At 50.6% G+C, this 57,671-nt stretch carries 47 protein-coding genes and 2 tRNA genes (1 of these 49 running past the window's edge); 35 read left to right on the top strand and 14 right to left on the bottom strand.

Features of this window, described 5'->3' with window-relative positions:
- A protein-coding gene (gene ybgF / locus CCY32_RS14440; RefSeq protein WP_088331906.1) for a tol-pal system protein YbgF crosses the window boundary here: on the top strand, positions 1-112 show its 3' portion. It extends 647 nt beyond the left edge of the window; the window shows 112 of its 759 coding nt (coding positions 648-759); its start codon lies beyond the left edge, outside the window; its stop codon occupies positions 110-112.
- 3 nt (positions 113-115) lie between these two features.
- Here ybgF and CCY32_RS14435 read toward each other — a convergent pair whose 3' ends face one another.
- The 5 genes from CCY32_RS14435 to yhbY all read right to left on the bottom strand — a co-directional run bounded on the left by CCY32_RS14435 (position 116) and on the right by yhbY (position 5,371).
- The gene (locus CCY32_RS14435; RefSeq protein ID WP_088331904.1) at positions 116-2,164 is read right to left on the bottom strand and encodes a DUF3488 and transglutaminase-like domain-containing protein; all 2,049 of its coding nucleotides are present in this window, start codon (positions 2,162-2,164) and stop codon (positions 116-118) included.
- The gene (locus CCY32_RS14430) at positions 2,157-3,140 is read right to left on the bottom strand and encodes a DUF58 domain-containing protein (protein WP_088331902.1); all 984 of its coding nucleotides are present in this window, start codon (positions 3,138-3,140) and stop codon (positions 2,157-2,159) included. The genes CCY32_RS14435 and CCY32_RS14430 overlap by 8 nt, the downstream gene beginning before the upstream one ends.
- 1 nt (position 3,141) lies before the next feature.
- Entirely contained in the window at positions 3,142-4,059 is a 918-nt protein-coding gene (locus CCY32_RS14425; protein ID WP_210401752.1) for a MoxR family ATPase, read from the bottom strand.
- Between the two features lie 222 nt (positions 4,060-4,281).
- Positions 4,282-4,674: an H-NS family nucleoid-associated regulatory protein gene (locus CCY32_RS14420; RefSeq protein WP_088331898.1), complete on the bottom strand. Its 393-nt coding sequence runs from the start codon at positions 4,672-4,674 to the stop codon at positions 4,282-4,284.
- A 400-nt stretch (positions 4,675-5,074) separates the two neighbouring features.
- Positions 5,075-5,371: a ribosome assembly RNA-binding protein YhbY gene (yhbY, locus tag CCY32_RS14415; protein WP_088331896.1), complete on the bottom strand. Its 297-nt coding sequence runs from the start codon at positions 5,369-5,371 to the stop codon at positions 5,075-5,077.
- A gap of 120 nt (positions 5,372-5,491) precedes the next feature.
- Between yhbY and rlmE the strand changes: the two genes are divergently transcribed.
- The 8 genes from rlmE to CCY32_RS14375 all read left to right on the top strand — a co-directional run bounded on the left by rlmE (position 5,492) and on the right by CCY32_RS14375 (position 14,844).
- Entirely contained in the window at positions 5,492-6,124 is a 633-nt protein-coding gene (gene rlmE, locus CCY32_RS14410; protein WP_088331894.1) for a 23S rRNA (uridine(2552)-2'-O)-methyltransferase RlmE, read from the top strand.
- A 287-nt stretch (positions 6,125-6,411) separates the two neighbouring features.
- The gene (gene ftsH / locus CCY32_RS14405) at positions 6,412-8,361 is read left to right on the top strand and encodes an ATP-dependent zinc metalloprotease FtsH (RefSeq protein WP_088331892.1); all 1,950 of its coding nucleotides are present in this window, start codon (positions 6,412-6,414) and stop codon (positions 8,359-8,361) included.
- A 67-nt stretch (positions 8,362-8,428) separates the two neighbouring features.
- Complete coding sequence (gene folP / locus CCY32_RS14400) at positions 8,429-9,259, top strand: dihydropteroate synthase (RefSeq protein WP_088331890.1); 831 nt, start codon at positions 8,429-8,431, stop codon at positions 9,257-9,259.
- A 28-nt stretch (positions 9,260-9,287) separates the two neighbouring features.
- The gene (gene glmM, locus CCY32_RS14395) at positions 9,288-10,634 is read left to right on the top strand and encodes a phosphoglucosamine mutase (protein ID WP_088331888.1); all 1,347 of its coding nucleotides are present in this window, start codon (positions 9,288-9,290) and stop codon (positions 10,632-10,634) included.
- 93 nt (positions 10,635-10,727) lie between these two features.
- Positions 10,728-11,480, top strand: a complete 753-nt coding sequence (tpiA, locus tag CCY32_RS14390; protein ID WP_246840634.1) for a triose-phosphate isomerase — start codon at positions 10,728-10,730, stop codon at positions 11,478-11,480.
- A 13-nt stretch (positions 11,481-11,493) separates the two neighbouring features.
- Positions 11,494-11,832: a preprotein translocase subunit SecG gene (gene secG / locus CCY32_RS14385; RefSeq protein ID WP_088331886.1), complete on the top strand. Its 339-nt coding sequence runs from the start codon at positions 11,494-11,496 to the stop codon at positions 11,830-11,832.
- A 6-nt stretch (positions 11,833-11,838) separates the two neighbouring features.
- A tRNA-Leu gene (locus CCY32_RS14380) sits at positions 11,839-11,925 on the top strand.
- A 531-nt stretch (positions 11,926-12,456) separates the two neighbouring features.
- Complete coding sequence (locus CCY32_RS14375; RefSeq protein ID WP_088331884.1) at positions 12,457-14,844, top strand: ATP-binding protein; 2,388 nt, start codon at positions 12,457-12,459, stop codon at positions 14,842-14,844.
- 15 nt (positions 14,845-14,859) lie between these two features.
- Here CCY32_RS14375 and CCY32_RS14370 read toward each other — a convergent pair whose 3' ends face one another.
- Positions 14,860-16,374 (bottom strand): SpoVR family protein, encoded by a 1,515-nt coding sequence (locus CCY32_RS14370; RefSeq protein WP_088331882.1) that lies wholly within the window; start codon positions 16,372-16,374, stop codon positions 14,860-14,862.
- A gap of 90 nt (positions 16,375-16,464) precedes the next feature.
- Entirely contained in the window at positions 16,465-18,042 is a 1,578-nt protein-coding gene (locus CCY32_RS14365) for a hypothetical protein (RefSeq protein WP_088331880.1), read from the bottom strand.
- Between the two features lie 223 nt (positions 18,043-18,265).
- Between CCY32_RS14365 and CCY32_RS14360 the strand changes: the two genes are divergently transcribed.
- The 6 genes from CCY32_RS14360 (at position 18,266) to CCY32_RS14335 (ending at position 25,657) form a co-directional block, all read left to right on the top strand.
- Positions 18,266-19,114 carry a pirin family protein gene (locus CCY32_RS14360; protein WP_246840633.1) on the top strand — a complete coding sequence of 283 codons (849 nt, stop codon included), beginning with the start codon at positions 18,266-18,268 and terminating at the stop codon, positions 19,112-19,114.
- Between the two features lie 183 nt (positions 19,115-19,297).
- Positions 19,298-20,545 (top strand): hypothetical protein, encoded by a 1,248-nt coding sequence (locus tag CCY32_RS14355; protein ID WP_088331878.1) that lies wholly within the window; start codon positions 19,298-19,300, stop codon positions 20,543-20,545.
- A 366-nt stretch (positions 20,546-20,911) separates the two neighbouring features.
- Positions 20,912-22,444 (top strand): serine hydrolase, encoded by a 1,533-nt coding sequence (locus tag CCY32_RS14350; protein ID WP_088331877.1) that lies wholly within the window; start codon positions 20,912-20,914, stop codon positions 22,442-22,444.
- 271 nt (positions 22,445-22,715) lie between these two features.
- Positions 22,716-23,996, top strand: a complete 1,281-nt coding sequence (locus tag CCY32_RS14345; RefSeq protein ID WP_246840632.1) for a cytochrome c peroxidase — start codon at positions 22,716-22,718, stop codon at positions 23,994-23,996.
- Positions 23,997-24,218: 222 nt separating this feature from the next.
- Positions 24,219-24,887, top strand: coding sequence for a LiaF domain-containing protein (locus tag CCY32_RS14340; RefSeq protein WP_088331875.1), 669 nt, complete (start codon positions 24,219-24,221; stop codon positions 24,885-24,887).
- Between the two features lie 206 nt (positions 24,888-25,093).
- Positions 25,094-25,657, top strand: coding sequence for a YqhA family protein (locus CCY32_RS14335; RefSeq protein WP_088331873.1), 564 nt, complete (start codon positions 25,094-25,096; stop codon positions 25,655-25,657).
- Between the two features lie 75 nt (positions 25,658-25,732).
- Here the strand turns inward: CCY32_RS14335 and CCY32_RS14330 are convergent, their stop codons facing one another.
- Positions 25,733-26,647 carry an MBL fold metallo-hydrolase gene (locus CCY32_RS14330; RefSeq protein ID WP_088331871.1) on the bottom strand — a complete coding sequence of 305 codons (915 nt, stop codon included), beginning with the start codon at positions 26,645-26,647 and terminating at the stop codon, positions 25,733-25,735.
- 248 nt (positions 26,648-26,895) lie between these two features.
- Entirely contained in the window at positions 26,896-27,291 is a 396-nt protein-coding gene (locus CCY32_RS14325; protein ID WP_088331869.1) for a glutaredoxin, read from the bottom strand.
- Positions 27,292-27,438: 147 nt separating this feature from the next.
- Here CCY32_RS14325 and CCY32_RS14320 point away from each other — a divergent pair, with 147 nt between their 5' ends.
- Positions 27,439-28,581, top strand: coding sequence for a cupin domain-containing protein (locus CCY32_RS14320; RefSeq protein ID WP_088331867.1), 1,143 nt, complete (start codon positions 27,439-27,441; stop codon positions 28,579-28,581).
- Here the strand turns inward: CCY32_RS14320 and CCY32_RS14315 are convergent.
- Positions 28,578-28,763 carry a hypothetical protein gene (locus CCY32_RS14315; protein ID WP_088331865.1) on the bottom strand — a complete coding sequence of 62 codons (186 nt, stop codon included), beginning with the start codon at positions 28,761-28,763 and terminating at the stop codon, positions 28,578-28,580. The two genes, CCY32_RS14320 and CCY32_RS14315, sit on opposite strands and share 4 nt — an antisense overlap.
- Positions 28,764-28,880: 117 nt before the next feature.
- Between CCY32_RS14315 and CCY32_RS17235 the strand changes: the two genes are divergently transcribed.
- From CCY32_RS17235 to CCY32_RS14275, 9 genes are all read left to right on the top strand, one after another.
- Complete coding sequence (locus CCY32_RS17235) at positions 28,881-29,027, top strand: hypothetical protein (RefSeq protein ID WP_168171532.1); 147 nt, start codon at positions 28,881-28,883, stop codon at positions 29,025-29,027.
- A 255-nt stretch (positions 29,028-29,282) separates the two neighbouring features.
- Positions 29,283-29,359, top strand: a tRNA-Met gene (locus CCY32_RS14310).
- Positions 29,360-29,631: 272 nt separating this feature from the next.
- The gene (rimP, locus tag CCY32_RS14305; protein ID WP_088331863.1) at positions 29,632-30,090 is read left to right on the top strand and encodes a ribosome maturation factor RimP; all 459 of its coding nucleotides are present in this window, start codon (positions 29,632-29,634) and stop codon (positions 30,088-30,090) included.
- A 63-nt stretch (positions 30,091-30,153) separates the two neighbouring features.
- The gene (gene nusA, locus CCY32_RS14300; RefSeq protein ID WP_088331861.1) at positions 30,154-31,647 is read left to right on the top strand and encodes a transcription termination factor NusA; all 1,494 of its coding nucleotides are present in this window, start codon (positions 30,154-30,156) and stop codon (positions 31,645-31,647) included.
- Between the two features lie 24 nt (positions 31,648-31,671).
- Positions 31,672-34,293, top strand: a complete 2,622-nt coding sequence (gene infB / locus CCY32_RS14295) for a translation initiation factor IF-2 (protein WP_088331859.1) — start codon at positions 31,672-31,674, stop codon at positions 34,291-34,293.
- Between the two features lie 105 nt (positions 34,294-34,398).
- Positions 34,399-34,812: a 30S ribosome-binding factor RbfA gene (rbfA, locus tag CCY32_RS14290; protein ID WP_088331857.1), complete on the top strand. Its 414-nt coding sequence runs from the start codon at positions 34,399-34,401 to the stop codon at positions 34,810-34,812.
- Between the two features lie 162 nt (positions 34,813-34,974).
- Entirely contained in the window at positions 34,975-35,904 is a 930-nt protein-coding gene (gene truB / locus CCY32_RS14285) for a tRNA pseudouridine(55) synthase TruB (protein WP_088331855.1), read from the top strand.
- A gap of 392 nt (positions 35,905-36,296) precedes the next feature.
- Entirely contained in the window at positions 36,297-36,566 is a 270-nt protein-coding gene (gene rpsO, locus CCY32_RS14280; RefSeq protein WP_088331853.1) for a 30S ribosomal protein S15, read from the top strand.
- A 384-nt stretch (positions 36,567-36,950) separates the two neighbouring features.
- Positions 36,951-38,396, top strand: a complete 1,446-nt coding sequence (locus CCY32_RS14275; protein ID WP_088331851.1) for a TIGR00366 family protein — start codon at positions 36,951-36,953, stop codon at positions 38,394-38,396.
- On the opposite strand, the gene CCY32_RS14270 is transcribed toward CCY32_RS14275, so the two are convergent.
- The 3 genes from CCY32_RS14270 to CCY32_RS14260 form a co-directional block, all read right to left on the bottom strand.
- Positions 38,380-40,923 (bottom strand): EAL domain-containing protein, encoded by a 2,544-nt coding sequence (locus CCY32_RS14270; protein WP_246840631.1) that lies wholly within the window; start codon positions 40,921-40,923, stop codon positions 38,380-38,382. The genes CCY32_RS14275 and CCY32_RS14270 overlap by 17 nt on opposite strands.
- A 160-nt stretch (positions 40,924-41,083) precedes the next feature.
- Positions 41,084-41,920: a transporter substrate-binding domain-containing protein gene (locus CCY32_RS14265; protein ID WP_168171531.1), complete on the bottom strand. Its 837-nt coding sequence runs from the start codon at positions 41,918-41,920 to the stop codon at positions 41,084-41,086.
- A gap of 38 nt (positions 41,921-41,958) precedes the next feature.
- Positions 41,959-43,599, bottom strand: a complete 1,641-nt coding sequence (locus CCY32_RS14260) for an electron transfer flavoprotein-ubiquinone oxidoreductase (protein WP_246840630.1) — start codon at positions 43,597-43,599, stop codon at positions 41,959-41,961.
- 202 nt (positions 43,600-43,801) lie between these two features.
- Between CCY32_RS14260 and CCY32_RS14255 the strand changes: the two genes are divergently transcribed.
- The 6 genes from CCY32_RS14255 to CCY32_RS14225 all read left to right on the top strand — a co-directional run bounded on the left by CCY32_RS14255 (position 43,802) and on the right by CCY32_RS14225 (position 49,915).
- Positions 43,802-44,551 (top strand): electron transfer flavoprotein subunit beta/FixA family protein, encoded by a 750-nt coding sequence (locus tag CCY32_RS14255; RefSeq protein ID WP_088331843.1) that lies wholly within the window; start codon positions 43,802-43,804, stop codon positions 44,549-44,551.
- A gap of 1 nt (position 44,552) precedes the next feature.
- Positions 44,553-45,479: an FAD-binding protein gene (locus CCY32_RS14250; protein WP_088331842.1), complete on the top strand. Its 927-nt coding sequence runs from the start codon at positions 44,553-44,555 to the stop codon at positions 45,477-45,479.
- 104 nt (positions 45,480-45,583) lie between these two features.
- Entirely contained in the window at positions 45,584-46,039 is a 456-nt protein-coding gene (locus CCY32_RS14245) for a GNAT family N-acetyltransferase (RefSeq protein WP_088331841.1), read from the top strand.
- 749 nt (positions 46,040-46,788) lie between these two features.
- Positions 46,789-47,577: a trypsin-like serine protease gene (locus CCY32_RS14235; protein ID WP_088331839.1), complete on the top strand. Its 789-nt coding sequence runs from the start codon at positions 46,789-46,791 to the stop codon at positions 47,575-47,577.
- 259 nt (positions 47,578-47,836) lie between these two features.
- On the top strand, positions 47,837-48,376 hold the full coding sequence (locus CCY32_RS14230) for a PEP-CTERM sorting domain-containing protein (protein ID WP_088331838.1): 540 nt from the start codon (positions 47,837-47,839) through the stop codon (positions 48,374-48,376).
- A 756-nt stretch (positions 48,377-49,132) separates the two neighbouring features.
- The gene (locus tag CCY32_RS14225; RefSeq protein WP_168171530.1) at positions 49,133-49,915 is read left to right on the top strand and encodes an ABC transporter substrate-binding protein; all 783 of its coding nucleotides are present in this window, start codon (positions 49,133-49,135) and stop codon (positions 49,913-49,915) included.
- A gap of 93 nt (positions 49,916-50,008) precedes the next feature.
- Here the strand turns inward: CCY32_RS14225 and CCY32_RS14220 are convergent, their stop codons facing one another.
- Positions 50,009-51,505 (bottom strand): protein adenylyltransferase SelO, encoded by a 1,497-nt coding sequence (locus CCY32_RS14220; protein ID WP_088331836.1) that lies wholly within the window; start codon positions 51,503-51,505, stop codon positions 50,009-50,011.
- Positions 51,506-51,710: 205 nt separating this feature from the next.
- Between CCY32_RS14220 and CCY32_RS14215 the strand changes: the two genes are divergently transcribed.
- From CCY32_RS14215 to acnD, 4 genes are all read left to right on the top strand, one after another.
- Positions 51,711-52,373 (top strand): GntR family transcriptional regulator, encoded by a 663-nt coding sequence (locus CCY32_RS14215; protein ID WP_088332079.1) that lies wholly within the window; start codon positions 51,711-51,713, stop codon positions 52,371-52,373.
- Between the two features lie 135 nt (positions 52,374-52,508).
- Positions 52,509-53,393: a methylisocitrate lyase gene (prpB, locus tag CCY32_RS14210; RefSeq protein ID WP_088331834.1), complete on the top strand. Its 885-nt coding sequence runs from the start codon at positions 52,509-52,511 to the stop codon at positions 53,391-53,393.
- A 266-nt stretch (positions 53,394-53,659) separates the two neighbouring features.
- Positions 53,660-54,784 carry a 2-methylcitrate synthase gene (prpC, locus tag CCY32_RS14205; RefSeq protein WP_088331832.1) on the top strand — a complete coding sequence of 375 codons (1,125 nt, stop codon included), beginning with the start codon at positions 53,660-53,662 and terminating at the stop codon, positions 54,782-54,784.
- Positions 54,785-54,895: 111 nt separating this feature from the next.
- The gene (gene acnD / locus CCY32_RS14200) at positions 54,896-57,484 is read left to right on the top strand and encodes a Fe/S-dependent 2-methylisocitrate dehydratase AcnD (protein ID WP_088331830.1); all 2,589 of its coding nucleotides are present in this window, start codon (positions 54,896-54,898) and stop codon (positions 57,482-57,484) included.
- The last annotated feature ends 187 nt before the right edge of the window (positions 57,485-57,671 follow it).

Genomic DNA, 57,671 nt, shown 5'->3' with positions numbered 1-57,671 from the left:
TAACCTGGCTAAGGCACAACAGCTTTTTGAGCAGGTGATTCGGGACTACCCTGAATCCTCCGCGCGAAAACTTGCAGAACCCAGGCTGAGGGCTGTAAAAAATAACGGCTGAGTCTTAACTGATGTTATCTATCCTCTGGGCGTCCCGCACAGAGGATTTTTTCTTTTTAAGCCCCTGCTTTAATTGATTCAACAATGTGCGCATGCGCTGGTTGAGCCCTTGTGTTTTTGTGTTGCCACCCCGGGCGTAGCAGCTTTGCAGATAGCAGCCGGTGATGTGCTCGAAGATATGCGAGATGTCTGTAGACATGCTCTGTTGCACCTGTTTGCTGAAATCCTCCGGACCCATCCAGTGGGGACGCGTGATGCCGTTGTCATCAAGTAGTTTCAGACTCCTGGCATAGTAGTAAGCGGGCGTCTTTTTCGCCAGTACCAGCCAGTGCTTATAGTGATAGAGGGCGAGTAATATGGCGGTAATGGCGACCAATGCCAGGCCTGCAATGGTGAGTCTCAGTGTACTTAACTCCCCGAGCAAGGCTTTTAGCACATCTTCCTGGTTGTCTCGGTTAAAGCCTAATATCCACTTGCTCCACAAATAGTCCATATCGTCCAACAGCATTCTGAATTCATTAACCCAGGCAAATTGTTGTAATCGTCTTAGAGGTGAATCGGCTAAAAAGCTGTCTTCGTAAGCGACCGCTTGCTGCAAACCGAAATCCAGCCTCAGCGGCGAAACGAGTGCTGTCGGATCAAGCCTTTTCCAGCCGTCTTCAGACAGCCATTCTACCCAGGCATGTGCATCATATTGGTAGATGCTCATATAGGCGTCGCCGCGCATCTCGCCGCCGAGGTACCCCGTTACCATGCGCGCAGGGATGCCTGCGAGGCGCAGTGCATAGGTCATAGCCCCTGCGTAATGGGCGCAGAAGCCTGCCTGCTCTTCAAATAAGAACTGGTCGACGGGATCTACAGGCATCGGATTAGGGTTAAGGGTGTAACGAAAATCCTGCTGGATAAAGTACTCAGAGACGGCTTTAATCAGCTCACCCTCGGTTTTATGTTGTTCGCGTAATGCTTTTACCCATTGACGGGTTCTGGGATTGCCGCTTTCGGGAAGTTGCAGATTCAGTCGTCTGTCGAGCACCTCGATATCTGGTAGCAAGGGACTTTGCGTATAGGAGCTGACCTTATAAGCAATACCGGATTGCAGGGGAAATCGACTGAGCAATTGATATTCGCGGCCCTGCCATATTTTACTATCATGGCTAATGGCCACGTCGAGCCCGAATAACCAGGGTTTCTGGCTCGGCTCACTCAATACCTGATAATCAATACGGGGACCTGATACCGCCGGATTAAAGCGATTGTTGGTGCGTTGGTAACGTCTGCGTAAGGTGTCTCGGTAGGGAGCGGTCTGCCAGGTTTTACCGTCAAACTCTTCCAGCACCAATGCACGCCAGTAGCGCTGGTTCATGGCCGGGACCTGTTGCTCGAAACTGACCCGAAACGCCAGTTCTGAGGAGCGGGCCAATTGGGCCAGATCGCCCGGGGTCACTTTATCACTTAAACCCGTTTCACTGCCCTTACCAACGGGCATCTGCCACATGGGGCCTAATTTGGGAATAATCAGGAAGAGCATCAGGCAAAGGGGTAGGGCTTGCAGACTCATCTTTGCGATGCGCATGGTCTGGGCACGCCACGACGTTGAAGGGCTGATATGAAACGCCAGACTGAGTAGCAACATGAGGGTCAGCATGCCGTAAAGCAAACTGAAAAGAATGCTTTGGTTAAATACCAGCCCTGTTCCGATAAGAAAAAACTGAATACCTATCAGTTGAAAATAGTCCCGGCGGTTGGCTAATAACATCAGCTTGAGACTGCAGGCCAGTGCCAGCAGGTTTAACATGCCAAGCAAGAGTCCAAGCTGCCAGCCAAAAGTGGCCAGGACAATGGCGCTGAGTATGGCAAGTAAATTGATAGTGCGAACGGAAATCTGATGTTTCTGCCAGTTGAGGAACAAGCTGATACGAATGATACCGGCACAGCCCACCAGGATCAGGATCCAGGTTTGCAGGGGCGTGAACAGGGTAAAGCTGCTCGCACACAGCACCAGGGTGAGCAGAAGATGGGCATGGTTGTAGGCGGAGGGATTGAGTCTATTCATGACTTACCTCCGAAAAGCCATAGAGGGCCAGGGCTTTGAGACACTGATGACGGTGATGATTGCCCTGTGCCGGTGGGACAAGGGTATCACCCAGTTCCAGTCCAAATCGATATCCCTGACTATCCAGCTCCAACACCATAAAACACAGTCTGGAGAGATCGGCTTCGCGCTGTGGGCCACTGGAGGTGGTCAATCGCAACCAGATCTCACGTTCGCTGCTACCCGAAAACTTTTTGCTGATCATGCCCTGGCCTTTAGCCACCTGTTTCCAGGCAACGTGGTATAGGGGTTGTCCTGGCTGATATTCGGTCAGGCTATGAAAGTCATCGTGACCCTGCTGGTCGCTGACCGGCCCTTCCTGATTTTCCTCTCCCGACTCGTCATAGGTTACAACGCTACAGGGGTGAGGGCTTGGGTAGACCAGAATCGTTGAGGCAAACTGAAGGTGCGTCCAGCAGCGAAACAAACCCAGAGGATAGAAACTGCTGAGAGTAATTCGAGGTATGGCCTGCGGGCCTCGCGAGGAAGTTGGAACCGCTACGTCAACAGGGTTGGTCAGACGATCCAGATCCACACTCAGTTGCACGTTTTTGCCATAAAGGGCGATATGTAAGCGGCCGTGAGCCGTTTGCTTTTTTGTTGTGGTTTCTATCCACAGCGGCACATTGGCACTGTCTCCGGCGAATGGGTACCCCACTTTGCCAATAACAATACGCAGTCCGGAAAAATTGAGATAACTGTTGAATAAACTAACCAGAAAAAGGCCGAGAAGAAAAAAGGCGAGAATGAGAATCAGATTATTCTGATAGTTTGTACCCAGAATAAACAGCGCGACACACAGAACCAGAAATAAAAAGCCAAAGCGCGACGGGAAAATAAAGATATTCCGCCGGTGTAGTGATACATCCGTGGCCGGGGGAATACGTTTATCCAGCCATTGGGTGATTTTCAGACTCAGATGTTTGCTGAACATCATGTCAGGCCGCTAATGGATCAACTTGTTCCAGCAACAACTGGCTGAGGCTGGTTTGCGTGGGATGGTCGGTCAGCGTGGAGCGCAATCTGTGTTCTGCGACAGCGGGCAAGACGGCCTGTACATCTTCGGGAATCAGGTAGTCACGATCGTCGATCATTGCCCAACTGCGGGCCGACTGCAGCAGAGCTTTACTGGCCCGGGGTGAGAGTGCGTTGGGAAAATGCTCCGATTCCCGACTGAAGGTTACCAGACGTAAGATGTAGTCAATAATACTGTCCGAGGCATGAACTTCATCAAGGTGCTGCTGCAACTCCAGCAGTGCAGCGGGGGAGATAACCGGGCTCAGTGGGCGCACATCTTTCTGCCGGGGCTGTTTTAGCATGTCTTTCTCGGCCTGCCAGTTGGGATAGCCCAGTTGAATACGCATTAAAAAGCGATCCAGCTGTGATTCCGGCAAGGGGTAAGTACCTGCCTGATGCTGCGGATTTTGTGTACCAATGACAAAAAAGGGACTGGGCAACTCGTGGGTTTCACCATCCAGGCTAACCTGATGCTCTTCCATGGCCTCGAGTAAGGCACTTTGGGTTTTGGGGCTGGCGCGGTTAATCTCATCAGCCAGCACAACCTGTTGAAATAAGGGACCTGGGTGAAAACTGAAGGCCTGACGTTGACTGTCAAAAATATTCACGCCCAGCATGTCCGCTGGCAGCAGGTCAGAGGTAAACTGGATACGAGAAAAGCCAAGTCCGAAAACCGTTGCCAGGGCGTTAGAAAGTGTGGTTTTTCCCATACCGGGAAGATCTTCGATAAGAAGGTGTCCTCCGGCCACCAGGCAAGTTAACGCCAGTTTTATTTCCTGCTCCTTACCCAAAATCACATGACTGATTTGACTCACGGCTTGTTGGATCTGTGTTTGCATGATGATGGCCTGCTGTTCATGTTATGGGACTTAGTATAACAATAGTCTGCAGAGGCAATTTCAGATTGCTCTGCTGATCAATTTATCGCTTACCACTTTGCCATACCACGTCGTGTAGCAGGTATTTGTACTGATAACCCGATGCTGATACAGATACCTCGTTTTTTTGACATAAAAAAAGACCGGACTAAGCCGGCCTCTTTTTAAATAAGCGGATTTTTATCAGACCCGATACTTTTCCAGTTGCCCCTGTTGTTTCAATTGAGCGAAAACTTTTGGTGTGCGTCCGATGCCTGTCCAGCTATGTTCTTTCCCGTCATGGTCGGTGAATCGATATTTAACCGGGCGCTTCTGACCGCTCTTTTTACTTTTCGATGGTGCAGCATCATCAAGATCATCAATATCCAATCCCGCTTCCTGCATTTGTCTGAGTATGGCGTCTCTGACGGCTTTCTTTCTCTCCGCTTCTCTGCGCTGCTCAGCCTCTGATTCCTTTTTCTTCTCAATGACATCAGCCAGTTTTTCACTAACCTGTTCCAATTCAGAAACAGACAACTCTTTCACGGCCGCCTGAAGGCGTCTTGCGTGGGTCAGAATCTTTATAAAATCACTCATCAAATCACCTTTTTGTTTATCAAATTGAACACTGAAAGTCTGATTAAAATATATTCATAACACTAGAATTGCAATCAACACGCAATAATATATTTAAATTACTATTTATTTCTCAGTTGAACCATTTTAGCTGTTTTTTCTTTGCTGAGCGCAAAAAAGATCAAAAAAGCAGGATTTGAATAAAAAGGTTTAATAAGAATTGAATTCAGATTGAATTAATGGGATCAGGACGAACTGGAATTAAGGGTTCCATCACTGAATTTAGTATCAAAGGAATGATGATACCTGGCTGAAAGCGGCTGTGGATTTTAACAGCCGGGACCAAAGGTTCACCGCTGCCGCTGCTGATGTGTGTTCTTTTGTCTGCATCAGCAGCGAGATTGGGTCCTGAACGGGATGTTCAGAGTTTGGGGATGCGTATCTTTTTTTCGTCGCTTTGACGGTACAGTACTAACGTGTGACCAATTAATTGAACATTTACCGCTTTTGCTTCGCGACTTATCGCGTCACAAATCAAGCGTTTCTGCTCCTTATCGTCGGTCGGTACTTTTACCTTGATCAGCTCGTGGTGATCCAGCGCCAGGTCGATTTCTGCCATTACACCTTCGGTCAGACCGTTATTACCCAGTTGCACAACGGGCTTGAGGGAGTGAGCGAGGCCTTTAAGGTATTGCTTTTGCTTTGTCGAAAGAATCATTAAGTTACAAATTTATCTGGTTGTTAAACCGACACCTTCCATCAAATAGGGTGCCGCCGGGGTTGAAAAAAGGGTATTCTAACGTCATCTCAGCGCTATGCCTAATGACATTCTCAGGATATGACAAAAAAGACCCGCTCTGCCAGCAGTGCCCGTTGGCTCAAAGAACATTTTGACGACCCCTATGTGCAAAAGGCCCAAAAACAAGGCTGGCGCTCACGGGCCGTGTTTAAGCTGGAACAAATTCAGCAAAAGGACCGTTTGATCAAACCTGCTATGACTGTCGTCGACCTGGGCGCGGCTCCTGGTGGCTGGTCGCAGCTATCGGCACAATTGGTCGGCGCCAAAGGACAGGTGATTGCCTGCGATATTCTGCCCATGGAGCCATTGGCTGGTGTCGACTTTCTGCAAGGTGACTTTCGAGAAGAAGCGGTGATTGACGCGTTATTAAATCGTATTGGCGGAAACAATGTGGATGTGGTGTTGTCAGATATGGCGCCGAACATGAGTGGTAACAGCTCTGTGGATCAGGCCCGCTCTATGTATTTGGTAGAATTGGCCATGGACATGTGCAGACAGGTTCTGAAAGATAACGGCAGTTTTGCGGTCAAAGTATTTCAGGGCGAAGGTTTCGACCAGTTTTTTATTCAGATGAGACAGGCGTTTAAGAGTGTCAAAACGCGAAAGCCCGATTCATCCCGCGCCCGATCGCGGGAGGTATATTTGGTGGCAACGGGCTACAAAGGACAATAAGACACAAACAGTTTGTGCTGTTTATATCGAACCAGCGAGTTCCCGCTGGCTCTGTCACAAGCAGCCAAACTATAGTAGGCTTGGGCTGCCAGAAAAAGAGACCCAGAATAGTAATTCTGACGTATTTATCTGGTAGCGTAAGATATTAGCTGCCGGTTTGTCTCCCCGGGGATGAACCAAGAATGCGGATAAGGTGACTTAACCGTGATGGCAAGCCTGACCGATATTGCGCCACAACAGGGGCAACAGAGGCAGGCAAACAAACTGTTTTTACAGAGGTTAAAGCGTTGAGCGATATGGCAAAAAATTTAATTCTGTGGTTGGTGATCGCCGTAGTTCTGATGACGGTGTTTCAGAGTTTCACTCCGAGCGACACAGCCGGCCGACAGTATGATTACACCCAGTTCATCAAAGAGGTGAATCAGGGACTAATCCGTGAAGCACGCATCAGTGGCCGTGAAATTAAAGGGATAAAACGCAGTGGTGAAAATTTTGTCACCTACATCCCCACGGCTTATGATGAAGATCTGCTCAACGATTTACTCAAGAGCGACGTCCGGGTGATTGGAGAGCCACCGGAAAAGCCCTCGATGCTGGCCAATATCTTTATATCCTGGTTCCCCATGTTGCTGCTGATTGGTGTATGGATATTCTTCATGCGCCAGATGCAAGGCGGTGGCGGCCGCGGCGCTATGTCTTTCGGTAAAAGCAAGGCAAGACTGCTGGGTGAAGACCAGATAAAAACCACCTTCATGGATGTAGCCGGTTGCGACGAAGCCAAAGAAGAAGTCTCTGAACTGGTGGATTTTCTGCGTGACCCCTCCAAGTTCCAGAAGCTGGGTGGCAAGATCCCTACCGGTGTGTTGATGGTAGGACCTCCGGGAACAGGTAAGACGTTGCTGGCCAAAGCTATTGCCGGTGAAGCCAAGGTGCCCTTCTTTACCATCTCGGGCTCGGACTTTGTCGAGATGTTTGTGGGGGTAGGCGCTTCCCGTGTAAGAGACATGTTTGAACAAGCTAAAAAGTCAGCACCGTGCATCATTTTCATCGACGAAATCGATGCGGTAGGTCGCCAGCGTGGCGCCGGCTTAGGCGGTGGTCATGATGAGCGAGAGCAGACCCTGAACCAGATGCTGGTGGAAATGGATGGCTTTGAAGGCCACGAGGGAATCATCGTTATCGCGGCGACAAACCGTCCTGATGTGCTCGACCCTGCCTTATTGCGTCCTGGCCGTTTTGACCGTCAGGTGGTAGTCGGTTTACCCGATATCCGTGGCCGTGAGCAGATCCTGAAAGTGCACATGCGCAAAGTTCCCATTTCGGACAATGTGGATGCGGCGATTATCGCTCGCGGCACACCGGGCTTCTCCGGTGCTGACCTGGCTAACCTAGTAAACGAAGCCGCGCTGTTTGCAGCCCGAGGCAATCGTCGACTGGTGACCATGGAAGAATTTGATAAGGCCAAAGACAAAATCATGATGGGCGCTGAGCGCAAGTCCATGGTGATGTCTGAAAGTGAAAAAGAAATGACCGCTTATCATGAGGCAGGTCATGCTATCGTCGGACGTATGGTGCCGGAACATGACCCGGTGTACAAAGTCTCCATCATACCCCGGGGCCGAGCGCTTGGGGTGACGATGTACTTGCCAGAGCAGGACAGGTTTAGTTATACCAAACAGCACATCGAGAGCATGATTTCCAGCCTGTATGGCGGGCGTATTGCCGAAGATATCATTTACGGCGGCGAAAAGGTGACCACCGGCGCCTCCAATGATATCGAACGAGCCACCGATCTGGCCCGTAAGATGGTGACCCAGTGGGGATTGTCAGAAAAAATGGGTCCCATGCTTTATGCTGAAGAAGAAGGCGAAGTGTTTCTTGGCCGCAGCATGGCAAAGGCCAGCAATATGTCAGATGACACCGCCCGGGCTATTGATGCTGAAATCAAAGCGGTGATTGATCGTAACTATCAGCGTGCCGAGTCCATTCTTAAAGAAAATATGGACATTCTTCACGCCATGAAAGACGCGTTGATGAAATACGAGACCATTGATGCCAAACAGATCGATGACTTAATGGCTCGTAAGGATGTCCGTCCTCCTGCAGACTGGCATGATGACAACAAACCTAATGGTGACACGCCCACCGATTCCGGAGATGAAAAACCGGTCTCTGAGGATAAAGAAGCCAAACCCGGTAGCGCGGAAGTGGGTAAGCCAGGTGATCAACCCGGCTGATAGGCTGTCACAGAGAGTTATCCAAGGGCGCTGGTAAGCGCCCTTGTCGTATGTCAGGACTGTAATAATGAAATTTATCACTCACGAGTTGGACCTATCACTGCCCAGAATCATGGGAATATTGAACGTGACACCGGATTCATTTTCCGATGGTGGCAAGTTTAACCGTTTGGACGATGCACTGGCGCAAGCACAGCGGATGCTGGATGAAGGTGCCGATTTCATCGACATTGGTGGTGAGTCGACCCGTCCCGGCGCTGCCGCGGTAAGCGTTGAGCAGGAACTGGAGCGGGTAATACCTATTGTGGAGGCGATTAAGCGTCGTTTTGACACGCTGATTTCTATCGATACCAGCAAAGCAATCGTTATGAAAGAAGCGGTCAATGCTGGGGCCGTACTCATTAATGATGTAAGAGCCTTACAGGAAGAAGGCGCCCTTGCGGCAGCAGCGGCCACCGATGCCGCGGTTTGCCTGATGCATATGCAGGGGCAGCCCCGTACCATGCAACAGCAGCCGCACTATGAAGATGTTTTTGATGATATCCGGCGTTTTTTCGAACAGCGTATTGAGGCATGCAAGCAAGCGGGTATTGACGTACAACGAATAATCCTGGATCCAGGCTTTGGCTTTGGTAAGACTTTGCAGCATAATTATCAGTTGTTAAACCAACTGGAGTATTTCCACCAGTTTGGTTACCCGTTGTTGGTGGGCATGTCGCGTAAATCTATGGTTGGCAAGCTGCTTGACAATGATGTTGATGAGCGCCTCGCCGGCAGCCTGGCCTGTGCAACCATTGCAGCCCTGAAAGGGGCCCAGATTATCCGTGTGCATGATGTGAAAGCGTCAGCCGATGCGCTCAAAGTGGTTCGCGCCACCTTGAGACCAGAAGAATTATAAATCGGTAGCAGCCGATATAAGGAAAACAATGAGCCAGAGAAAATATTTTGGAACAGATGGTATTCGCGGCAAAGTAGGCCAAAGTGCTATTAACCCAGAGTTTGTCACCAAGCTCGGTTGGGCGGCGGGTAAAGTCCTGTCAGGTAGGGGAACCAATAAGGTTCTGATTGGTAAAGATACCCGTATTTCGGGTTACATGTTGGAATCTGCTCTTGAGGCAGGATTGTCAGCAGCGGGTATCAATGTCGCGTTACTTGGCCCCATGCCGACACCGGCCATTGCCTATCTGACCAAAACCTTCCGTTCTGAGGCCGGTATTGTTATCAGTGCCTCTCATAATCCGTATTACGACAACGGCATCAAATTTTTCTCCGCCGATGGCTATAAGCTGGCTGATGATATTGAACTGGCTATTGAAGCACAAATGGACCAACCCATGGAGTGTGTTGCCTCTGATAAACTCGGTAAAGCCATTCGGGTAGCAGATGCTGCAGGTCGTTACATCGAGTTCTGTAAAGGCACCTTTCCCTCAGATTTGTCATTGAAAGGGCTTAAGATTGTGGTGGACTGTGCTCATGGTGCGACCTATCACATTGCGCCAAACGTGCTCAGGGAGCTGGGTGCGGATGTCATTGAGCTGGGCACCGAACCTGATGGTCTGAACATTAATGACAATGTCGGTGCTACCTCCATGCAGGCTATAACCCAAAAGGTGCTTGAGGAAAAAGCCGATCTTGGGTTCGCTCTGGATGGTGATGGCGACCGGATTATGATGGTGGATCATAAGGGCAACCTGGTCGATGGAGATGAAATCGTTTATATCATTGCTCGTGATGCGCTCTCTTCCGGACGCTTGAATGGTGGTGGTGTAGTCGGTACCCTGATGAGCAATCTCGGGCTGGAAGTTGCATTGGCACAACTGGCCATCCCGTTTGCGCGAAGCAAGGTAGGTGATCGCTATGTGATGGAATTGCTGAATGAGAAGGGCTGGAATATCGGTGGTGAGAGTTCGGGTCATGTGCTCAACCTCGCGGTCTCTTCAACCGGAGATGGAATCGTATCTGGCCTGCAGGTGCTCACCTCAATGTTGCGTGCCGGATTGAATTTATATGAACTTCGACAGGGCATGGAAAAGTTTCCGCAGACTCTGATCAATGTCCGCTATGGCGAGACGGTAGTGTCTACTGACCATGGTGATATTCAAAAAGCCGTGCTGGCCGCAGAACAGGACATGGGCGAAGACGGCAGGGTGCTGTTACGTAAGAGCGGCACCGAGCCGCTGATACGTGTCATGGTTGAAGCTACCGACGAGGGGCTGGCGCAGAAATGGGCTGAGCACATTGCTGAATCGGTACGAAAAGTGAGCGCACAGTAAAGAATCACGCATCAGATGCTTGTATCTTTGTGGTGGGTTGGTTAAACTCTCGCGCGCTTTGAAGTGACGCGCCCCGGCGAGTCTGGAGTCAAGATGGCGAATACAATGAACAACAGACGACCAATGGTTGCAGGAAACTGGAAAATGAACGGTAACCTCGACCTGGTTAATAAGATGCAGGATGGCATCGGTAACCTGGCCAAGCAAGATCTTGATGTTGTCATTTGCCCCCCATCGGTGTATCTCCAGGCCTTTGACAAGCAGAGCCTCTTGTTAGGCGGACAGGATATCAGTGAGTATAATGAAGGCGCTCACACCGGTGATATCAGTGCCAGAATGCTCAAAGAACTGGGTTGTCGGTTTGTGATTGTTGGACACTCTGAACGTCGCAGTGACCATCATGAAAGCAACGAGCTGGTGGCAGTAAAAGCCCGAGTCGCGTTGGAGCAGGGGTTAACTCCCATTGTTTGTGTAGGTGAGCCATTGTCTGTACGCGAGGCCGGACAGGTGTTTGACTATGTGGCGGCGCAACTTGATGCGGTAATACAGGGTGTCGGAAGCACACAGATAAGCCAACTGGTTATTGCTTATGAGCCCATCTGGGCTATCGGAACCGGGAAGTCTGCGTCACCTGAACAGGCACAAGACGTTCATCACTTTATCCGCAAACATATTGCCAAAGCTGATGAGGCTGCGGCGAGCGGAATCAGAATTTTATATGGTGGCAGTGTCAATGCCGCCAATGCCGGGGCACTTTTTGCCCAGGCAGATGTAGACGGTGGCCTGGTGGGTGGAGCCAGTCTTAAAAAAGACGAATTTTTAGCAATTTGCCAGGCGGCAAACTGATTTGAGGTAAAGCATGCTTTACGAAGTATTAATGGTTATATATTTGCTGGTTGCACTGGCGCTGATTGGCCTGGTGTTGATTCAGCGCGGCAAAGGAGCCGACATGGGTGCTTCCTTCGGTGCCGGAGCCTCTAATACGGTATTTGGTTCCAGTGGCTCGGGTAATTTCCTGAGTCGCTCAACGGCGGTATTAGCCACATTGTTTTTTGCTATCAGCCTGATTCTCGGCGCTATGACCGCAGGCCAGGAAAAGCAGGGTGATGAATGGGAAAATCTGGAAGTGCCAGTGTCTGAACAGGCGCCTGCAGAAAACGATGTGCCGGGCAATCAGCCTGCGGATATTCCTGAGTAAGTTTTTGCGGATGTGGTGGAATTGGTAGACACGCTATCTTGAGGGGGTAGTGGCCTAACGGTCGTGCGAGTTCAAGTCTCGCCATCCGCACCAAAATTAAAAAACCGGCATTTGCCGGTTTTTTTATGTCCAGGGACGGACGGTATGCCGAAAATGTCGGGAACATTTTTTCGGCGATGTCCAGGGAAGGACGGTATGCCGGGGGGGCAGGGAGCATTCCCCGGCGATGTCGAGGGGCTGTATAGCCGCTCAGGTTGTTTGAGACATTTCGTCACGCAGTTTGAGAGCGCATTGGGCTAGGTCACTGGTGGCTGACAACAAGAAGTATGAGTCTCTGAAATTAACCGCACTCAATCTAAAACGTCGCATGTTTTGCGGCGAGTTCCGATTGCTTTAACACCTTCATCATCCTTGTAAGTTGGATCTGTTCGCTACAACTTCGATCCCACTTAATCTCATTCTCAAATACTGGCCATAGTTTTCGTCGCGACCGTTCTTTCAACCAGATGGTTGATTATTTAGTAGCCGGAAAAACTGCGATTACACTGGAATTGACGGATGGCGTTTGACAGGCCCATGAAATCGGGTTTCACTTGAGCTAAAGACACTGTATTAGCCGAATTAATGCCACACGCAACAGAACTGACCCATCAGCAACTTACCGCCAAACCCAGCAGGCAGAAGATCAATCAGGCCCTCAAAGACGAGCGCGCTCTGAGCGCCAGTTTTATCGGCCAGAACCGCGCACGTGAAGCGCTCGATTTCGGTCTGGGTATTGATGCCAGAGGGTATAATCTTTATGTGATGGGGGAGGCCGCGACCGGACGTTTTACGCTGGTACGCGAGCATATCGCGCGTCATGTCAGCAATGCAGCCAGTCCCGATGACTGGTGTTACATCAACAACTTTGAGGATGAGCGGGAACCCTTTGCACTGCATTTACCTGCCGGTGACAGCCGCAAATTGCTCAAGGACATGAACGGGCTGATTGACGAGTTATTAGATACCTTTCCTGCCGCTTTCGATAACCCCGGTTATCAGCGAAAAAAAGCCAATATTAAGCGTCAGTTTGACAAGCGTTATGAGAAAGCCATTGAAGAAGTGGAGCAGTTTGCGCAAAGCCAGGATGTGGCGCTGTACGAGGAGAGTGGCACCATCAGCTTTGCGCCTATTGTCGAGGGCAAGCCGGTAACGGATGAAGAGTTTGCGAAATTATCGGAACAACAACGGCAGCATTTTTATGATTTGATTAATCAGCTTGAGGATCGTCTCAGCGAACAGCTACTGGAATTACCCCAGTGGAAGCGTGAATCGTCGGAAATGCAGCGCAAGCTAAAAAAAGAAACGGCAGAACTTGGCATAAAACCCATTCTCAAAGAGCTGGAACACAAATATGCCGCTGATTTGGGCATTCTTAAATTCCTGCGCCAGCTCAGGCCGCATCTGGTCGAAACGGTCGTAGAAATTCTGGCCGAGGAAAACAAAGACGAAAAACAAGATGAGTACGACAAGCGCTCGGTGCTCGAAGAGCAGTATCTTCCCAATATTCTGGTCAGCCATGATATCAACGATGGGGCACCGGTGGTGTATGAAGCCAACCCCACCTACCAGAATCTGTTTGGCCGTATTGAGTATACCAATGTGCAGGGATCGGTATTTACCAATTATCGTATGATTCGCCCTGGTGCGTTGCACAAGGCTAACGGCGGCTATCTGCTGCTGGATGCCGATAAGATGATTCAGCAACCCTATGTGTGGGAAGCGCTCAAGCTTGCGCTGATGCACGGTGAACTGAAGATGGATCCCCATCAACACGATATCGGTATGGTCAACTCCATGACCCTGACTCCTCAAAGTATCCCGGTGAAAGTGAAAGTGGTGTTGATGGGATCTCGGGACCTGTATTACACCCTGCAGGAATACGAAGACGAATTTGACGAATTGTTCCGGGTACTGGTGGATTTCGACTATGAAATCCCTCTGGATAACGTCACTTTATTTGATTTTGTCGGGCGTGTTCGTCATCAGATACAGGATATGGGACTACAAAGCATTTCGGCCAAAGCCATGTATCGCCTGGTGGAATTCAGTCTGCGGCTGGCCGAACATCAGCATCGGATGTCAGCGCGGTTTGCCGATGTGATTGAGCTGTTGCATGAAGCGCGCTACTTTTGCCAAAAAGAGCAGACCGATTGTCTGGATGTGTCGCACATTGAGACAGCGCTGGAAGCCAAGACCCGCCGTAGTGGCAGAATCAGCCAAGCGTTGCTGGATGATATCAAAGAAGGACAGATTCTGATCGAGACCGAGGGCGAAGCCATCGGCAAAGTGAATGGCCTCACGGTACTGGAAATTGGCGACAGCCTCTTCGGTACCCCTGCACGCATCAGCTCTACCGTCTACGCCGGAGCCAATGGCGTGGTAGATATCGAACGTGAAGTGGAACTGGGCCGCCCCATTCACTCCAAGGGTGTGATGCTGCTGACCGGTTATCTTGGTCACAAATACGCCCAATGGTTTCCGCTGACACTCTCTGCCAACATTGCCATCGAGCAGTCCTATGGGCAGATAGATGGTGACAGCGCCTCTCTGGCAGAACTGGTAGCCCTGATTTCAGCGCTGACATTGACACCGGTGAAACAGGAGCTGGCCGTGACCGGTTCCATTAATCAATACGGTCAGGTGCAGAGTGTCGGCGGCGTTAATGAGAAAATTGAAGGTTTCTATAAGCTCTGTGAACACCGGGGCCTGACGGGCAATCAGGGGGTGGTGATCCCAAAATCCAACCAAATTAATTTGATGCTGGAAAAAGAAGTCATTCAGTCGGTCAAACAAGGGCGCTTTCATATTTTTGCCGTAGAAACGGTGGATCAGGCGCTTTCGGTCCTCATGAACCGTGAAGTGGGCGTGTTATCCAGCCGCGGGCGCTACCCCAAAGGCACTATCAATAGTCTGGCGGTCAATCGCCTGCAGCAAATCGCCCATATCGTCAATGGCTCGGATCAGGAGTAAGCCCGCAAACGCGGCCTACTCCGACCTGGCTGGGCATTGATACAATAAGTGGATGTTGTCATCCTCGTCCACGGTTTCCAGTCTGACGTCAAAGCCCCACAACCGATAAAGGTGTTTCATCACATCTTCGCTGCTATCAGCCAGAGGAATACGATCACGGGGTACATAGCGCAGGGTCAGCGAACGATCTCCTCTGACATCCACATTATAGACCTGGATGTTGGGTTCAATATTGCTCAGGTTGTATTGGGCAGAGAGCTTTTCACGCAATCCCTGGTAACCCTCTTCATTATGAATAGCGGTGACTTCAAGGTGACTGTCATGATCGTCATCGTGAACGGCAAACAGACGAAAATCACGCATCAGTTTGGGTGACAGAAACTGGCTGATAAAACTCTCATCCTTGAAATTCTGCATGGCAAAATTCAGCGTGGTTTGCCAGTCTGAACCGGCAATATCGCCAAACCAGCGTTTATCTTCTGCGGTGGGCTCCTGACAGATACGTTTAATATCCATAAACATGTTAAAGCCTAACGCATAAGGATTGATACCTGAGTAGTAGGGGCTGTTGTAGTCGGGCTGGGCCACCACATTGGTGTGGCTGTGCAGAAACTCCAGCATGAATCTGTCTGTGACCCTACCTTCGTCATACAAGTGATGAAGAATGTGATAGTGCCAGAAACAGGCCCAACCTTCGTTCATGACCTGGGTCTGCTTTTGTGGATAAAAATACTGTGAAATTTTACGCACGATGCGCACCAGCTCACGCTGCCAGGGTTCCAGAAGAGGCGCGTTTTTCTCGATAAAATAGAGCAGGTTTTCCTGTGGCTCAGTCGGAAAACGGCGCTTTTTCTCATCGGTTTCCAGGGCTTTCTTTTTAGGTAAAGTTCGCCATAGCTCATTAACCTGAGACTGTAGATATTGTTCACGACTCTCTTGACGTTCTTTTTCTTCCCTTAAGGAGAGTTTCTGCGGCCGCTTATAACGGTCTACACCAAAGTTTGCTAGTGCATGACAGGAATCGAGAAAGGTTTCCACTTCACTGATGCCATGCTTTTCTTCACAGCGGGCAATGTAATTTTTAGCGAAAACCAGGTAATCAATGATAGAGCTGGCATCGGTCCAGGTGCGAAACAGGTAATTGTTTTTGAAAAAAGAGTTGTGACCAAAACTGGCATGGGCCATCACGAGTGCCTGCATGGTAATGGTGTTCTCTTCCATCAAATAGGCAATGCACGGGTCTGAATTAATGACGATTTCATAGGCCAGCCCCATCTGGCCGCGTTTATACCCCTGTTCGGTCTGAATGAACTTCTTACCATAAGACCAATGGGTGTAGTTAATCGGCATGCCGACGCTGGCATATGCATCCATCATCTGCTCGGCAGTGATCACCTCTATCTGGTTGGGGTAAGTATCTAGTTTGTAAAGCTCTGCCACCCGGGTAATCTCGGCCAGATACTCATTCAATAGGGGGAAGGTCCAGTCTGGACCATCACAGAGGGGGTTGGATTGGCGTTTGGCTTGCATCAGTACCACCTGTTATTGAACTTGCCTTAGATGACGTCTTTTGTACGCCTTTGGTCTGAGTATAGTTCAGCCCCGCCACAGACCAAGCCATCAGACAGACATCTTTTTCAGGCTGAGCTTCTCATCTTCATTGAGGGATAGGGTCGGAATAATCTGTTGTAGCTCACTGACGTCACAGTCCCAGAATTGATTAAGCTGCAGGCTTTGCATGCTGTGAAGCAGGTTAAGAGGATAACGTGCCACGTTAGGGCTACAACGCCAGGCTTTATAAAACATGCTTAGCGCCCGGTAATGCAGATCCAGCTCCACATACTTGTGTCCCCATTGATTGTAAACCGCACTTTGTGTATCTGGGGTAGGGAATATAAAACGAAACAACTGATAGTGGATGATCCCGGCCGAAAGGCGCTCTGGTGAAATTTGCATGCGGCTGAGGTGGTAATCGGCATTGAATAGCCACAGGCTCGCACTGGGGTGTTGTGCCACCTTGGCAATATAGGTTAGCAGCAAACACTGAAACAAGTCGAATGTGTGCTGATGCTGCTGCAATTTGTTCAAAGACTCCGCCACCACCTGTTTGTTGGCATGGGCCATCTGGGCCAGTCGCAATAGGCCGGAAAAACGTTTAAAGTTAATCGTACCGTTGTTCCAGTCCAGTTGTCTGGATAGCTGCGTCATGCGTGCATTGAATTGATGGTCTCCCGGATGGTCCAGCGAATGCAGTAATAACAGTGTCATACGCCATATGAGCGCCATATTGGCGGCATAGGTGTCTTGTTTATCCTTTTGTTTCTTGCTCAGGTAGCGCTCGGCGGCACTATACCCGCCGGTGACAAATAACAATACGGCCTTGAGGTTCATTTCGTGTGGCGTACGCTGACTTTCTTCAAGAGACTCAAACAGCGTCAGCATCATTTTGAGTTCCTGGCGCTGTTGTAGCAGGCGCATTTGATACAAAATGCGTTTTCTGGGTAGTAGGTCAGCATGCTGGAGCTGTTGTTGTAAAAGAATTAATCCCTGGTTGTCGCCTAGCAGATACATCAGGTTCAGTAACAGATCGAAACGCCGCTGCTCGCTGACTAACTGTGTCGCCAGTGGCTTGGCTTGTTCAGCCCGATTATGGCGGATAAGGCTCATGATCTGTAATGTGAGAATTACATCTTTGAGTGGATCTGGCAGTGTCTCGGTCGCTACAGATTCGACACGGGCAACAGGCAAAGCGCACTGTTCTTCCTGACAATTTTCCAGCAGAGGTTTGACTTTATTGATCATTACCGCCGTTTGCCTGAGCAAGGCTAACAGAGCACTGTCCGCTACGTTTTTTTTCAATATTGGCGTCGGCAGAATACGAAAAGGCAGATCGGCCAAAACTACGTCTGGCTGGTCCGTGATAAAGGCCACCTGGCACCAGGTGGCGAGCAGCTTGCTGCGAATGACATAGCGTAACAGGTCTGTCCCTGGCAGGGCATCACCTGGGTGAAAAGCAAAAAGCACCAGGTGCGCGTTAGCCTCAGCGGATGCGAGCCGTTTGATAAAATCATCGGCACAGCGGATTTCCGTGACCTGTCTGACACCCATTTGGCTAAGCCGTTTTTTCAGGTGTTGGCGGCTGTCCGGGTGCTTTTCAATTAGCCAGACATTGAGTTGGGGCAGTTCAATGGATGACATAGACCTTCTGAGTCGCGAGCAGACGTTTGATACTTAACAGCATAGCCTAACATTCAGGGCATTGACTTCTACCTTGACAGGAGACTTTGCTAAGCTGAAATCTTAAGGATGTCGGGCAAAGAAGAAATGGCTTAACCCATTGACCAAAGAGGATGATATGAGCGATCTATTAGTACAAAAGAACGTAACATGTGAGACGCAAAGCTCGCCATGTCAGGGGGTTATGCAAATTATTCGAGGAAAAGAAAAAGACATTGGTGGATTTTCGGTACGACGGTGCCTGCCGGTCGCAAAGCTCAGAAGTGTGGGTCCCTGGGTGTTTTTTGATCATATGGGGCCGGCAATGTTTGAGCCAGGTGATGGGTTAGATGTTCGTCCCCATCCCCATGTGAATCTGGCCACCGTAACCTATTTATTTGAAGGAGAAATCTTACACCGTGATTCGCTGGGCAATACACAACCTATTAAACCCGGCGATATTAATCTGATGGTGGCCGGCTCAGGCATTGTGCATTCAGAGCGGGAACGACCCCAGGTACGCGAACAGGAGCATCGGTTGCATGGGTTGCAGCTGTGGCATGCGCTGCCGCAAGAACACGAGGAAATTGCACCGGCGTTTTATCACTACCCCATAGAGGATATCCCGGCCACCGAGGTGGACGGCGTACCGGTACGCGTGCTGATTGGCACTGCCTATGAACTCACATCCCCCGTTGAGACCTTCTGTGACACCCTTTACCTGGAGGCCTTTTTACAGCCTGGACAGAGTCTCACCCTGCCTGAAACTCAGGAATCTGCCGTGTATGTGGCGGATGGTCAGATAAGCATTCAGCGCGTTACGGTGCCGCAATTTGCCCTGGCACAACTTAGCACAAATAGCTGTGTCACCATTCATGCTGATAAGAAAAGCCGTATCGCGTTAATCGGTGGCGAGCCGCTGGGGGAGCGCTTTATGCACTGGAATTTCGTATCCAGTCGTAAATCCCGCATTGAGCAGGCCATGGCCGACTGGAAAGAGCAACGCTTCACCCCGGTACCGGGCGATGAAAAGGAATATATCCCGTTGCCCTGATATGGGCATCCTGTGGCGTTTTTAACAGCGCATTGGCAACAAAAAAGAACGAAAAGGCCGCTGTCTTGCCGCTATCAGACTCACCAACATGGTTGATGAAGCCTCTCACCTGTGCGCGCCGGTGATGGAGGTTTTTCTTTGTCATCACGGTGTTTAAGCGCATACTCAGGTATCAGCCCTACCATGGAGTTGCTGACAATGTTGCGACCTGTGAATCAGCATAAATCCGTACCCGAACAACAAAAAACACGATGGCTGCTGGATTTGTTGGCAGCGGGAAAGTTGTGCACTGACGCGGTTGACGGGGTAACCCATATGACCGAGAACCTCCACCAGACCATTCTGGGCTTAGGCCGTCGCCCCGATAGCAAGCAAAAACCCAATAATCCGTTTAGTAAGTATGTGTACCGCTCTGTTCGTGGCATCAATGGCCTTGTCGCCAAAGGGTTGCAACGCCAGCTCAGTAAGCACAGGGATGTCAGTGATGACGAGCGCTCTGAGAGCATGCATGCCGCAATTTCAGCACTCAATGGGGTCATGGGAGACCGTCTGGCGGATGCCGCCAGTCCTCTGGCCATTAAAATGAGTTTTCGTTATCAGGGCCGAACGGTTCAGTTCAATGAACTGAGCGATTTGGTCGCCGAGGCCGGAGGCAGAGTGCTACTGATGATTCATGGACTGTGTATGAATGATCTGCAGTGGACCCGGGACGGCCATAACCACGGTGAAGCATTGGCGCGCGAGCAGGGCCTTGTCCCCCTCTATCTGCATTACAATACGGGACTGCACATATCTGAAAATGGACGCCAGCTCTCATCTCAATTGGAGGCCTTATGTCAGGCACTTCCGATGCTCTCAACGATACATATACTGGCTCACAGTATGGGCGGACTGATAAGTCGTAGTGCCTGTTTTTATGCCGGGGATGGCGGGCATGCCTGGTTTCAGAACCTCAAAAAGTTGATTTTTTTGGGTAGCCCCCACCATGGTGCTCCTCTGGAAAAGGGCGGGAACTGGCTCGGCCAACTACTCAATATCAGTGCCTATAGTGCACCGTTTCTGACACTGGTGAATCTCAGAAGTGCCGGCATTACGGATCTTCGACACGGGAGTTTGTGTGATGAGGACTGGATCGATAAACATCGTTTTACCTTAAATGCTCTTCCCCCTAAAATCATTCCCTTACCTGAACAGGTGGCCTGTTATATGGTGGCCGGTAATGCGGGAGAGAAACGCTGGTGGCTGACCGATAAACTGATTGGCGATGGACTGGTGCCTCTGGATAGTGCGCTTGGGCATCATCGCGATGCACGGCGGGCAATCAGTGTGCCAAAGCACAGACAATGGGTGGCAGACAACACCCATCATCTGCAACTGTTAAGCTGTAGCAGGTTGTATTCAACATTGCGTCAGTGGTTTGCGCAACCGTAATAAACAACCTTGGCCGTGCGTTCAACCAATTACCCCTTAAGGGGCCCTCCGAAAAGAGCATGAGACGCTGCGGGCTGTTATGCCTTTTTATTAACAATTTTTTTGACACTTTTATCAGTACGGGATTGTACCAATGCCAAGTTATCAATCCCTGTCTGAGGGATGAAAGGTTAATCTGCGTCATTCAGATCTCTCTCGCCGTTTTTACATTATTCATCGGTTTGCCCTATGACGGCTAATTTATGTACTGCACTTTTTCACTCTAGATTGGTTGTGCCCAGCTTCAGCAAATGAATGCGGGGCGTTGATTGCCCGGTATAGCGGCACGGGCATTCGCTTTTAACAAAAAACAACTAGGAAAATGTTATGCGAAATGTATTTTATGCTTGCTGTCTAGGCGTCGGTATCTTGTTACTTTGCCACCCTCTCAGTGCTTCTGAGTTTCAAATCGGTCTCCAGACCGAGCTGGATGAAAGCTTTAAACGACTCAAAGGTGTCCCGGGGGTAGCGATTGCAGTAGATACCCCGGATCAGGGCAATATCTTTGCGGGGACTGGCACAGGTAATACACAAACAGGCGAAGCGGTGCAGGCACAGCAACGCTTCCGGGTTGCCAGTATTAGTAAGTTTTATACGGCGGCTCTGGTGATGAAATTACAAGAGCTTGGCTATTTACAAATCGATGACCTGGTGAGTCAACATCTTGTTGTACCGGGGCTACCTCATGGTGACAGCATGACCATCAGGCAGCTGATGGATCATTCCGCTGGGGTTTACGATCATATTAACGGAACGAATGATTTTTGGAGTATTGCGCTAGCCGATCCCTACAAGGTTTGGTCTGACAATGAGATCATGCAATATGCTGTCGACAATGGTCCGGTACATACACCGGGTTCCCAGTACAGTTATTCTAATACTGGCAGCTATCTTCTGGGGTTAGTTGTAGAGTCGGTTACCGGTATGCCTCTGAGTTCAGCCCTGTCATTTCACATGCTAGAGCCGTTACAGCTTACTCAAAGCTTTATGGATGACTGGTCCAATCCCGGCTCACCAATCAGTCAGCTGGCCGAAAATGATCGAGCCTATGAATTTCATAAAACCGGCATAATGGCCGCTGGTGCTGTGGTTGCTAACTCTGGTGATGTGGCCAGTATGGCAAGAGGGGTACTGGGAGGCCAGTACTTAAGCACCACCAGTGTCACGCAGATGACCAGCCCATCCGCCAATAATAGCGGCTATGGATTGAGTACTTATATTTGGGATGCGGCTACCTACGGTTATCTTCACTACGGCCATACAGGTACCTTGTCCGGTTATAAGAGTATTGTCATGTATGTGCCTGAATTTGATGTGTCTATTGCCATATTGAGTAATGGCTATGCCAACAATGACAGTAGCTGGTATACCCTCATTGACAATGTATTTAACTACGTCACTGGCTGGTACGCCCAACAAGGGGGCGGTAATTGTCAGGCGCCTGGTGTAAGTGAATGGGTCATAGATAACCAACAAGCGACATTGAATGGAAATTGGCAGTCTGACAATCGTGGCAACCGCTATTATGGAAGCAATTTCCTTTTGGATGAGCAGCCTTCTGTGGGACAGGAAAGTGCTCGCTATGATTTCACCGGACTGGCTGCCGGAATCTGGCAAGTGTCGGCATATTATCCTGCTAATCGAAATTACGCATCCAATACGCCGATTAGCGTGACAACGGATACAGATACCTATGTGATGAGCCTGGATCAGAGCAATAATGGAGGTCAGTGGAATTCGCTGGGCAGCTTTAGCATTATGCAAGGAGGCAGCCTGAGCACTACCATCAATACCAGTGGTGCCAATGGCAGTGTCATTGCAGACGCAATACGAGTGCAATTTGTGGACTGTTTGCCATAGGGCGATATGGCAAGGACGCCGTTTTCAATGCGGTTACCATTATCGCATATCACTCAAGCTTTACCCTCTATTGTGGTCATTTGTGCAGCAGACACACATCCCATTTCCCTGTATTGATGGCAGCCCTTGGCTGCAGACTTTACCTAACCTTTACACTTCACTGTCAGTTCTTGACATTGGGCGACGTAAACTGACTTCTCGTTATTGTCTTGTTGCCCGCCAACCTGCTGAGTAACCTTCACACCGGGCAACCCATAATGGAGTTGTAGCAATGTCACGCTTTTTTATCAGGTTTAAAGGGATTTTGGTGCCCTTGTTGTGTATGTGGGTGGTGGCCTGTGGCAGCGAGCCGGAGGCTGAAGTGCCTGTCAGTGAAACAGTCGGGCAGAGTCAGTCCGATGTAACCTCAGACAATGAGGCGAGTGATCCGCTTGCATCCCTGAACTTACCTGAAACGCCATATAACTATGCTCAGGTAGCGCTACCTGAACACTACACACAGAATAGCTTTCCTGCGCAAATGCCCTTTCAGTATGCCGCCAGCGACTCGGATAATACCCCTGTCGACAATCCGATTACTGATGCCGCAGCGACTCTGGGCAGGGTGCTGTTTTACGATAAAAAGCTCAGCGCTAATGGGACGGTAGCCTGTGCCTCCTGTCATGTTCAGGAAAATGGCTTTTCCGATGCAAGGGTAAAGAGCCTCGGATTTGAAGGGGAAGAAACTCGGCGACACTCTATGGGGCTGACCAACGCCCGATTTTATGGCAGTGGCCGTTTTTTCTGGGATGAACGCGCCACAAGTCTGGAGGAACAGGTGCTGATGCCTTTCCAGGACCCCCTCGAAATGGGCCTGGTGCTGCCAGAGCTTGAAGAGATCATTCGTGAGCAGGACTACTATCCGATATTGTTTGAACAAGCTTTCGGCGATACCGATGTGTCCAGTGATCGTATCGCCGATGCGCTGGCTCAGTTTATTCGTGCCATGGTGAGTACTAATGCTAAATATGACATGGCACGCGCTGAGGTCTCTTCTCCTCTGGCTGACTTTCCCGCTTTTACGGATCAGGAAAACCTGGGTAAGGCCTTGTTCTTTGAGGCTAAGCAAGCTGCAAATGGTGATCTCGTTGGCTGTGCGGGGTGTCACAGCAGTGAGGCCTTTACCGGGCCACTTCCTGTCGGACCATTAGGAAATTCCTCGGCAACAAATAATGGACTCGACAGCGAGTCGACTGACGACCTTGGGCTGGCTGAGGTCACAGGAAACCCGCTGGATACGGGGCGATTCAAATCTCCCTCATTGCGCAATATTGCCGTGACCGCTCCCTACATGCATGACGGCCGCTTCAGTACATTGGAAGAGGTGATTGAGCATTACAGTAGTGGCATTCAGGCGCACCCGGGATTGCAGCCACCGCTGTTAGGATCCGATGGCAGCGTCAACCAGTTTAACTTCACTGATGACGAAAAAGCGGCGTTGTTGGCCTTCTTACATACCCTAACCGATGAAGCGTTGCTGATAGATGAACGGTTCAGTGATCCATTTTTGTAGAAGAGACAGCCGGGACACTTGCTTGTCAGATTCTTGTGCTTTCTGACCAAATTATGGTGAATGCAGTCACTCCACGCCTAATGGGAATGTTACAAGTTGTTGATATTAAATAGAATGTCCTTTTGGCGCGATATCTGCTTTACTGTCTGGATAGGTTGTTCCTACCCGATAAAAGCAGGGCAATGTGATGTTGCCCCATAACAATCAGAAAGGAGTTCAGATATGGCTATAGATACATCCGGAGTAAAACTCGAAGACCGTCCTTTTGAACAGGTGAAAGAGCAGGCCATAGATCAGCTGATTATGAATTACAGCCACGGCGTGCTCTCTGCCGAGGCATTCGAGCGCCGGCTTGATATTGCCACCGAAGCCACTGACCATCAGCAACTGGTGGATGTGGTCGCGGATTTATCGCTGCAGCCGGATAGCCAATATCAACAGCAGCGAGAGCGCAGCTTTTCACCCCGCTATCAGGCCGGGGAGGATAAGCAGAACGAGAACATTATCAGTGTACTGTCATCCAATCAGCACAGCGGGCAATGGCTGGTGCCTGCTGAGATCACAGTGGTGAATATTCTCGGTTCGGTGGAGCTGGATTTCTCCGAGGCTATTTTCCAGCATCAGCATATTGTTATCCGTGTTAATAACTGGGTCGGCAGCCTGAGTATTTTAGTGCCTGAAGAGATCAATGTGGTGTCCAATATGTTCAACATCATCGGTAGTTCAGAGAATCGGGCACCCTCCATGAGCGGGCGTCAGGCACCCAAAATCGTGATTGAAGGCTATTCAGTGCTGGGGTCGCTGGAAGTGAGTCTGAAACGTACTGTCAAAGAAAAATTTGTCGCCTTTGCCAACCAGTTCCGGGATATGTTTGGTATGGGTAAGCAGTGATGAATACTGGTTGTTAATGGCCAGACAATCCCGACCTTGGGGACGGGTTCAACTTCAGTCAATCGGAAATAGGGCGGTAGTGACGAACAAATTCGTCAAGATGCATCTCGTCATCAGCGATTAAAGTTGATAATAAAACGGGTGTTTTATCGTAGCCCGGACTTCGCTATGCTGGATATCAAACGTGAAGATAAAAGTTCCAATTGATGTCAGATACTCCAACATCCCGCTCGGCAAAAGAACCGCACAAATGGGAAAAACGTCTTGAAGGACTCCTGTGGCGCTCCCGTTATCTGGTTATGCTGGCCGTCATACCTAGTTTGTTGGGGGCGGTGGTGTTATTTGTTATCGGCACCATGGATATTGTTCAGGTGCTGTGGAAGACGCTGGGCTACTATGCTTTTGGCAGCGATATTGATATCCATGACTCTGTGGTGACAGATATTATCATTGCCATTGATATTTACCTGATTGCCATTGTTTTGATGATCTTTGGTCTGGGGGTATACCGGTTATTTGTCTCACAGATCGAGGCCTCTGAGAGTGAGGGGCCATCTCATCCTTTTAACGTCAAATCCTTCGACCAGCTCAAGGACAAGATTGTCAGGGTAGTGATCCTGGCAGTGATCATCGAATTTTTCAGGGCAGTGGTCGATATTCACTTTAAGACACCACTAGATGGCATTTATCTGGCGCTCTCTGCCCTGGCCCTGGCCGCAGCGCTGTATCTGATGAGTCTGGCTTATAAAGCCAGTGCGGGTAAAGACTAACGGCCGGGCGGCATTTTCATGCTATTGCCGCCGCCTGCGTTTTCATGTGCAGGCAAAGCTGCACCGCAAGACATTTCAGGATGACGAATGATGGCGCCTGAACAGTTGTGATAAGTTCATTCTGGCGATGGTGCCGCGCGGATAACCATAGTCATTCAGATAGGGATAGGCAGTGAGTATTGTTTCAACTGCTTGTGTCATCGCCTCAGGGGTTGGTTTGCCGTGTTTAAGTGATGCCGGTTCTACCATCTTCTCATAGACCTCTGTCAGGGTTCGTACATACTCACTTTGTTGTTTTAAAAGATGTAAGGGACTGGGATCGCCATGCCCGCCATAAACCATGCTGACTTTGCCCTGGTAGTCCTGCTGAAGCTGTTCAAACTGCTTAAGAATATTATCTGTGTTGCCCTGACCCACGTAATAATGATGATGTGCCATCAGGATGTCGCCCGCAAATAAGGCACCACTCTGGGCATGAAAAACGATTGTGGCATTGGCGGATTCTCCTTCACCGAGATCGCGAACCTGCAACGATATATCTGCCAATACAAGGGGCTTAGTCACATCAATCAGCTGGTCTACTTCAGGCGCGGATGCAACCCAGATATCCGGGGCAAACTGTGGTGCTGTCTGCGTTTTGAACAGTTCAAAATCTGAGGCCAGCGTGGCTGCGGTCGCCGGTGTCGCCATCACCGGAAAATCGCCAAGAATGCGCTTAAGATCAGCAATGCCGGAATAATGATCACCATGGGCATGGGTTAGGATCAGTCCCAGTACGGGTTTATTTTGTGCCTTAATCATGGCAGCAAAATTGCGCGCATCAGAGCGTCGTAACAAGCTGTCAATGAGAACAATACCCTGATCACCGATCAGCATATAGGCATTGGCACTCCAGTCCTGCTGATTTGTGGCAAAGCGTTTTATGTGTGTTTCGGCAAGGGCGCTTAGCGAGAGAATAAGTAGTGTCAGGGTTAGTAACAGGGGTTTCATCGCAGTTCTCTTGTCTTGGGGTTAACCTCATGGTCACCAAGATAGCGCTATTTTGCTCAAAAACGCAGCGTGTTTTTTTGATGAATAGGTAAAAAAATGTGTCAGTCATAGCCGCGAGTGAGAGTGGGCGTATTGACCGCAAGCGGGTACGGTAGATGACACGGCAACAGACAATGTTCAGTTGCCGCTCAGGGGCATGGTTTCACAACGTTCACGGCCCTATCGTTGCAGGCCTGAACAGACTCAGGTCACTGAGTCTGACCGAAACGTTGTGTCAGCCAGGCATTAATCTGATCGGATTCGTATAGCCACAGGTACTGGCCGTTTTCCTGATCGATCCGCAGGCAGGGGACTTTTATCTTGCCACCCTGTTGCTCCAGTTCCTTCCGGAAAATTGGGTTTTTCAGTGCATCCCGTTTCTCTACGGGTAATCCCAGTCTGGCTATCTGCTTGCGCACTTTAATACAGAACGGGCAGGCGCGGTATTGATACAGGGCCAGCTTTTCAGCCGCTTGCTCTGCTGCTTTCTGTGCCTCTGAAGAACGGCTGATGGCTTTGGGCGTTGTCAGTTTCTCACTGAGAAGCATAAAGGGAGTGAGAATCAATCTGACAGCACGGAAAAAATAACGGACAATAATACGCATAGGATCTTTTGACTACTGGCTCAACGGGGCCAGGATACTAGCATTTTTTCTGCAATGCTGAAATCCTTCAGGGCGCTTGTCTGAGTCTTTTGCTCAGGCCAATCAGGGGCTGGCGCTGCAATCAGATGGTTCAATCAACGGGGTACTATGTTTAGGTTTAATCTGACCGATCCTCAGACATTTCTAGAAAAGCACTGGCAAAAGCAGCCGCTATTGCTCAAAGGTGCATTCACCGACTTTACGGATCCGCTGGATGAACATGATCTGGCGGGACTGGCACAAGAGCCAGACATTGACGCGCGCATTGTCAGTTCAGCACAACAGCGCTGGCAGGTGCATCAGGGACCGTTCACTGAAGAAGATTTTGGCTGCTATTGCAAGGGGCAATGGAGTTTGCTGGTTCAGGGGGTGGACCGCTATCTGGATGCCGCCACTGAGCTGCTTAATACCTTTGACTTTATTCCCAGCTGGCGGGTGGAAGATCTGATGGTGAGTTTTTCTGTTCCCGGCGGAGGGGTGGGGCCCCATATAGATCAGTACGATGTGTTTATTATTCAGGGTAAAGGTGCTCGTCGCTGGCAGGTCGGTGGCCAAGGTGGTGAGTCACTGCGACCTCATCCGTTACTGAGTCAGGTCAGTACGTTTGAACCGGTTATTGATGTGGTGTTACAGCCTGGTGATGTGCTCTACATTCCCCCCGGTTTTGCTCACTGCGGCGAAACTATCCAAGACAGCCTGAATTATTCGGTTGGGTTTCGTGCACCGAATCAGGCAGAGCTTATTTCTGATTTCGCCGATTTTGTGTTGGACAATGCCGGGCACTGCCAACGCTATACCGATCCACAGCGCACAGTGCCCGCTTATCGTGGGCAGGTAACACAACAAGATCAGAATGCGCTGCGCTCGTTGATGAAACAGGCCATCGATAGCCCCTTGTTCGAGCCATGGCTGGGACGTTTTCTCAGTCAACAGGGGGAAGTGGAGCCAGAGCCGCTAGATATTAGTTTTCAGACGCTGAAACGCCATGTATTAGGCGGCTTACCCTTATTCAGGTCCCTGAGCTGCAAGGGTGCATGGCTAGAAACCGATGAGAGCGAACCATTAAGGCAGCTTCATTTCGGTGATTGGGCGGTTAACTTTGATGCCAGGTTGCAACCCTGGGTTGATGGGTTACTTGAGCAATCGCACTGGTATTACCCTCAGCAAATCGAGCCTGAGCTATCGGATTTATTATTACACTTGTTGCACCAATTAGTTGGCGCCGGACTGTGGCATCTGCACGAAAACTAATCTTTGTGTTTTTCATCGCGGTGATCAATGAGCGACTCCAGCGCCGCGCCAGGGTCTTCTTCACCGCATAATGAACCTTCCTCAGGGCTGGCCACTTCTGCGTCATGGTGAGAAAAGTGCTCATCTTTTTGTTTCGTATTATCTTTCTGTGCCTTGTTTTGGCGGTCGGGGGTGTTTTTCATTTTTTGCCTCTGCAATCTGTGTTATTCAGGTTTAGGCGCCACCCTGATTGAAAAACCAGTCTGTCTATACTGTGATCTCTGCACCTTAACAGGAGTCAGTTACGAGTATGGCATATTTTGATACGAAGCAAGGACATCAGCTGTTCTATCGTGTCAGTGGCACTGAGCAAGAGACGGCACCTGCATATTTCTTCACTGGCGGCCCATGATGCCAGTGAGGCTCAGAATCAGACGCGTCTGCGCGAGCTTATCGCTACCTTGTGAGGCCTCTAGTCGATATTGGCTGCATTGGGTGAAAGGGCACAATGGGCTCGACGCGCACAACGGGTAGAGTCCGGGTTTAGCTCCTTTTTTACTCATCCTGTCGGGAAAGTCATCAGGTTGCCTGATAATTGAGCAAACGGAGCAGAGTTTGGCGAATAATTTGTGATATGGCTTGCGCCGCGTAAGCGCCTATGTATAATACGCACCATCTTGAGGCGGCGGTAACAACCCAAGCCAAAAAGAAACGATTTCTAACGCGGGATGGAGCAGTCTGGTAGCTCGTTGGGCTCATAACCCAAAGGTCGTCGGTTCAAATCCGGCTCCCGCAACCACTTTTGATGACTTGGCTATGCTAGCCAGTTATCGTAAGATACAAGTGGACAAGGGTCCAGACACTAAAAGCCCCGCTAGAACGGGGCTTTTTTGTAAGTTTCGTTAGCGAAACTTGATATCTTTTGCATGGATCTGGTTGAAAAATGCTCTGGCAGCAGGTCAGATTGTTGAGTAAGCTAGTCAGGGTAAAAGATACTTACATTTTTAAGGAGCGAGAGCTCCAACAAGTGTCTGGGCGTTAAGCCCTTTTTTTGTTTTTGGAGCCCTGGTTTTGGCAAAGCTGGAACAAACGCTGACAGAAATGTTAACCCCGGCGGTTGAAGCGCTGGGTTTTGAGTTGCTGGGTATCGAATTTGTGCGAGCCGGCAAGCATTCAACGCTGCGTGTATACATTGATCACCCTGATGGCATCACAGTCGATCACTGTGCCGATGTCAGCCATCAGATCAGTGCCGTGCTGGATGTTGAAGATCCCATCAGCAGTGAGTACAACCTTGAGGTGTCCTCGCCAGGCATGGATCGGCCACTGTTTAAAGAAGCGCATTACGCGCAAGTGGTCGGTGAGGTGGTCTCTGTTCGTTTGCGCATGCCAATGGACAACAGGCGGAATTTCAAAGGTCAGGTCACCGCTTGTGAGAACGGGACCTTGAGTATGGAAGTAGATGGCGAAGTCTTTCAGTTGGCCATTGCCAACATCGAAAAAGGCAATCTGGTTCCGTCATTTGATTAAGAACAGGCGTCCGGCCAAGCCGGTAACGACTCAGATAGGAAGTATTAGTGAGGCAATGGGGCAATGAATAAAGAAATTCTATTAGTGGCTGAAGCCGTATCCAATGAGAAACAGGTTCCCCGGGAAAAGATTTTCGAGGCGCTGGAATACGCAATAGCCAGTGCCACCAAAAAGAAAAACCACGGTGAAATCGAAGTACGGGTAGCGATTGATCGCGAAACCGGTGACTTTGATACCTACCGTCGCTGGAAGGTTATTCCTGACGATCAGCCACAGGAAAATCCCTACGCCGAGCTGACCCTGTCTGCTGCTCAGGTGGAAGAGCCTGAGATAGAAGTGGGTGACTACGTAGAAGAACAAATCGACTCCATTGCCTTTGACCGCATTACAACCCAGACGGCCAAACAGGTTATCGTGCAGAAAGTCCGCGAAGCTGAACGGGCTCAGGTGATGGAAGAGTACGAAGATCGGGTCGGTGAACTGGTTACCGGTACGGTGAAAAAAGTAAACCGTGACAATATTATTGTCGATTTGGGTAACAATGCCGAAGGCGTCATCTACCGCGACGATATGTTGCCCAGAGAAACCTTCCGTGCCGGCGATCGTGTGCGCGGCTTACTCTATGCCATCAAGCCTGAAGCGCGCGGTGCGCAGCTGTTTATCAGCCGTACTCACCCGGATATGCTGGTGGAATTGTTCCGTATTGAAGTACCTGAGATTGCCGAGGAAGTCCTGGAAATTCGGGCTGCGGCCCGTGACCCGGGCTCGCGGGCTAAAATTGCTGTTAAGACCAATGACAAACGTCTGGATCCCGTCGGCGCCTGCGTCGGTATGCGTGGCTCCCGGGTGCAGGCCGTGTCCGGCGAACTCGGTGGCGAACGTGTAGACATCGTGTTGTGGGATGAAAACCCTGCGCAGTTTGTGATCAACGCCATGGCGCCTGCTGAAGTCGCGGCCATCGTTGTCGATGAAGACAATCGCACCATGGATGTGGCCGTCGAAGCCGACAACCTGGCGCAGGCTATCGGCCGCAGCGGTCAGAACGTACGTCTGGCCAGTCAGCTCAGCGGCTGGGAGCTGAATGTCATGACCGTAGCCGACCTCAATGCCAAGCATGAAGAAGAGAACTCGAAAGTGCTGCAGGGCTTTATTGACGGTCTCGACATTGACGAAGATTTCGCCGCCGTGCTGGTAGACGAAGGCTTTACCACGTTGGAAGAAGTGGCCTATGTGCCCGTATCAGAACTGCTGGCAATCGAAGGTCTGGATGAAGACATGGTGGAGGAGCTGCGTGAGCGGGCTCGCGCCTATCTGACCACTAAGGCCCTGGCAGATGAAGAGTCGCTGGAAAATGCCGAGCCTAAGGAAGAGTTGCTTAACCTGCCTGGCATGGAACGTCATGTAGCGTTTTTGCTGGCCAGCCGCGGTATCACTGACCTGGAAGGTCTGGCAGAGCAGGGCGTAGATGAAATTTGCGATTTGGAAGAATTAGGCGAAGAGAAAGCGGCAGAGCTGATTATGGCAGCCCGTAATATCGTCTGGTTTAATGAAGAATAAGGTCAACGGGAGGAACAACCACACATGGCAGATGTATCCATAGAAAAACTTGCCGGTGATATTGGCACAGCGGTTGACCGTCTGGTTAAGCAATTTGCTGATGCCGGGATCAAAAAAGGTCCGGGAGAGCAAGTTACTGAAGATGAAAAACGTATTCTGCTTGAGCATTTAAGTAAGCAGCACGGTGGTGCAGCGTCGCTTGAGCCAAAGCGTATGACATTGAAACGTCGTACAACCAGTACACTGAGCGTGAATTCGGCGGGTAAATCCAAGGCCGTTAAAGTTGAAGTGCGTAAGAAACGCACCTACGTCAAACGCAGCGAAGTAGAACTGGCTAAGCAGGCAGAAGAAGAAGCGAAACGCAAGGCGGAAGAAGAAAAGGCCCGCGAACAGGAGCGTCTGGAAGCGCAGCGTAAAGCTGATGAAGCCGCCAAGAAAGCAGCGGAAGAACAGGCTCGCAAGCAGGCTGAAGCCAAGGCCAGAGCCGAGGCAGAAAAAGCCGAACGTGAAAAACGTGAAGCAGAAGCGCGGGCACAGGAAGAAAGCCTCACGGATGAAGAGCGTGCAGAGCGCGAAAAAGCCCGTCAGGAAGCGGAACAGATTCGCCTGCAACAGGAAGAAGAGAGTCGCCGTAAGCTTGAAAAAGAAGCGAAGAAAGCGGCAGAAAAGGCCCGTAAACTGGCTGAAGAGAACGAACGTCGCTGGAAAGAAGAAGATGAGCGCCGTCGTCGTCGGGAGTCAGAAGAGGTCCATTTGCATTCCAATCGGTACGCTCAGGAAGCGGAAGATGAAGAGGACATGCAATTCGAGCGCGGCGGTCGTCGTCGTAAATCCAAAAAGAGAAAAAATGCTGGTGCAGATTTGATGCATGGTTTCAACAAACCTGCCCAGCCGGTGGAGCGTGTGGTTAAGTTAGGTGAAACAATTACCGTTGGCGAACTCGCCAACAAGTTGGCCATTAAGGCTACGGAAGTGATCAAGACCATGATGAAAATGGGCGAAATGGTCACTATCAATCAGGTTCTCGACCAGGACACCGCAGTATTGGTGGTCGAAGAGTTAGGGCATAAGTACGAACTGGTCAATGACAATGCCCTTGAAGAAGAATTGCTGGAAGAAAAAACCAGTGCCGAGAAGGTCGGACGGGCGCCCGTGGTGACCATTATGGGTCACGTTGACCATGGTAAGACCTCCTTGCTGGATTATATTCGTCGGGCCAAAGTGGCCGCTGGCGAAGCAGGCGGTATTACCCAGCACATTGGTGCCTACAGCGTAGAAACAGACGGTGGCAAGATCACCTTCCTGGATACGCCCGGACACGCGGCCTTTACGGCAATGCGAGCCCGTGGCGCTACGGCCACAGATATCGTGATATTGGTGGTGGCAGCCGATGACGGTGTTATGCCACAGACCAAAGAAGCCGTTCAGCACGCTCGTGCGGCGGGTGTGCCGTTGATCGTCGCGGTCAACAAAATGGACAAAGAATCTGCTGATCCCGATCGGGTGAAAACCGAGCTGTCTCAGCTTGAAGTTATCTCCGAAGAGTGGGGCGGTGAACACCAGTTTGTTCAGGTTTCAGCTCACACCGGTATGGGTGTGGACGAGTTGCTGGAAGCCATTTCACTGCAAGCCGAGGTTTTGGATCTCAAAGCACCGGCCAATGGCCCTGCCAAAGGCATCGTGATCGAGTCACGCCTGGATAAAGGTCGTGGACCGGTTGCCACGGTATTGGTTCAGGAAGGTGAACTCAAGGCTGGCGATATTCTGCTATGTGGATTTGAGTATGGGCGTGTTCGTGCCATGCGGGATGAAAATGGTCAGGAAGTTAAAGTTGCAGGCCCCTCAACGCCCGTGGAAATTCTCGGATTATCCGGTGTACCCGCGGCAGGGGATGATGCCCGTGTAGTGACCGACGAGCGTAAGGCCCGTGAAGTGGCCGGCACCCGTCGTGCCAAGCAGCGTGACCTGAAACTGGCGAAGCAGCAGAAGTCGAAACTGGAAAACATGTTTGCTGACATGGAGTCCGGTGATGTCACTGAGCTGAATATCGTGCTTAAAGCCGATGTACAGGGCTCCATTGAGGCCATCGCCGACTCACTGACCAAACTGTCTACCGATGAAGTGAAAGTGAACATCGTGGGCAGTGGTGTGGGTGGTATTACAGAAACCGACGCCAGCCTGGCATCGGCATCTGGTGCTATCATCGTCGGCTTTAATGTGCGTGCTGATGCCTCCGCTCGCAAAGTCATTGAAAACGAAGAGATCGACCTGCGTTACTACAGTGTCATCTATCAGTTGATTGATGAAGTGAAAGCAGCCATGACTGGCATGCTGGCACCTGAGTTCAAACAGGAAATCATTGGTCTGGCTGAAGTTCGTGACGTCTTCCGCTCACCCAAACTTGGCGCCATTGCTGGTTGTATGGTTACTGAAGGCATCGTCAAACGCAGCGCACCTATCCGCGTATTGCGTGACAACGTGGTCATCTATGAAGGTGAGCTGGAGTCACTGCGTCGCTTCAAAGACGATGTCCAGGAAGTCCGTAACGGGATGGAATGTGGTATCGGCGTGAAGAACTATAATGACGTTAAAGAAGGCGACCAGATCGAAGTCTTCGAAACGGTAGAAGTAAAACGCGAACTCTGATTTTTCCGGAGTCAATCGTGTCATTACAACGGAGGCCGCTGGCCTCCGTTGTTGTCTTCACCGACCTTAGTTTCTGGCAAACGCCAAACATTACAGAGTAGCATTATGGCAAGAGAATTTTCCCGTACCGATCGTGTGGGTCAACAGATTCACAAAGAAGTCGCCAGCATTTTGCAGCATGAATTCAAGCACCGCGATCCGCGCCTGGGCATGGTGACCGTGTCTGATGTGGAGGTGTCCAGAGATCTGGCCTACGCCAAGGTCTTTGTCACTATTTATGCCGATGACGATGATAAAATTAAACAGCAACTGGAAATCCTCGATGACAACAAAGGCTTCGTGCGCAGTCTGCTGGCAAAGCGTATGAGCATGAGAACCGTTCCGGCCATCCGCTTTTTACAGGACAAGTCCATCACCGAAGGGGTGAGGTTGTCTGCCTTGCTCACCGAGACCGTGAATAAGGATAAAGAGCGCGCGCGCAAAGCCGGCCGTGATCCGGATGCAGAAGAGCAGGAATAGCCCACCAGAGTGTTGAAATGCGTCACATCAACGCAGTCTTGCCGACCTGCTATGGTGTGAATGCGCTGGCGCAATACTGAGCTGAAGGGACTATCAGCGCACAGATGGTGTTGATCTGCGTCCCCACAGAAGTTGTTTGATTAAAGATACAGGGTGCTGTAAATGGCAAGACGTCGTAAAGGCCGTAATGTGCACGGCATTTTTTTGCTGGATAAAGGCTTAGGCGGTTCCTCCAATCATGCGCTACAACAGGTAAAAAGGGTGTTTGGCGCAGCCAAAGCGGGTCATACCGGCGCACTCGATCCCCTCGCTACGGGCATGTTGCCCATATGCCTTGGTGAAGCCACTAAATTCAGCCAGTTTTTGCTGGATGCCGATAAAAAGTACAGCGTCACTGCCACCCTGGGGATCCGCACCACCACCTCGGACGCGGACGGAGAGGTGGTAGAACGTAAACCGGTGAATGTCAGCGAAGCAGACATTCGGGCCGCGGTTGAGGCCTTTGCGGGGCACAGTGAGCAGGTGCCATCGATGTTTTCGGCCCTGAAGTATCAGGGCAAGCCCCTTTATACCTATGCCCGCCAGGGAATAGAAGTGCCCAGAGAAGCCCGTCCAATCACCATTTTCAGTATTGAAATAACGCGCCTGCAAGGGGAACAAGTGGATCTTGAGGTGCACTGTTCCAAAGGCACGTATATTCGCTCGTTGGTGGATGATCTGGGGCAGAATCTGGGGTGTGGCGCCTATGTCAGCCGCTTGCACCGCAGTGCGGTTGCGAAATATCCCCCGGCGCGCATGATGAGCCTGGAAGCCCTGCAGCAATACGCTGAAAAATGCACTGAACAAGGTTCAACGGATTGGTCGCAATTAGATCAGCTGCTATTACCCATGGATACGGCGGTCACATCTCTTGAAAAAGTGCAGATCCCGGCAGCAAAGCTTACCTATTTCTGCAATGGGAACCCGGTGGAAGCGCCGACAGGGAGTGCTCAGGGCATGGTGCGTTGCTATGATGAAGAAGGGCGCTTTCTTGGCGCAGGTGAAATAGAAAGCCCGGGCAGAGTGGCGCCTAAGCGTCTGGTGGTGTATTAAAAGTCTTCAGTTGCCAACTTGCAGTTATCAGAGAAAGCACGAAAAGAACATTTACCACGCAGACACAGAGAGCACAGATAAAAGCACGATGATCTCGGGGCCAAATTATTGGACTGGCGCAGCCAGGGTGCCATGAAAGCCAATCCGCAGCGTCTAAGAGCCTCTGTGTCTCTGTGGTGAATTTGCCTTTCTCAAATAGGGCGCTGGATGCCCGATAACGGCATTCGGGCATGACCGAAAGTCGTTCCCCCATGCCTCTTGCGGGACCCCAGTGCCTTTTGATTCATAATTCGCTTACGCCTGCCTTGCTATTCCTGTCTGCATCGCTATAATACGCGCTCTTTTCGACCCGCTGAATTAGTGATCGGCCGGTCTAACCTTAGGAGAATAGTATGTCACTAACTAAAGACGAAACTGCAAAACTCATCGCCGACTACGGTGTGAAAGAAGGTGATACAGGTTCACCAGAAGTGCAGGTTGCCCTGTTGACGCACAATATCAACAAACTGCAAGGTCACTTCAAAGAGCATAAGAAAGATCACCACTCTCGTCGTGGTCTGCTGCGCATGGTTAGCCAGCGCCGTAGCATGCTGGATTATCTGAAGAATAAAGATCAGGACCGTTATCTGGAGCTGATCAAGCGTCTGGGTCTGCGTCGCTAAGACCGCCCGGTACGAACAAAAGAGGCACCTCAGGGTGCTTTTTTTGTGCCTGAAAATCAGTGTAACAGATTGAATACATTCGCCTAACTTCTGTGAAGATAATCAACTCTGCGGCTATTTTCTCGTATTTTTAGTTGTTATAGAGTAAAGCCGAAGCGTCTCAAAGCGGTGATGCACGTATTAAAGAACAATGCACTCACGCCAGCCTTGCTAATACGTTAGGAACTATGACTCAATGATTTCCAGCTATCATCAAGACGATATGTTGGCGGGTAAGTTGCTACGGGAAATGCTCTTAGTGGAATAGCCGTATACACGGACTACAGCTAAGGCGCCTGACGGGCGCCTTATTTATTGGCTTTTGATTTAACGGAGAATATGCCCATGACTCAGGGCTTCAGAGTTCCTCATACACTGATTTTATTACTGGGCATGATGTTGGTGGCCTATATTGCCACCTGGATAGTGCCTCAGGGTTTTTTCGATCTTGTGACCACCGAACAGGGAAGACAAATGGTGGTGGCCGGTACCTACCAGGTCAGTGAAAGTCGCACTTATCTGACGCCCTGGGATTTTCTGACCACCATCCCGCGGGCGCTGGCCGCGGCGCAGGATGTGATTTTCTTTGTGTTTACCGTCGGCGGCGTGCTCGCCATAGCAAGGGCCACGGGCACGATCGATGCGCTTATCGGGCGCTTACTTGAGCGCTTTGGCGATGCTCCCCACAAGTTAATTTTTGTGGTGGTATTTGCCTTTGCCCTGGCATCCGGCGCCATTGGTACGGCGGGTGAGTACATTCCTTTTGTCCTCATTCTTGTGGGGCTATGTAAAGCCATGCGTCTGGACGCCATGACCGCAGTGGGCATGATAGTGGCGGGCTATGGTATTGGCTACGGGGTATCGGCCTTTAACCCCTTTACGGTACTGATTGCCCAGCAAATCGCTGAAATCCCGGTGTATTCAGGTCTGGAACTTAGGCTGGCGATTTTTATTCCCTTTGTACTGATCGGCTTTCATCATGTGTGGCGCTATGCCAAACGGGTTGCCAATGACCCCGAACAGTCTTTGATGAAAGGCATTGCCTGTCCGCTTGAGGGGCAGCAAGCCAGCGTCTATCCGGCGCTGAACCGGCGTCACCAGGTTATTCTGTTGGCCTTTGTGCTGACGCTTATCACCGCGGTTTGGGGGATTGCCACCCGGGGCTGGTATTTATATGAACTGGGCGCCTTGTTTATTGCCTGGGGCATACTGACGGCGGTAGTGGGTAAGCTGGGGGCCGATAATGCCGCCAATCATTTTATTGAGGGGGTAAAGGATCTTGCCACCACCGCCATGCTCATTGGTGTGGCGAGGGGGATCGCCCTGGTGATGGAAGATGGCCAGATCCTGCATTCTCTGGTGCACGGTTTGTCTTTGCCGTTATCTTATTTAGGGGCAGAACTGGCCGCGGTGGGCATGCTAATTATTCAGACACTGCTGAACTTATTCATTCCCTCCGGCAGTGGTCAGGCCTATGTCACCATGCCTCTGATGGTACCGGTTGGAGATATTATCGGTGTACCCAGACAAGTGGCCGTGCTGGCTTATCAGTTCGGTGATGGTTTCTCTAACATGATCATTCCCACCAACGCCGTGTTAATGGGGATCATTGGCATGGCTGGGGTGCCATACCACTTGTGGTTCCGCTTCTGTATCGTGTTATTGGCAAAACTGATGCTGGCCGCTGCGGTGGTGTTGATGCTGGCGGTAACCCTGGGCTATGGCGAGGATGTGCAGCCGCAAATTCAGTCAAAGCAGAGCCCGCTACCGGCCATCACTGACACGCCATGACAGCATCTGCCTGGTAACGCTGTTTCAGCGGCAGGGCATGCACCGGCAAGGCGGGCCAGAACAGATAACCCTGGCCCACCTGACAGCCACTTTGCAGTAAAAAGTCACGCTGTACAGACGTTTCCACGCCCTCAGCAATCACTTCCAGCCCCAGGGCTTTGGCCATGGCCAGAATCGCCAGGGTGATTTGACTGTCTTCCTCGTTGTCGGGCAGTTCATTGATAAAACTGCGGTCAATTTTAAGGGTATCGATAGGCAGACGGCGCAGATAAGAGAGCGACGAATAGCCGGTGCCAAAATCATCGATGGAGAGCCGGAATCCATGCTCGCGTAGCTCGGTTAACAGTTTAAGCGTGGCATTGGCCTGCTCAGGGATCAGGCAGCTTTCAGTGAGCTCCAGTTCAATGCGCCGGGGGCTGATCTGATGCTGGTTCAGTTGTTGACATAATCGTCGGCAAAAGCCTGGATCGGCGAGTTGCAACACTGACACGTTTACCGAAACCGGCAGGTGGTCCAGACCATACTGGTGAATGTCTTCACACACGGTATCCAGCACCTGTTCACTGAGGGTACTGATGAGTCCGAGCTTCTCAGCAAGAGGAATAAAACGCTCTGGCGAGATCTTGCCAAATTGCGCATGTTGCCAGCGTACCAGGGCTTCGAAGCCAATAACGGAGCTGGTGTGCAAATCAATCTTTGGCTGATAATAGACCTGCAACTGACGGTGTGTCAGGGCGTGACGAAGGGCCTGCTCCAGCTTCAGTTCATCAGCCGTCTGCTGGCCGGTTTCAGACTGGTAAAAACAGTACTGATTACGCCCCGCATTCTTAGCCTCATACATGGCCAGATCAGCATGCTTGATTAATTGCTCTGCACTTTTACCGTCTTTGGGATACTGACTGATACCGATGCTGGTTGTAAGAAAAAAGTCCTGCCCCTTTAATCGCACAGGTTGGTCGAACTGAGTCACCAGGCGCTGTGCCAGTGATGCCAGCGATTGGCAATCGTCTGTTTCCGGTACCAGAATGGTAAACTCATCGCCGCCTAAGCGGGCTACCGATTCGCCCTCACGTACGGTACTTTGCAAACGGTGGGCGACTTCTTTTAAGGCCTGATCGCCCGCCTGGTGGCCGAGGGTGTCATTGATGCGTTTAAATAAATCCAGATCCAGAAACAGCACCGCCATCTTGTGGTGATGCCGGTGCGCGTTGGCCAGGCTTAACTGTAATCTGTCCTGGAACAGACGACGGTTGGCCAGTCCCGTCAGCTCATCCACATAGGCCAGTTGATGGATTTTGCGCTCCTGATTCTTACGCTCACTGATATCGCTGAAAATGGCGGCAAACTGGGTGATCTCCTGCTTTTCATTGCGAATGGCCGTGATCGATAACCACTGTGGATAGAGGTCACCGTTCTTACGCTTATTCCAGATTTCACCCTGCCAGTGGCCCTGTTCAAACAGGGTCTGCCACATCTTCTTATAAAAGCTCTGGTCGTGCATGCCTGAGCTGAGCAGCTTGGGCGTCTGGCCGATGGCTTCGGCCGCGCTATAACCGGTTACCTGGCAGAAACTGGGGTTAACGGACTCAATCACGCCCGCTTCGCTGGTGATCATGATGGCGTCCAGCGAAGCATCAATAACCTTTTGCGCCAGACGCAGATAACCGGTGGAGGCCCGTAATGCTGAATCGCGGTCACTGAGTGCCTGTTTCAGTTGGTCGATATAGGCGTATTCCACATTCGCCAGAATATCGGAAAAAGACAACAGCCCACAGAACTGTTCCTGATCATTGCACACGGCCAGATGGCGGACATTGCGCTCTTTGAGCAAGTCCACCGCCTGCAACAGACTGCAGTCTTTATGCACGCTCAACAAGGGGCGGTGGCAGCATTCCCCCAGGGATGTCTGGTTGCAGCGCTGGGCGATAACGCGAATCAGATCCCGCTCGGTAATGATACCCGGCGGCACGTCATCGAAGACGACGATGGCGGCATCACTCTGATGCTGTTGCAATGCTTTTGCTGCCTCGGCCAGCGACAGGCTTGCCGGGAGTTTCAGTGGCATACGACTGATGCTTGAACCGACATCACGCAGACGCAGAAAGTATTCTATGCGCTGCTGGCGAACAATGTCTGTCTGCGTCAGCATGCCCAGAGGACGCTTGTGATTGTCTGTGATGAGCAGACGGCGGATACGTTTTTTCAGCATCAGGCTGGCGGCATCGGTAAGACTGACCTGCTCATCGATGCTGATGACCGGCTGGGTCATCACTTCTTTTATGGGCTGCCTGAAGCTCTGCGCTGAGCTATAGTCGAGCTTTCTGGCATCGGCTTCTGTCCAGATACCGATAATGTCGCGTTGCTGACGCACCAAAATACAACTAACCTGATGCTGTTGCATCATTTCAGCGGCATCTTGCAAGGGCGTATCGGGCGTACAGGTAATCAGATTACGGTTTGCCAGCTGGGCCACGGTGGGCTCGTAAGAATCAACAAATTGTTGCGGAAAAAGGAGGTCGGCCATCATTACTACTCGGTTGGCTAATCACGGCGCGCATTGTAGCAGCGGAAAATTTGCGGGGATTGATCCAGCGCAAAAGGGGTAGGAGTCACCTGGTGCTGAGCCAACAGTGTATCAGTTGCGGGATACACATCGCAGGGCTGGAGAATAGCCTTGTGCTACCCCATCAATGCTGGGAAACAGGAGCGTCGGTGTCGTTGTCCGCATCCAGCTCCATCAGTTCATCCAGTTCCAGCTCGAAGGGATTTAAGAGTTCTTCAACGCCCCAGTAATGCAGTTGTGACTGCCACTGGGAGGATGCGGCACAGTCGCTGATAAAGGCATTGAAAAGCGGGAGCCAACGCCGGTAGCCCTCGCTTACCAGCACATGCCTGGAATAGGCATCATGGGGCATAGCTGCCACAGATAGCTCGTTTAACTGGGGCTGATGTGTGCGCCAGTACAATAAACTGGCGCGGGTCATGATAAATGCATCAATATCGCCCTGGTGCAAACGCACATAGTTGTCGCTGTCCTGCTCGGTATCGATGCGGGTCAGCTGCTCGCTATCTATCAGGGGATTCAGCCCTTTGTAGAAAAAGCCATCTCTTGTGCCCAGGCGCAGGCCTGTCAGATCTGAGGGGGTGTGGTATTCAACAGGGTGGTTGGGGTGACTGACCACAATATCCGCATCCCAGAATATCGGGGCAGATGCACGTAACGCATTGTCTCTGAAATCAAACCACAACGGATTGGCCCACAGAATAATATAGGGGGCGCCATTATCTACTATCCGGTTGAGCGCGCTGCGCTCAATATGCACCAGTTCCAGTTTGATGCGCTGTTGCCACTGATTAAAACGCCTGACCCATTCACGACTCAGATCATTGTTTTCCCCGGGCAGATAAAAAGGCGGGTCAGAATGATAGGTATACAGGATTACCACAGGACGGGTATCCACAGCACAGCTGCCCAGCAGCAGGCTGAACAAAACAATCAGCGTTAGTGTTACGCCGTGCCTCATGCAACCTCTTTTGGGGCAGCCAGCCATGATCCCTGATACTACATATTCGGGTAATTGGGCCCGCCAGCGCCCTCGGGAACCACCCAACGAATATTCTGGGTGGGATCTTTAATATCACAGGTTTTACAGTGCACACAGTTTTGCGCGTTGATTTGCAATTTCGGGCAGTCCTGCTCTTCGACAATCTCATAGACACCGGCTGGGCAGTAACGCTGCGCGGGCTCGTCGTACTTCTCCAGATTGACCTTAATGGGTACGCTGTTGTCCAGCAGTTGCAGGTGACAGGGCTGATCTTCCTCGTGGTTGGTGTTGGATAAAAACACCGACGAGAGTTTATCGAAACTCAGCTCACCATCGGGCTTGCTGTATTCGATTTTCTGGCACTGCTGTTTTGGCAGCAGCTGTTCATGATCGGCATGCTCGTCTTTCAGATTCACCGGCAGCTTACCGCCGAACCAGTTCTGATCCAGGGTGTTAAACGCGCCGCCCCAGAAGGTGCCGAGTTTATGAATGGCCGGACCGAAATTGCGTGAGCGATACAGCTCGTCATACAGCCAGGACTGCTCGAAACGCTCAGTGAAACTGGTCAGTTCCTCGCCCTGTTTCTCCTGAGTCAGTGCCTCGAACAGGCTCTCTGCCGCCAGCAGGCCGGACTTCATTGCCGTGTGATTGCCTTTGATCTTGGCAAAGTTCAGGGTGCCGGCATCACAACCCAGCAGCAAGCCTCCGGGGAAGGTCATTTTGGGCAGTGAATTAAAGCCGCCTTTGCTGATCGCACGGGCACCATAAGACACCCGCTTACCCCCTTCGAGGTACTGCTTGTACACCGGGTGGTGCTTGAGGCGCTGGAATTCATCAAAGGGGCTTAAGTAAGGATTCTGGTAATTCAAATCCACAATCAGACCCACCAGAATCTGATTATTCTCAGCATGATACAGATAGCCGCCGCCGCTGGCTTCACTCAGTGGCCAGCCAGCCGTGTGCACCACCAGACCTTCCTGGTGCTGTTCTGCGGGCACATCCCAGATCTCTTTAAAGCCAATGGCATAGTGTTGAGGTGACTTGCCTTTATTGAGGTCAAACTTTTCAATCAGCTGTTTGCCCAGGTGACCCCGACACCCTTCGGCGAACACGGTGTACTTGGCGCGCAGCTCCATGCCCGGCATGTAACTGTCTTTTTGTTCACCCTTGGCATCCACACCCATATCGCCGGTGATGACCCCGGCCACTTTGTTCTCTTCGAGGATCAGCTCGGCTGCGGCAAACCCGGGAAAAATTTCAACGCCCAGTTGCTCAGCCTGTTCGGCCAGCCAGCGACACACATTGCCCATACTGACAATATAGTTGCCCTGGTTGTGCATGGTCTTGGGCACCATAAAGTTGGCAAGCTTGCGGGCCTTGTTGTCGTCTTTAAGCAGGTAGATGTGATCTTCGCTGACCTGGGTTGTGAGTGGTGCGCCTTTTTCTTTCCAGTCGGGGAACAGCTCATCCAACGCGCGGGTTTCGAATACGGCCCCAGAGAGAATATGGGCACCCACTTCAGAGCCCTTTTCCACCACACAAATCATCAGCTCCTGCTGTTTTTCCTGTGCCAGTTGTGCCAGGCGACAGGCTGTGGCAAGACCCGATGGTCCTGCTCCCACAATCACGACGTCAAACTCCATCGATTCTCTTTCCACCTGACACGCTCCTAATGTTGCTGAAAATAAGGTAAGTTAACCACAGTTAGCGAAATGTTTAAAATGACGTAAATCAAATTGCACGCTGGCATAGGCTAGTGTCGGTTGACGTTTACGTCAACAGTAAGTACATTGAGCGCCATCGAATCAGGCATGTTCCTGTACGTGGTACCTTACAAAAAACATCAAACAAGGCGGCAGAATGAAAATACTCGTGCCAGTAAAACGCGCCATCGACTATAACGTCAAGGTGCGGGTCAAAGCAGATAATTCGGGTGTGGATCTTACCAATGCCAAAATGGCCATAAACCCTTTTTGTGAAATTGCAGTGGAAGAAGCGGTACGCCTCAAAGAACAGGGCAAAGCCGAAGAAGTTGTGGTGGTGTCTATTGGCACCAAGGCCTGCCAGGAGCAGATCCGTACCGCACTGGCACTGGGTGCTGACCGGGGTATTCATATCGAAGCCGACGAGGCGCTGGAATCACTGCAGGTTGCAAAAGTGCTGCAAAAAGTGGTGGAAGAAGAACAGCCTCAACTGATTATTCTCGGCAAACAGTCGATTGATTCTGACAACAACCAGACCGGACAGATGCTGGCGGCACTGTGCGGTATGGGGCAGGGTACTTTTGCCTCCAAAGTAGAACTGGATGGTGACAAGGTGAAGGTAACCCGTGAAATTGACGGTGGACTGCAAACCGTCGGGCTGACCTTGCCTGCCGTGGTGACCACGGATCTGCGCTTAAATGAGCCACGCTATGCATCGCTGCCCAATATCATGAAAGCCAAACGCAAACCGCTGGATGTTAAAGCTCTGGCAGATTTTGGTGTAGAGACTCACAGCAAGGTTAAAACCCTCAAAGTGGAGCCGCCTGCGGCGCGCCAGGGCGGCGTGAAAGTGGCTGATGTGGCTGAGCTGGTGGACAAACTGAAAAACGAAGCGAAGGTGATTTAAGATGGCAATTCTCGTATATGCAGAACATGACAACGAACACCTGAAGCCGGAAAACTTCAAGCTTATCCATGCTGCCAGCCAGATTGGTGAAGACGTGCACATGCTGGTAGCCGGTGAAAATTGCCAGAACGTGGCGCAGGCCGCGGCCAAAATCGCCGGCGTAAAAAAGGTGTTGGTGGCAGACAATGCCGTGTATGCCCATCAACTGGCAGAAAATACCGCCGAGCTGGTAGCTGAAGTGGGTAAGGACTACGGTCATATTCTGGCCGCCGCCACCACCACGGGTAAGAACTTTATGCCCCGCGTCGCGGCATTGCTGGATGTGGCACAAATCTCCGACATCATCAAAGTAGAGAGCGCCGATACCTTTGTGCGGCCCATCTATGCAGGTAACGCCATTGCCACGGTGCAAACCGAAGATGCCATTAAGGTGGTCACGGTGCGTACCAGTGCCTTTGATGCCACCGGCGAGCAGGATGCTGCCAGCATTGAAAGCCTGGATACGGTTAAAGACAATACCCTCAGCGAGTATGTTGGCGCGGAGCTGACCGAATCTGAGCGCCCCGAACTGACCGCCGCCTCTGTGGTGATCTCCGGTGGCCGTGGTATGCAAAACGGTGATAATTTCAAACTGCTTGAAGGCATTGCCGATAAGCTCGGCGCAGCCATTGGTGCCTCACGTGCCGCCGTTGACGCGGGCTTTGTGCCTAACGACATGCAGGTAGGTCAGACCGGTAAAATTGTGGCACCGGATCTGTATATTGCGGTTGGCATTTCCGGAGCCATTCAGCACCTTGCCGGTATGAAAGACTCCAAGATCATTGTGGCTATCAATAAAGACGAAGAGGCCCCCATCTTTCAGGTGGCGGACTACGGTCTGGTAGGCGATTTGTTCGAAGTACTGCCAGAGCTGGAAAAGGCCCTGTAACTGAGGCTTTTTACATCGCGTAAAAAACGCCGTATGGGTTATGCCGATGCGGCGTTTTTTGTTTTCACAGCACGTATCTCATCATCACGGCAAAAGGAATCAGTATGGAATTAACATACCGCCCGGCAAAAGAAAAGGACCTCAGTGCACTGGTCTCCTTACTGGCCGACGATGTGCTGGGGCGTCAGCGGGAAGATACCTCAGTACCGCTCAATCAGGCTTACATGTCTGCTTTCAGGGCCATCGACGCGGATCCTAATAACCTGTTATTGGTTGTGGAGCATGAACAGCGCCTAGTGGGTATGCTTCAACTGACTTTTATACCTTATCTGACTCACACAGGAAGCTGGCGCTGTCTGATTGAAGGCGTGCGTATTCATGAGGCATTCCGGGGACAGGGCATAGGAGAAAAAATGTTCGGTTATGCGATTAGCCTTGCCCGACAAAAAGGTTGTACCCGGATTCAACTGACCAGTGACAAACAGCGCCCGGAAGCCCTGAGGTTCTATGAAAAGCTGGGCTTTCAGGCGACCCATGAAGGGTTCAAGCTATCATTGTAATGTGCTTATGCACTGGCAGAGCGTAAAAAGGAATGCCCCTTTGATTCCACTGCCACAGACTGAACAAAGCGGGAATTTTGTCATCACAGCAAGCCCAGACGGCTGTGTGTAAACACAGTTATCGACCCACTTCCTGATAACAGCACAAAAGAGGAACTTTTCCTCTTTTCCCCAGCAACAAATTGCGCGCAACGCCACAGAGCAGACATGACGGGTGGTGTAGATGAACCAAACATGCTACAAAAACAAAAAAGAGGAAGTCTTCCGTGTTTAAACAAGGAACTCTTCCCGCTATTAAACTGTTATGTGCTACGAAGTAGGTTGTAACCAGGATGGATTTCTTTAAAACAAAGTTTTTTCAATGGCAAATTGCTATATTCAAGTTCGCTTTTGTTTTAGCTACTCTATTATCGGCTTGCTTCTTTGTCATAGGTAACACTCTCGCAGTTAATTTTATAAATGAAGCCCCGAATCTTATAAATTCTTTGCTTTATGGATTGCGGACTTTTTTAGCTTTGTTCCTAACTTTTTCAATAGTAAACATCTTTGGAACAACGTTTAGGTTTTTAGGCAAAGTTATCAAAAAGAACAGTGGATGATTTATGTACGCACATAACAAACCGCTGTAGTCGGTCGCAAGCTCCCTGGGACAATAACACGTGGGCTCAGTCGCTCCGCTCCAATTTTAGCCCACGTGTCATTGCCCCTAAGCGGGGCGTTAGCTACCCTTCAATGAATATGGACGTAATATGAAAGTTTGGCTTTTCTTATTCTTTTGTTTTTTTTCGCTCGGCACCAATGCAGTGGTGAAAAGGCACGATATTCCTCCCGAAAATTATGTTTTAGAAAAAGCACCTGAATACCTTATTGATATGCCGCATGAGGGGCATGGTGTTCTAATCGAGCCTCAATGGGTTTTGACGGTCGCACACACTATTTTTTATGATTATGTTGGTAAAAATTTAAAAGTAGGTTCAAAGACTTACCAGATAGAAGCGGTTTATATACACCCTGATTATACTGAACCGGGTAAACATTTATTGGAAGGTGATTTAGCACCTTTAATGAGCTTTTTTAAGTCTAGAAGTGATATTGCGCTAATTAAATTAACATTACCTGTAAACGATGTTAAACCAATCAATATGTATACGGGTGAAAATGAATTAGGTGAAATAATTACGGTATATGGCAGGGGAGCTACAGGTAACGGATTAACCGGCGAAGATCCTGCTACTAAGCCACTTCGTGTAATGAACCAGTTTCAAAATATTGTTCAAATCGCAGAAAGTAACTGGATAGCATTCACATTCAACAAGCCAGAAAATGCTTTACCACTTGAGGGGATGCATGGTTCAGGAGATAGTGGTGGGGCATCTGTTATATTTCAAGATGGCACCCCATTTCTGGTAGGTTTATCAAGTTGGCAATTGGGGCATGGTGACATATCCACTTTTAAAGGTGGCTTGTATGGAACTGTTGCTTATCAAGTTAGGGTGTCAAATTACCGCAACTGGATATTAAGAGTAATGGGTAGCTAACAAGCGCCTTAAACAACGCGGTAGACTCCTGTCACTGCGTTCGTTATTTTAGCCAACTGTATAAAAGCTCCCTTATTGGAGCGTTAGGCAGTGGAACGGGTGATAGTGTGTCGTTTTTTTTTTCACTTTAGCGAAGCCCTTCGAGGGAGCGAGAGAAAAAACTATAAAATACAACAAAATACGAATGCGGCATGTTTTGTGCTTAATAACCAATATCTTTGCAATATCTTTGAAACCACTTATCTAACTGGAAAATAAAATGAAGAAAATTATTTACTTACTTGCTCTTGCCTGCTTGTTTTCGGGAACGGCTAATGCAACACTAATAGAGTTTTCATTTGATGATGACGCAACTGATTTTCCGTGGAGTATGCGAGATCATACACCAGGTGTAGTGACTGGATTGCTACACGGCCTTGCAGAAAATGGAACAAATCTAGCTCCTACGTTTATTGAAATCACTTCAGACGTATCAGCTTTAGGTATGACCAGCAATATTATTAATTTTAGTTCTTATTTGGGTGGTTTCGATCTTCTTGGTGGTGACATCGTGGCTGCCAATCTAATAGCAAATTTTAATGATCCTACTGTTGGTCAAATGCAAATTCGATTCAATTGGGGTGGCTTGAATATTTTGACTTGGAATGGTGGTATTGGCCCTGTTTTAGTTATGGGAAATCAAAACGGCTTTAGTGGCGCTACTTATAGTGCTACAAGTGTTCCAGAACCTGCTTCACTTGTATTAATAGGGCTTGGCTTAGCTGGAATCGGTTTTTCGAGGAAAAAGAAAGCTGCTTAATCGAACAACCAATCTACTTTAATAGCCTCGGTATTGTTCGGGGCTTTTTTATGCCTAACAAAAATATTCTCTCGGACAATAGACTTCCCCCGCTTTAACGGACACGCATACCTTCGTAAGGGAGCGCGAAGCGAACAACGGACATGGGCAATTAAGTTTGATAGCTTAGCCAAGAGCACAGTTTGATTTGTGGTTGTTGATTTGTAGCTGATCGCTTTTATTTGGTGCAGGAGGTGCTATGGGTGTGTTTTATGATGCTTGTTTAGGGGGGGGGCTTGTTACGCAAATGAGGACTTGATTCGAAGCCTGCTATTCCCAGATTATCATCTGGTTGCACTATCCGGCCTTTATGATTTTTACAACGATTATGCATTCTTGAACACCATTATGCTGTTCATGCTGTTATCAACACTAACATTGCCGTAGTTGTTTTTGGTGTATTGGGAGCCATGTGTACGATGGCTTATCTGAACAATAAAAGTGGGGTGGAAAGGCCCTGAAGTAACATGTGGCGTGGCCCGTTCAATGCGAACTCAGTCAGGTGCCACAAAAGTTTGATAGCGCTCGGCGAATTCTTCCTACAGATCCAAATGAAATTTCGCAACAGCCGAGGGCAATATCCGGAAAGTTGCCGCGAGCCAGTAATACGCTTAAAGCCTTACGGATGAATTCAGAAAATGTTGGTGAAGAAAAACTTTGCGCGCTGGCTAATTTGGTTGAATACTTTATCGTTAAATGACTTCACCACGGAACGTTATGCGCCGGATTTTACTTCTGTTTTTGCTTGCAGTTTCACCTCTACAGGCGAAGCAACTGATAGTGGCTTTTGGTCAGGATAAGCCTCCTTTTGTTATTGGTAAAAGTCGAGATGGGTTGGAGATAGAGCTCTTTCGCGCTGCGTTAAATAGTGGTGGGGACTATGAGATGGTCGTCCTACATATGCCCAACAACAGATTGCAAACAGCAATTCAGTCTATCCCTGGGATTGATGCTGTGGCTTCGGTTTCCAAAACTCCAGACTTAAATCATTTCGTTGACCGCTTCATTTACTTTGAGAACTATGCGGTCACAAGGAAGAAGGATGATATTGCGTTAGAGGGGATAAAGGATTTACAGAATTACTCGGTTGTCGCGTGGCAGCAGGCTCATCTCGTACTCGGTGACGAATTCTACCAACATTTCAGACCCCATGAAGGTCAGGCTTTTAACTCTTACTACAGGGAGTTGGCGAGCCAACAAAGTCAAAATGCGATGTTTTGGCTGCGACGTGCCCAAGTCATTTTAGTGGATAAAACCATTTTCAAATGGTATCGACAGCAATTGTCGCTTTCTATCGACACAAGTGATGAAGTTCAATATCACCCTCTGTTTCCGGGTAAGACCTGGTATGGTGCAGCTTTCAGAGACTCTCAAGACAAAGCCGCGTTTGAAGCGGGCTTGAAAACTATCAAATCATCAGGTTTGTACGATTTGCTGTATCAGACATCATCAGCTTTTGAGCCGGAAACTCCGTTTCGCCTTGATATGAATATGCCTTAGCTCATTAAACCGGCTTTCAGTGCGGTAATTAGACATGCAGGAGCGAAGCGGCTTATCAATGAGGGTTACCAACAAGTTGGACGTGCAGCGTCCTCAGGTGCCACAAAAGGTCTGATAGCGCTCAGTAAATTCCTCCGGTGCCGGCGTGGCAAAGGGGCGGGTGGTTTCGTTTTCTGCAAAGGGTTGTTGCAGCGCACTGAGCAGGTCGTTAAACAGGTGGTAGTCGTTGTTATCGCTGGCAGCGGTGAGCGCCGCTTCAACCTGATGATTTCGGGCGATGATAAAAGGATTAACCTGCTCCATTTTTTCAGCCCGCTGTGAGTCGGTCAGTGAAGATGTATGCGATGCATCTCTTTCCAGTCGCTGGTGCCAGCGTGCTAACCAGTCTGTCAGCTGCGATGGCTCTTTTACCTGCTCGAGAAGTGGTGTGTCATCGCCACGTAACACCCTGCTCAGGTTGCGCCAGGCCTGGGTAAAATCCATTTTGTTCTGATGTAGCAAATCAAGCCACTGTGAGACCAGTTCGGTATCGCCGTCTTCTTCGCTGAAAAATAAACCCAGTTTCTGACGCTGGCCAGATATGAGTTGCTGACGATACCTATCCGGGAAGCGGTTAATGGTGTCGGTCAGTACCTCAACCTTCTGACTGTCCTCACCATCAAGCAGTGGCAACAGGGTTTCGGCAAAACGGGCCAGATTCCAGTGCATGATTTTGGGTTGGTTGGCATAGGCATAGCGGCCATGCTGGTCAATGGAACTGAACACGGCGCCGGGCTTATATTGTTCTATAAAGGCACAGGGACCAAAGTCAACGGTTTCGCCACTAAGCAGGATATTGTCGGTATTCATCACGCCGTGAATAAAACCACAGTTGATCCAGCTGGCAACCAGTCTGGCCTGCTTCTGCATGACCGCCTCCAGCATCGCCAGATAAGGACTCTGCTGTTGCGCTAACTCCGGATAATGGCGATTGAGGGTGTAATCGGCCAGTGCTTTGAGGTTTGTCACATCGTTGCGGGTGGCGAAATACTCAAAGGTGCCAATGCGGATATGACTGGCTGCTAAACGGGTTAAGATAGCCCCGGGCAGAAGCTGCTGGCGTTGCACTGGCTCGTTGGTTGCGACTACGGCCAGACTGCGGGTGGTGGCAATGCCAAGATGGTAAAGGGCTTCGCTGAGCAGTACTTCGCGCAGCATGGGGCCAAGGGCGGCTTTGCCATCACCACCGCGGGAAAAGGGCGTGCGCCCCGAGCCCTTTAAGGCGATATCCCAGCGGTTTTCGTTACTGTCTAACCACTCCCCCAGAATCACCGCGCGGCCATCCCCTAACATGGGCGCCAGATGACCAAACTGATGGCCGGTGTAGGCCTGCGCAAAGGGTTTGATGGTCTCAGGTAATCCGTTGCCGGCAAAAAAGGGGGCCAGGGTGTTGTCATCAACCGACGCCAGTTCCAGCCCCAGTTGCTTTGCCAGTGGCCGGTTCAGGTATACCAGTTCGGGTGTGGTAATCGCATCCGGCTGCCATTCGATGCACCCCTCTGGCAGGGCTTCGATGTAGCTATATTGCAGTGGCAGCGTGATGTCAGACATGGGATCTCCGTTTTGGGTTTGTTGGCGACGTCACCAGGACCTCTGTTCCTGGCAGCCTAATTCAGTTTAGCAAGCACAGCAATAGCCAGGTGCAATCGCAGCAGAATGGTCCTTTTGTCGACAATGTGGTGGTTTTAATTTGACGAATCGCGATATTGCCACTATATTGTCGACACTTTTGTGGTAACCAGGTGATGCACTTTTGTTGGATATGTTCAGCGAACAGGCGGTGACGTCGGCAGATAAAACCTTTTATCGCCTGCGCACTGATATTGTTGAAGGGCAGATTCCGGCTGGCTCAAAGCTCAGCGAAACCGAATTGTCGACAAAGTATCAGGTTAGCCGGGCGGTGGTCCGCGAGGCCATTAACCGTCTGGAAAGCTGCAATCTGGTGGAGCGTAAAGCCAACATTGGTGCCCGTGTGGTATCGCTGACACCCCAGGGCCTGGTACAGCTGTATCAGGTGCGTGAATCGCTGGAGGGCATGGCGGCGCGGCTGGCGGCTAAAAATATGACCGATGACGAGATTGCAGCACTGAATGAGCTGCTCAGCAGTCACTTTCAGGAAGTGAAACAGGGCCAGTCTTACTATCAGGAAGCCGGTGATGTGGACTTCCACTATCGCATCATCATCGGTAGCAAGAACCAGCACCTGATCTCCATGTTGCTTAACGGCATCTATCATCTGGTACGAATGTACCGCGTACAGTTAGGTATGGCGGGGCCCCGGGTTACCACGGCCTTTGATGAGCACCGGCATATTGTGCAGGCCATTTCACATCGTGATGAAGAGCTGGCAGAGATGCTGATGCGCCGCCATATTCTGTATTCCAAAAATAATATTGCCACCAAACTGGGCGCCGGCTGACACCCATCAGAACAGGTGCGGCTGTAATAATCGCGACTTGGTAAATCCGGGAGTGCAGGCGTTTTAGCAGCAACAGGGCGCAGCCAGAGGATGACTGGCATGGATTGAATGTAATTTGCAAACAGAGGAAAGACTATGAGTGCAGGTAAGAAATTTCGTCAGGCGCTGGCCGATAACCAGCCTCTGCAAATCGTCGGAACCATCAATGCCTATGCGGCCATCATGGCGAAAAAGATTGGTCATCAGGCCATTTATCTCTCCGGTGGTGGTGTGGCAAATGCCTCCTATGGCCTGCCGGATCTGGGCATGACCTCTCTTAATGATGTTCTGGTGGATGTACAGCGCATCACCTCGGCCTGTGATCTACCCTTATTGGTAGACATTGATACCGGCTGGGGCGGCGCCTTTAACATTGCCAAAACCATTCGTGACATGGAAAAGGCCGGCGCCGCGGCGGTACATATGGAAGATCAGGTCGCGCAGAAGCGCTGTGGTCACCGCCCGAATAAAGAAATTGTTTCCACCGCAGAAATGGTCGACCGCATCAAGGCGGCTGTGGATGCCCGCACCGATCCGGACTTTTTCATTATGGCCCGTACCGATGCCTTTGCTCAGGAAGGGTTAGACGCGGCCATAGCCCGTGCCAAAGCCTATGTTGAAGCCGGTGCCGATGGCATTTTTGCCGAAGCAATTCAGACCGAAGATCATTACCGAGCCTTCGCTGAGGCGCTGGATGTACCCATTCTGGCCAATATTACTGAGTTTGGTAAAACAGAACTGTGGAATAAGGCACAACTGGGTGAGTGGGGCGCCGACATGGTGCTGTATCCCTTAAGTGCATTCCGGGCCATGAACAAGGCCGCCGAAAATGTGTATCAGTCTATTCTTGAGCAGGGCGATCAGAAGTCGGTGGTAGACAGCATGCAAACGCGCATGGAACTTTACGATTATCTGGATTATCACCAGTACGAACAAAAACTGGATCAACTGTTTGCCCAAAAAGGCAAAGAGAAAGAGTAAGCACAAACAGTATTTACCGCAGAGGCGGCAAGCGCACCGGGTGATTGGGGATTGGTCTTCTCTTTTGTGTGCGCTTTGTGTTTGTGTGGTTAGTAAAACGAACAGCAGGGCGCTGGCTCCCCGACAACAACATTCGGGCACGACATAAAGGTCATTGCCGCCTGTTGTAGGCGGCAATCCAGAGCCTTTTGCGCAAAAAATAGTTTAGATGCTCGTTGTGGTGAATCAACAGATTTAACAACAGCACAATTTCAGGAGAACATGATATGGCAAAAGTACTGAGCGGGGCCGGATTGCGCGGCCAGGTAGCGGGTAAAACAGCCCTTTCTACTGTGGGTAAGTCGGGTTCCGGACTGACCTATCGGGGTTATGATATTAAAGAGTTGGCAGAACAGTGCCAGTTTGAGGAAGTGGCTTATCTGATCCTCAAAGGCAAGCTGCCCAACCAGACAGAATTAACCGAATACAAAGCAAAACTGCGCAGTCTGCGTGGTTTACCCGATGCGCTTAAAGAGGTGCTGGAACGCATTCCTGCCGATGCCCATCCGATGGATGTATTGCGCACCGGTTGTTCCATGCTGGGAAATCTGGAAACCGAGCAAAGTTTTGAACAGCAGCAACAGGCGACCGATCGTATGTTGGCGTGTTTCCCCAGCATTATTTGCTATTGGTACCGCTTCTCTCATGACGGTGTTCGTATTGATGTGGAGACCGACGATGACTCAATCGGCGCCCATTTCCTGCATCTGTTGCACGGCAAAAAGTCCAACAGTCTGCACGAGCAGGTAATGCATGTGTCGCTGATCCTCTACGCTGAGCATGAGTTTAATGCCTCTACCTTTACTGCCAGAGTCTGCGCCTCTACCTTGTCGGACATGCATTCGTGCATTACCGGTGCCATAGGATCACTGCGCGGGCCACTGCATGGTGGTGCCAATGAGGCCGCCATGGACATGATCGAAGGCTTCACCTCACCTGAGCATGCTGAAGAAGAGATGATGGGCAAACTGGCCCGTAAAGAGAAGATCATGGGCTTTGGTCATGCCATTTACTCTGATTCTGATCCACGCAATGAAGTGATCAAAACCTGGTCGAAGAAGCTGGCCGAAGATGTGGGTGACACCGTGCTGTATCCGGTTTCTGAACGTTGTGAAGAGGTAATGTGGCGGGAGAAGAAATTATTCTGTAATGCCGATTTCTTCCACGCCTCGGCGTATCACTTTATGGGCATTCCCACCAAGCTGTTCACGCCAATTTTTGTGATGTCACGGCTTACCGGCTGGGCCGCCCACGTGATGGAACAGCGTGCCGACAATCGTATTATTCGCCCGTCGGCGGACTACAACGGTGAAGCGCCCCGTAGTGTGCCGCCCATGGCAAAGCGTAGCTAAGCGGCATATTGACACCAGCGCAGTGCGTCTTAGGTCGCACTGCTTTTTCCTTTTCCGGTCAGCAGTACCATCAATGGAGACTGTTCAAGACCTGCACAATCAGGGGGAAGCATGAATACCCAATACCGTAAATCTTTACCCGGCACCAATCTGGAGTACTTTGATACGCAGGCGGCGGTCGATGACATTGAACCCGGCGCCTATGCCAAACTGCCCTATACCTCCCGGGTATTGGCAGAAAATCTGGTGCGCCGTTGTCAGCCCGATGCGCTCACCGATGCGCTCAAGCAACTGATTTACCGCAAGCGGGATCTGGACTTTCCTTGGTATCCGGCGCGGGTAGTGTGCCACGACATTCTCGGGCAAACCGCGCTGGTGGATCTGGCGGGCCTGCGCGATGCTATCGCCGAGCAGGGTGGCGATCCGGCTAAAGTCAATCCAGTGGTACCCACTCAGCTGATCGTGGATCACAGTCTGGCAGTTGAGCATGCTGGTTTTGAAGCCGATGCCTTTGAGAAAAACCGGGCCATTGAAGAGCGTCGCAACGAAGATCGTTTTCATTTTATCAACTGGACCAAAACCGCCTTTAAGAATGTGGATGTGATCCCCCCGGGGAACGGCATCATGCATCAGATTAACCTGGAGAAGATGTCGCCCGTGGTGCAGGTGAAAGACAACGTGGCCTTTGTGGACACCTGTGTGGGTACAGACAGCCACACGCCGATGGTGGATGCCCTGGGGGTTATCTCTGTGGGTGTCGGCGGTCTGGAAGCCGAGAGCGTGATGCTGGGGCGTGCCTCTTACATGCGCCTGCCGGATATCATCGGCGTGGAACTGACCGGTAAACTGCAGCCGGGCGTGACCAGTACCGATATGGTGTTGGCACTGACCGAGTTTTTGCGCAAGCAACGTGTGGTGGGGGCTTATCTGGAGTTTTTCGGCGAAGGTGCAAACAGCCTCTCAGTAGGCGATCGGGCCACCATCTCGAATATGACCCCGGAATACGGGGCAACCGCGGCGATGTTTTATATCGACAAACAAACCACCGACTACCTGACGCTGACCGGGCGTGAAGACAAACAGGTGGAGCTGGTTGAAACCTTTGCCCGTCATACCGGATTGTGGGCGGACAGCCTGACCACGGCAGAATACGAAAAAGTTCTGCGCTTTGACCTGTCATCGGTGCGTCGTAGCCTCGCCGGCCCCTCTAACCCCCATGCCTTGTTGCCTTCATCGGAACTGGCGAAAAGAGGATTTACCGGTAACTACCAAAACGAAGACGGCAAGATGCCCGATGGCGCGGTGATTATCGCGGCGATCACCAGTTGCACCAACACCAGCAATCCGCGCAATATGATTGCTGCGGGGTTGATTGCCCGCAACGCCAACAAGCTGGGTCTGATCCGCAAACCCTGGGTGAAAAGCTCCATGGCGCCGGGCTCTAAAACGGTCAAAATGTACCTCGAAGAAGCCGGTTTACTGTCAGAACTGGAGTCATTGGGCTTTGGTGTTGTGGCCTATGCCTGCACCACCTGTAACGGCATGAGCGGCGCACTGGATCCGGCGATTCAGCAGGAGATTGTTGAGCGGGATCTGTATTCGGTGGCGGTACTTTCCGGTAACCGTAATTTCGATGGCCGTATTCATCCTTATGCGAAAAATGCCTTTTTGGCGTCGCCGCCGCTGGTAGTGGCTTACGCCATTGCGGGCAGTATCCGTTTTGATATCGAAAAAGATCCACTTGGGTATGACGATCAGGGTAATCCGGTGACACTCAAAGATATCTGGCCCAGTGATGAAGAAATCGACACCATTGTGAAAAAGGCGGTCAAGCCTGAGCAGTATCGTCAGGTCTATGACCCCATGTTTGACCTCAGTGTCGACTACGGTGAGGACAATGACCCTCTGTACGCCTGGCGCGAAAAAAGCACTTATATTCGCCGCCCGCCTTACTGGGAAGGCGCCTTCTCCGGACAGTCTGCCATGCAGGGGATGCGGGCACTGGCAGTGCTGGGGGACAATATCACCACCGATCACCTGTCGCCCTCTAATGCCATTATGGCGGACAGCGCGGCCGGTGAATACCTGGCAAAAATGGGCGTGCCGGAAGAAGATTTTAATTCCTATGCCACCCACAGAGGCGACCATCTGACCGCACAGCGGGCGACGCTGGCAAACCCAAAACTGTTCAATGAAATGGTCACCGATGAAAACGGTGAGGTGGTGCAGGGCTCGCTGACCAGGCTGGAACCTGAAGGCAACGTCATGCGTATGTGGGATGCCATAGAAACCTACATGCAACGAAAACAGCCGCTGATCATCATAGCCGGTGCCGATTATGGTCAGGGCTCCTCAAGAGACTGGGCCGCCAAAGGCGTGCGTCTTGCGGGTGTTGAAGTGATTGTGGCCGAAGGTTTTGAGCGTATTCACCGCACCAACCTGATTGGCATGGGCGTGTTACCGCTGGAGTTTACCGCCGGACAGACCCGTAAAACCCTTAACATTGATGGCAGTGAAACCTTCGATGTCAAAGGTGAACCGTCTCCGGGCGCGACCCTGACATTGATGGTGCACCGCTCAGATGGCAGTACCGACGAGGTTCAGGTGAAGTGTCGTCTGGATACCGCTGAGGAGCTGTCTGTGTATCAGGCAGGCGGCGTATTGCAGCGCTTTGCCAAGGATTTTTTGCAGAGCAGTTAGAAAGGATTGCCAATGGAGTCATGCCCGAATGTTGTAGTCGGGCATCCAGTGCCTTTGTGTTTATAGCATGCAAGGTCACTGGATTCCCGCCTTCGCGGGAATGACGGATTGCCAATGGGGTCATGCCCGAATGTTGTAGTCGGGCATCCAGTGCCTTTGTGTTTATGGTATGCAAGGTCACTGGATT

It is taken from the genome of Lacimicrobium sp. SS2-24 (assembly GCF_002201535.1).
Classification (GTDB): domain Bacteria; phylum Pseudomonadota; class Gammaproteobacteria; order Enterobacterales; family Alteromonadaceae; genus Lacimicrobium.
Note: the sequence above shows the minus strand (reverse complement) of the source record. Positions and strands in the feature narration are given on the sequence as shown.

What these genes read in the sequence shown, in the direction of transcription:
- CCY32_RS14435 (WP_088331904.1), bottom strand. Translation starts at nt 2,164, where the DNA reads ATGAATAGACTCAATCCCTCCGCCTACAACCATGCCCATCTTCTGCTC.
- CCY32_RS14430 (WP_088331902.1), bottom strand. Translation starts at nt 3,140, where the DNA reads ATGATGTTCAGCAAACATCTGAGTCTGAAAATCACCCAATGGCTGGAT.
- CCY32_RS14425 (WP_210401752.1), bottom strand. Translation starts at nt 4,059, where the DNA reads ATGCAAACACAGATCCAACAAGCCGTGAGTCAAATCAGTCATGTGATT.
- CCY32_RS14420 (WP_088331898.1), bottom strand. Translation starts at nt 4,674, where the DNA reads ATGAGTGATTTTATAAAGATTCTGACCCACGCAAGACGCCTTCAGGCG.
- yhbY (WP_088331896.1), bottom strand. Translation starts at nt 5,371, where the DNA reads ATGATTCTTTCGACAAAGCAAAAGCAATACCTTAAAGGCCTCGCTCAC.
- rlmE (WP_088331894.1), top strand. Translation starts at nt 5,492, where the DNA reads ATGACAAAAAAGACCCGCTCTGCCAGCAGTGCCCGTTGGCTCAAAGAA.
- folP (WP_088331890.1), top strand. Translation starts at nt 8,429, where the DNA reads ATGAAATTTATCACTCACGAGTTGGACCTATCACTGCCCAGAATCATG.
- glmM (WP_088331888.1), top strand. Translation starts at nt 9,288, where the DNA reads ATGAGCCAGAGAAAATATTTTGGAACAGATGGTATTCGCGGCAAAGTA.
- tpiA (WP_246840634.1), top strand. Translation starts at nt 10,728, where the DNA reads ATGGCGAATACAATGAACAACAGACGACCAATGGTTGCAGGAAACTGG.
- secG (WP_088331886.1), top strand. Translation starts at nt 11,494, where the DNA reads ATGCTTTACGAAGTATTAATGGTTATATATTTGCTGGTTGCACTGGCG.
- CCY32_RS14375 (WP_088331884.1), top strand. Translation starts at nt 12,457, where the DNA reads ATGCCACACGCAACAGAACTGACCCATCAGCAACTTACCGCCAAACCC.
- CCY32_RS14370 (WP_088331882.1), bottom strand. Translation starts at nt 16,374, where the DNA reads ATGCAAGCCAAACGCCAATCCAACCCCCTCTGTGATGGTCCAGACTGG.
- CCY32_RS14365 (WP_088331880.1), bottom strand. Translation starts at nt 18,042, where the DNA reads ATGTCATCCATTGAACTGCCCCAACTCAATGTCTGGCTAATTGAAAAG.
- CCY32_RS14360 (WP_246840633.1), top strand. Translation starts at nt 18,266, where the DNA reads ATGCAAATTATTCGAGGAAAAGAAAAAGACATTGGTGGATTTTCGGTA.
- CCY32_RS14355 (WP_088331878.1), top strand. Translation starts at nt 19,298, where the DNA reads ATGGAGTTGCTGACAATGTTGCGACCTGTGAATCAGCATAAATCCGTA.
- CCY32_RS14350 (WP_088331877.1), top strand. Translation starts at nt 20,912, where the DNA reads ATGCGAAATGTATTTTATGCTTGCTGTCTAGGCGTCGGTATCTTGTTA.
- CCY32_RS14345 (WP_246840632.1), top strand. Translation starts at nt 22,716, where the DNA reads ATGTCACGCTTTTTTATCAGGTTTAAAGGGATTTTGGTGCCCTTGTTG.
- CCY32_RS14340 (WP_088331875.1), top strand. Translation starts at nt 24,219, where the DNA reads ATGGCTATAGATACATCCGGAGTAAAACTCGAAGACCGTCCTTTTGAA.
- CCY32_RS14335 (WP_088331873.1), top strand. Translation starts at nt 25,094, where the DNA reads ATGTCAGATACTCCAACATCCCGCTCGGCAAAAGAACCGCACAAATGG.
- CCY32_RS14330 (WP_088331871.1), bottom strand. Translation starts at nt 26,647, where the DNA reads ATGAAACCCCTGTTACTAACCCTGACACTACTTATTCTCTCGCTAAGC.
- CCY32_RS14325 (WP_088331869.1), bottom strand. Translation starts at nt 27,291, where the DNA reads ATGCGTATTATTGTCCGTTATTTTTTCCGTGCTGTCAGATTGATTCTC.
- CCY32_RS14320 (WP_088331867.1), top strand. Translation starts at nt 27,439, where the DNA reads ATGTTTAGGTTTAATCTGACCGATCCTCAGACATTTCTAGAAAAGCAC.
- CCY32_RS14315 (WP_088331865.1), bottom strand. Translation starts at nt 28,763, where the DNA reads ATGAAAAACACCCCCGACCGCCAAAACAAGGCACAGAAAGATAATACG.
- nusA (WP_088331861.1), top strand. Translation starts at nt 30,154, where the DNA reads ATGAATAAAGAAATTCTATTAGTGGCTGAAGCCGTATCCAATGAGAAA.
- infB (WP_088331859.1), top strand. Translation starts at nt 31,672, where the DNA reads ATGGCAGATGTATCCATAGAAAAACTTGCCGGTGATATTGGCACAGCG.
- rbfA (WP_088331857.1), top strand. Translation starts at nt 34,399, where the DNA reads ATGGCAAGAGAATTTTCCCGTACCGATCGTGTGGGTCAACAGATTCAC.
- truB (WP_088331855.1), top strand. Translation starts at nt 34,975, where the DNA reads ATGGCAAGACGTCGTAAAGGCCGTAATGTGCACGGCATTTTTTTGCTG.
- rpsO (WP_088331853.1), top strand. Translation starts at nt 36,297, where the DNA reads ATGTCACTAACTAAAGACGAAACTGCAAAACTCATCGCCGACTACGGT.
- CCY32_RS14275 (WP_088331851.1), top strand. Translation starts at nt 36,951, where the DNA reads ATGACTCAGGGCTTCAGAGTTCCTCATACACTGATTTTATTACTGGGC.
- CCY32_RS14270 (WP_246840631.1), bottom strand. Translation starts at nt 40,923, where the DNA reads ATGATGGCCGACCTCCTTTTTCCGCAACAATTTGTTGATTCTTACGAG.
- CCY32_RS14265 (WP_168171531.1), bottom strand. Translation starts at nt 41,920, where the DNA reads ATGAGGCACGGCGTAACACTAACGCTGATTGTTTTGTTCAGCCTGCTG.
- CCY32_RS14255 (WP_088331843.1), top strand. Translation starts at nt 43,802, where the DNA reads ATGAAAATACTCGTGCCAGTAAAACGCGCCATCGACTATAACGTCAAG.
- CCY32_RS14250 (WP_088331842.1), top strand. Translation starts at nt 44,553, where the DNA reads ATGGCAATTCTCGTATATGCAGAACATGACAACGAACACCTGAAGCCG.
- CCY32_RS14245 (WP_088331841.1), top strand. Translation starts at nt 45,584, where the DNA reads ATGGAATTAACATACCGCCCGGCAAAAGAAAAGGACCTCAGTGCACTG.
- CCY32_RS14235 (WP_088331839.1), top strand. Translation starts at nt 46,789, where the DNA reads ATGAAAGTTTGGCTTTTCTTATTCTTTTGTTTTTTTTCGCTCGGCACC.
- CCY32_RS14230 (WP_088331838.1), top strand. Translation starts at nt 47,837, where the DNA reads ATGAAGAAAATTATTTACTTACTTGCTCTTGCCTGCTTGTTTTCGGGA.
- CCY32_RS14225 (WP_168171530.1), top strand. Translation starts at nt 49,133, where the DNA reads ATGCGCCGGATTTTACTTCTGTTTTTGCTTGCAGTTTCACCTCTACAG.
- CCY32_RS14220 (WP_088331836.1), bottom strand. Translation starts at nt 51,505, where the DNA reads ATGTCTGACATCACGCTGCCACTGCAATATAGCTACATCGAAGCCCTG.
- prpB (WP_088331834.1), top strand. Translation starts at nt 52,509, where the DNA reads ATGAGTGCAGGTAAGAAATTTCGTCAGGCGCTGGCCGATAACCAGCCT.
- prpC (WP_088331832.1), top strand. Translation starts at nt 53,660, where the DNA reads ATGGCAAAAGTACTGAGCGGGGCCGGATTGCGCGGCCAGGTAGCGGGT.
- acnD (WP_088331830.1), top strand. Translation starts at nt 54,896, where the DNA reads ATGAATACCCAATACCGTAAATCTTTACCCGGCACCAATCTGGAGTAC.